Origin of the sequence: Streptomyces sp. NPDC050211 (assembly GCF_040656035.1) — a bacterium.
Classification (GTDB): Bacteria; Actinomycetota; Actinomycetes; order Streptomycetales; family Streptomycetaceae; genus Streptomyces.
The window spans coordinates 1-56386 of sequence record NZ_JBFALC010000059.1 but is presented as its reverse complement, the minus strand read 5'-3'; the positions used below and the strand labels follow the sequence as shown (position 1 = coordinate 56386).

The 56386-nt window shown below is 68.7% G+C and carries 52 protein-coding genes and 3 pseudogenes (1 of these 55 cut by a window edge); 31 read left to right on the top strand and 24 right to left on the bottom strand.

What is annotated here, in order from left to right; all coding sequences use genetic code 11:
• Both AB0I98_RS38910 and AB0I98_RS38905 read left to right on the top strand, forming a co-directional pair.
• Nucleotides 1-783 carry the 3' portion of a hemolysin family protein gene (locus tag AB0I98_RS38910; protein WP_362950137.1) on the top strand. 555 nt of this gene lie to the left of the window's left edge, so the window shows 783 of its 1338 coding nt (coding positions 556-1338); its start codon lies beyond the left edge, outside the window; its stop codon occupies nucleotides 781-783.
• Nucleotides 780-1802, top strand: coding sequence for a hemolysin family protein (locus AB0I98_RS38905; protein ID WP_362950136.1), 1023 nt, complete (start codon nucleotides 780-782; stop codon nucleotides 1800-1802). Before AB0I98_RS38910 ends, AB0I98_RS38905 begins: the two co-directional genes overlap by 4 nt.
• Before the next feature lie 34 nt (nucleotides 1803-1836).
• Here the strand turns inward: AB0I98_RS38905 and AB0I98_RS38900 are convergent, their stop codons facing one another.
• Both AB0I98_RS38900 and AB0I98_RS38895 read right to left on the bottom strand, forming a co-directional pair.
• Entirely contained in the window at nucleotides 1837-2808 is a 972-nt protein-coding gene (locus AB0I98_RS38900) for an NAD(P)-dependent alcohol dehydrogenase (protein WP_362950134.1), read from the bottom strand.
• A gap of 116 nt (nucleotides 2809-2924) precedes the next feature.
• Nucleotides 2925-3854 carry a LysR family transcriptional regulator gene (locus tag AB0I98_RS38895; RefSeq protein WP_362950132.1) on the bottom strand — a complete coding sequence of 310 codons (930 nt, stop codon included), beginning with the start codon at nucleotides 3852-3854 and terminating at the stop codon, nucleotides 2925-2927.
• A 119-nt stretch (nucleotides 3855-3973) separates the two neighbouring features.
• On the opposite strand from AB0I98_RS38895, the gene AB0I98_RS38890 reads away from it, so the two are divergent.
• The 5 genes from AB0I98_RS38890 (at nucleotide 3974) to AB0I98_RS38870 (ending at nucleotide 9915) form a co-directional block, all read left to right on the top strand.
• Nucleotides 3974-4465, top strand: coding sequence for a DoxX family protein (locus tag AB0I98_RS38890; protein ID WP_362950131.1), 492 nt, complete (start codon nucleotides 3974-3976; stop codon nucleotides 4463-4465).
• Nucleotides 4462-5694, top strand: a complete 1233-nt coding sequence (locus AB0I98_RS38885) for a trypsin-like peptidase domain-containing protein (RefSeq protein WP_362950130.1) — start codon at nucleotides 4462-4464, stop codon at nucleotides 5692-5694. Before AB0I98_RS38890 ends, AB0I98_RS38885 begins: the two co-directional genes overlap by 4 nt.
• 44 nt (nucleotides 5695-5738) lie before the next feature.
• Entirely contained in the window at nucleotides 5739-6773 is a 1035-nt protein-coding gene (locus AB0I98_RS38880; protein WP_362950128.1) for an SDR family oxidoreductase, read from the top strand.
• A gap of 582 nt (nucleotides 6774-7355) precedes the next feature.
• Nucleotides 7356-8348, top strand: coding sequence for an immunity 49 family protein (locus tag AB0I98_RS38875; protein ID WP_362950126.1), 993 nt, complete (start codon nucleotides 7356-7358; stop codon nucleotides 8346-8348).
• A 541-nt stretch (nucleotides 8349-8889) separates the two neighbouring features.
• On the top strand, nucleotides 8890-9915 hold the full coding sequence (locus tag AB0I98_RS38870; RefSeq protein ID WP_362950125.1) for a methyltransferase: 1026 nt from the start codon (nucleotides 8890-8892) through the stop codon (nucleotides 9913-9915).
• Nucleotides 9916-9938: 23 nt separating this feature from the next.
• On the opposite strand, the gene AB0I98_RS38865 is transcribed toward AB0I98_RS38870, so the two are convergent.
• The gene (locus AB0I98_RS38865) at nucleotides 9939-10154 is read right to left on the bottom strand and encodes a hypothetical protein (protein WP_362950124.1); all 216 of its coding nucleotides are present in this window, start codon (nucleotides 10152-10154) and stop codon (nucleotides 9939-9941) included.
• 302 nt (nucleotides 10155-10456) lie between these two features.
• A complete protein-coding gene (locus AB0I98_RS38860) occupies nucleotides 10457-10870 on the bottom strand; it encodes a MerR family transcriptional regulator (RefSeq protein WP_362950122.1) in 414 nt (137 codons plus the stop codon).
• Between the two features lie 437 nt (nucleotides 10871-11307).
• On the opposite strand from AB0I98_RS38860, the gene AB0I98_RS38855 reads away from it, so the two are divergent.
• The gene (locus AB0I98_RS38855) at nucleotides 11308-12798 is read left to right on the top strand and encodes a SulP family inorganic anion transporter (protein ID WP_362950120.1); all 1491 of its coding nucleotides are present in this window, start codon (nucleotides 11308-11310) and stop codon (nucleotides 12796-12798) included.
• A 58-nt stretch (nucleotides 12799-12856) separates the two neighbouring features.
• Here AB0I98_RS38855 and AB0I98_RS38850 read toward each other — a convergent pair whose 3' ends face one another.
• Nucleotides 12857-13423 (bottom strand): SRPBCC family protein, encoded by a 567-nt coding sequence (locus AB0I98_RS38850; protein WP_362950119.1) that lies wholly within the window; start codon nucleotides 13421-13423, stop codon nucleotides 12857-12859.
• 108 nt (nucleotides 13424-13531) lie between these two features.
• On the opposite strand from AB0I98_RS38850, the gene AB0I98_RS38845 reads away from it, so the two are divergent.
• The gene (locus AB0I98_RS38845; RefSeq protein ID WP_362950117.1) at nucleotides 13532-14296 is read left to right on the top strand and encodes a CDP-alcohol phosphatidyltransferase family protein; all 765 of its coding nucleotides are present in this window, start codon (nucleotides 13532-13534) and stop codon (nucleotides 14294-14296) included.
• Here the strand turns inward: AB0I98_RS38845 and AB0I98_RS38840 are convergent.
• Together AB0I98_RS38840 and AB0I98_RS38835 are read right to left on the bottom strand one after the other, a co-directional pair.
• Complete coding sequence (locus AB0I98_RS38840) at nucleotides 14190-14534, bottom strand: DUF427 domain-containing protein (RefSeq protein WP_362950116.1); 345 nt, start codon at nucleotides 14532-14534, stop codon at nucleotides 14190-14192. The genes AB0I98_RS38845 and AB0I98_RS38840 overlap by 107 nt on opposite strands.
• Nucleotides 14535-14607: 73 nt before the next feature.
• Nucleotides 14608-15036, bottom strand: a complete 429-nt coding sequence (locus AB0I98_RS38835; RefSeq protein ID WP_362950114.1) for a heavy metal-responsive transcriptional regulator — start codon at nucleotides 15034-15036, stop codon at nucleotides 14608-14610.
• Nucleotides 15037-15115: 79 nt separating this feature from the next.
• Here AB0I98_RS38835 and AB0I98_RS38830 point away from each other — a divergent pair, with 79 nt between their 5' ends.
• From AB0I98_RS38830 to AB0I98_RS38805, 6 genes and pseudogenes are all read left to right on the top strand, one after another.
• Nucleotides 15116-15463: a hypothetical protein gene (locus AB0I98_RS38830; RefSeq protein WP_362950113.1), complete on the top strand. Its 348-nt coding sequence runs from the start codon at nucleotides 15116-15118 to the stop codon at nucleotides 15461-15463.
• Between the two features lie 293 nt (nucleotides 15464-15756).
• Nucleotides 15757-17130 (top strand): potassium transporter TrkG, encoded by a 1374-nt coding sequence (locus tag AB0I98_RS38825; protein WP_362950112.1) that lies wholly within the window; start codon nucleotides 15757-15759, stop codon nucleotides 17128-17130.
• Nucleotides 17123-17848, top strand: coding sequence for a TrkA family potassium uptake protein (locus AB0I98_RS38820; RefSeq protein WP_362950110.1), 726 nt, complete (start codon nucleotides 17123-17125; stop codon nucleotides 17846-17848). Before AB0I98_RS38825 ends, AB0I98_RS38820 begins: the two co-directional genes overlap by 8 nt.
• 171 nt (nucleotides 17849-18019) lie before the next feature.
• Nucleotides 18020-18439 carry a hypothetical protein gene (locus AB0I98_RS38815; protein ID WP_362950109.1) on the top strand — a complete coding sequence of 140 codons (420 nt, stop codon included), beginning with the start codon at nucleotides 18020-18022 and terminating at the stop codon, nucleotides 18437-18439.
• 244 nt (nucleotides 18440-18683) lie between these two features.
• Nucleotides 18684-18905 (top strand): annotated as a pseudogene (locus AB0I98_RS38810) (DUF3040 domain-containing protein); the annotation flags it as partial.
• A 148-nt stretch (nucleotides 18906-19053) separates the two neighbouring features.
• Nucleotides 19054-20184, top strand: a complete 1131-nt coding sequence (locus AB0I98_RS38805) for a site-2 protease family protein (protein WP_362950107.1) — start codon at nucleotides 19054-19056, stop codon at nucleotides 20182-20184.
• A gap of 97 nt (nucleotides 20185-20281) precedes the next feature.
• Here AB0I98_RS38805 and AB0I98_RS38800 read toward each other — a convergent pair whose 3' ends face one another.
• Nucleotides 20282-20671, bottom strand: coding sequence for a hypothetical protein (locus AB0I98_RS38800; protein ID WP_362950106.1), 390 nt, complete (start codon nucleotides 20669-20671; stop codon nucleotides 20282-20284).
• 494 nt (nucleotides 20672-21165) lie between these two features.
• Here AB0I98_RS38800 and AB0I98_RS38795 point away from each other — a divergent pair, with 494 nt between their 5' ends.
• From AB0I98_RS38795 to AB0I98_RS38785, 3 genes are all read left to right on the top strand, one after another.
• Nucleotides 21166-21852, top strand: coding sequence for a hypothetical protein (locus AB0I98_RS38795; protein WP_362950105.1), 687 nt, complete (start codon nucleotides 21166-21168; stop codon nucleotides 21850-21852).
• 439 nt (nucleotides 21853-22291) lie between these two features.
• Nucleotides 22292-22729 (top strand): NfeD family protein, encoded by a 438-nt coding sequence (locus AB0I98_RS38790; RefSeq protein WP_362950104.1) that lies wholly within the window; start codon nucleotides 22292-22294, stop codon nucleotides 22727-22729.
• Between the two features lie 29 nt (nucleotides 22730-22758).
• Complete coding sequence (locus AB0I98_RS38785; protein WP_362950103.1) at nucleotides 22759-23868, top strand: SPFH domain-containing protein; 1110 nt, start codon at nucleotides 22759-22761, stop codon at nucleotides 23866-23868.
• 489 nt (nucleotides 23869-24357) lie between these two features.
• On the opposite strand, the gene AB0I98_RS38780 is transcribed toward AB0I98_RS38785, so the two are convergent.
• On the bottom strand, nucleotides 24358-25905 hold the full coding sequence (locus AB0I98_RS38780; RefSeq protein ID WP_362950101.1) for an alanine/glycine:cation symporter family protein: 1548 nt from the start codon (nucleotides 25903-25905) through the stop codon (nucleotides 24358-24360).
• 525 nt (nucleotides 25906-26430) lie between these two features.
• Here AB0I98_RS38780 and AB0I98_RS38775 point away from each other — a divergent pair.
• The 3 genes from AB0I98_RS38775 (at nucleotide 26431) to AB0I98_RS38765 (ending at nucleotide 29213) form a co-directional block, all read left to right on the top strand.
• Nucleotides 26431-26946, top strand: coding sequence for a hypothetical protein (locus AB0I98_RS38775; protein WP_362950099.1), 516 nt, complete (start codon nucleotides 26431-26433; stop codon nucleotides 26944-26946).
• A 104-nt stretch (nucleotides 26947-27050) separates the two neighbouring features.
• Entirely contained in the window at nucleotides 27051-28484 is a 1434-nt protein-coding gene (locus AB0I98_RS38770; RefSeq protein ID WP_362950097.1) for an SPFH domain-containing protein, read from the top strand.
• Between the two features lie 252 nt (nucleotides 28485-28736).
• Entirely contained in the window at nucleotides 28737-29213 is a 477-nt protein-coding gene (locus tag AB0I98_RS38765; protein WP_362950096.1) for a CBS domain-containing protein, read from the top strand.
• Between the two features lie 28 nt (nucleotides 29214-29241).
• On the opposite strand, the gene AB0I98_RS38760 is transcribed toward AB0I98_RS38765, so the two are convergent.
• The 4 genes from AB0I98_RS38760 to AB0I98_RS38745 form a co-directional block, all read right to left on the bottom strand.
• Nucleotides 29242-29799, bottom strand: coding sequence for a hypothetical protein (locus tag AB0I98_RS38760; protein WP_362950094.1), 558 nt, complete (start codon nucleotides 29797-29799; stop codon nucleotides 29242-29244).
• Nucleotides 29800-29868: 69 nt separating this feature from the next.
• Nucleotides 29869-30450: a hypothetical protein gene (locus AB0I98_RS38755; protein ID WP_362950093.1), complete on the bottom strand. Its 582-nt coding sequence runs from the start codon at nucleotides 30448-30450 to the stop codon at nucleotides 29869-29871.
• A 20-nt stretch (nucleotides 30451-30470) separates the two neighbouring features.
• Nucleotides 30471-30629, bottom strand: coding sequence for a hypothetical protein (locus AB0I98_RS38750; RefSeq protein ID WP_362950092.1), 159 nt, complete (start codon nucleotides 30627-30629; stop codon nucleotides 30471-30473).
• 117 nt (nucleotides 30630-30746) lie between these two features.
• Complete coding sequence (locus AB0I98_RS38745; protein ID WP_362950091.1) at nucleotides 30747-31178, bottom strand: hypothetical protein; 432 nt, start codon at nucleotides 31176-31178, stop codon at nucleotides 30747-30749.
• A 474-nt stretch (nucleotides 31179-31652) separates the two neighbouring features.
• Between AB0I98_RS38745 and AB0I98_RS38740 the strand changes: the two genes are divergently transcribed.
• Complete coding sequence (locus tag AB0I98_RS38740; RefSeq protein WP_362950148.1) at nucleotides 31653-33536, top strand: NAD-binding protein; 1884 nt, start codon at nucleotides 31653-31655, stop codon at nucleotides 33534-33536.
• Nucleotides 33537-33640: 104 nt separating this feature from the next.
• Here the strand turns inward: AB0I98_RS38740 and AB0I98_RS38735 are convergent, their stop codons facing one another.
• Nucleotides 33641-34579, bottom strand: coding sequence for an EamA family transporter (locus AB0I98_RS38735; protein WP_362950090.1), 939 nt, complete (start codon nucleotides 34577-34579; stop codon nucleotides 33641-33643).
• A gap of 415 nt (nucleotides 34580-34994) precedes the next feature.
• Between AB0I98_RS38735 and AB0I98_RS38730 the strand changes: the two genes are divergently transcribed.
• The 5 genes and pseudogenes from AB0I98_RS38730 to AB0I98_RS38710 all read left to right on the top strand — a co-directional run bounded on the left by AB0I98_RS38730 (nucleotide 34995) and on the right by AB0I98_RS38710 (nucleotide 39699).
• Complete coding sequence (locus AB0I98_RS38730) at nucleotides 34995-36509, top strand: potassium/proton antiporter (RefSeq protein WP_362950088.1); 1515 nt, start codon at nucleotides 34995-34997, stop codon at nucleotides 36507-36509.
• Nucleotides 36510-36894: 385 nt separating this feature from the next.
• Nucleotides 36895-37956, top strand: coding sequence for a helix-turn-helix domain-containing protein (locus AB0I98_RS38725; RefSeq protein WP_362950086.1), 1062 nt, complete (start codon nucleotides 36895-36897; stop codon nucleotides 37954-37956).
• Nucleotides 37957-38007: 51 nt separating this feature from the next.
• Nucleotides 38008-38484 (top strand): annotated as a pseudogene (locus tag AB0I98_RS38720) (PP2C family protein-serine/threonine phosphatase); the annotation flags it as partial.
• A 34-nt stretch (nucleotides 38485-38518) separates the two neighbouring features.
• Entirely contained in the window at nucleotides 38519-39055 is a 537-nt protein-coding gene (locus AB0I98_RS38715; protein ID WP_362950085.1) for a MarR family transcriptional regulator, read from the top strand.
• A gap of 236 nt (nucleotides 39056-39291) precedes the next feature.
• The gene (locus tag AB0I98_RS38710; RefSeq protein ID WP_362950084.1) at nucleotides 39292-39699 is read left to right on the top strand and encodes a hypothetical protein; all 408 of its coding nucleotides are present in this window, start codon (nucleotides 39292-39294) and stop codon (nucleotides 39697-39699) included.
• Nucleotides 39700-39721: 22 nt separating this feature from the next.
• On the opposite strand, the gene AB0I98_RS38705 is transcribed toward AB0I98_RS38710, so the two are convergent.
• From AB0I98_RS38705 to AB0I98_RS38695, 3 genes are all read right to left on the bottom strand, one after another.
• Nucleotides 39722-40468, bottom strand: a complete 747-nt coding sequence (locus AB0I98_RS38705) for a DUF4142 domain-containing protein (protein WP_362950082.1) — start codon at nucleotides 40466-40468, stop codon at nucleotides 39722-39724.
• 152 nt (nucleotides 40469-40620) lie between these two features.
• Complete coding sequence (locus AB0I98_RS38700) at nucleotides 40621-42561, bottom strand: kelch motif-containing protein (RefSeq protein ID WP_362950080.1); 1941 nt, start codon at nucleotides 42559-42561, stop codon at nucleotides 40621-40623.
• Between the two features lie 206 nt (nucleotides 42562-42767).
• Entirely contained in the window at nucleotides 42768-42893 is a 126-nt protein-coding gene (locus AB0I98_RS38695; protein WP_362950079.1) for a hypothetical protein, read from the bottom strand.
• 189 nt (nucleotides 42894-43082) lie between these two features.
• Between AB0I98_RS38695 and AB0I98_RS38690 the strand changes: the two genes are divergently transcribed.
• Nucleotides 43083-43889 (top strand): DUF2180 family protein, encoded by an 807-nt coding sequence (locus tag AB0I98_RS38690; RefSeq protein ID WP_362950078.1) that lies wholly within the window; start codon nucleotides 43083-43085, stop codon nucleotides 43887-43889.
• 355 nt (nucleotides 43890-44244) lie between these two features.
• On the opposite strand, the gene AB0I98_RS38685 is transcribed toward AB0I98_RS38690, so the two are convergent.
• From AB0I98_RS38685 to AB0I98_RS38665, 5 genes are read right to left on the bottom strand one after another with little or no spacing between them, the layout of a single operon-like run.
• Nucleotides 44245-44607 carry a GNAT family N-acetyltransferase gene (locus tag AB0I98_RS38685; RefSeq protein WP_362950076.1) on the bottom strand — a complete coding sequence of 121 codons (363 nt, stop codon included), beginning with the start codon at nucleotides 44605-44607 and terminating at the stop codon, nucleotides 44245-44247.
• Between the two features lie 47 nt (nucleotides 44608-44654).
• A complete protein-coding gene (locus AB0I98_RS38680; protein WP_362950074.1) occupies nucleotides 44655-44954 on the bottom strand; it encodes a hypothetical protein in 300 nt (99 codons plus the stop codon).
• 31 nt (nucleotides 44955-44985) lie between these two features.
• Entirely contained in the window at nucleotides 44986-46284 is a 1299-nt protein-coding gene (locus AB0I98_RS38675; RefSeq protein WP_362950072.1) for an ArsB/NhaD family transporter, read from the bottom strand.
• Nucleotides 46281-46739, bottom strand: a complete 459-nt coding sequence (locus AB0I98_RS38670) for a CBS domain-containing protein (protein ID WP_362950071.1) — start codon at nucleotides 46737-46739, stop codon at nucleotides 46281-46283. Before AB0I98_RS38670 ends, AB0I98_RS38675 begins: the two co-directional genes overlap by 4 nt.
• Nucleotides 46726-47967, bottom strand: a complete 1242-nt coding sequence (locus AB0I98_RS38665; protein ID WP_362950070.1) for a cation:proton antiporter — start codon at nucleotides 47965-47967, stop codon at nucleotides 46726-46728. Before AB0I98_RS38665 ends, AB0I98_RS38670 begins: the two co-directional genes overlap by 14 nt.
• 515 nt (nucleotides 47968-48482) lie before the next feature.
• Between AB0I98_RS38665 and AB0I98_RS38660 the strand changes: the two genes are divergently transcribed.
• Both AB0I98_RS38660 and AB0I98_RS38655 read left to right on the top strand, forming a co-directional pair.
• A complete protein-coding gene (locus AB0I98_RS38660) occupies nucleotides 48483-48923 on the top strand; it encodes a hypothetical protein (protein ID WP_362950068.1) in 441 nt (146 codons plus the stop codon).
• The gene (locus tag AB0I98_RS38655) at nucleotides 48920-49303 is read left to right on the top strand and encodes a hypothetical protein (RefSeq protein WP_362950067.1); all 384 of its coding nucleotides are present in this window, start codon (nucleotides 48920-48922) and stop codon (nucleotides 49301-49303) included. Before AB0I98_RS38660 ends, AB0I98_RS38655 begins: the two co-directional genes overlap by 4 nt.
• A 257-nt stretch (nucleotides 49304-49560) precedes the next feature.
• Here AB0I98_RS38655 and AB0I98_RS38650 read toward each other — a convergent pair.
• Nucleotides 49561-49752, bottom strand: a pseudogene (locus tag AB0I98_RS38650) (CorA family divalent cation transporter); the annotation flags it as partial.
• A 413-nt stretch (nucleotides 49753-50165) separates the two neighbouring features.
• Between AB0I98_RS38650 and AB0I98_RS38645 the strand changes: the two are divergent.
• On the top strand, nucleotides 50166-54146 hold the full coding sequence (locus tag AB0I98_RS38645; RefSeq protein WP_362950065.1) for a P-loop NTPase fold protein: 3981 nt from the start codon (nucleotides 50166-50168) through the stop codon (nucleotides 54144-54146).
• A 524-nt stretch (nucleotides 54147-54670) separates the two neighbouring features.
• Here the strand turns inward: AB0I98_RS38645 and AB0I98_RS38640 are convergent.
• Nucleotides 54671-56071: a hypothetical protein gene (locus AB0I98_RS38640; RefSeq protein ID WP_362950063.1), complete on the bottom strand. Its 1401-nt coding sequence runs from the start codon at nucleotides 56069-56071 to the stop codon at nucleotides 54671-54673.
• Nucleotides 56072-56386: the final 315 nt, after the last annotated feature.

The following is a 56386-nucleotide window of genomic DNA, read 5'->3' as shown; positions in this document are numbered from 1 at the left end:
GCGCTCGCCGAGCACTCCGCCGCCGAAGGCGCCCTGGAGGCAGACTCCGCCGAGCTGTTCGTGCGCACCCTGCATCTGAGCGAGCTGACTACCGAGAACGTGATGACCCCGCGGGTCGACGTCAAGGCGCTCGAAGCGCACGCGACGGCCGCGGACGCCGCGAACCTCACCTACGCCACCGGCCTGTCCCGCTTCCCGGTCTACCGCGACAGCCTGGACGAGGTCATCGGCAGCGTCCACATCCGCGACGTACTCGCGCTGGCGCCGGAGAAGCGCGCGGTCACCCCGGTCACCGAGCTGGCCACCACACCCCTGCTGGTCCCCGACAGCCTCACTGCCGACCGGCTGCTGCAGCGGCTGCGCTCCACCCGCACCATGGCCGTGATCATCGACGAGTACGGCGGCACGGCGGGCGTGGCGACGATGGAGGACATCGTCGAGGAGGTCGTCGGCGAGGTCCGCGACGAGCACGACCCCGTCGAGGTGCCGGACCTGCAGTCCGCGCCCGCCGCAGCTGACGGCCGCGCGGCCTGGGAGGCGGACGGCTCCGTCCGCATCGACCAGCTCACCGCGATAGGACTGACGGCACCGGACGGCCCGTACGAGACCGTGGCCGGCCTGGTCGCCACCCACCTCGCACGCATCCCCGCCAAGGGCGACGTCCTGGACCTGGACGACGGTTGGCGACTCGATGTCCTCGACGTCGACCACCACCGCGCCGACCGTGTCCGTATCACCGCACCGGCCCGCGTGCCGGCTCAGGCTGGGGAGGAGTCCCGATGACCGTCCTGCAACTCGCCATCGGCGCCCTGACCCTGCTGACCAACGCCTTCTTCGTCGGCGCCGAGTTCGCCCTGATCTCCGTACGCCGCAGTCAGATCGAGCCGCGCGCGAAGGAGGGCAACACCCGGGCCCGGATGACCATGTGGGCCCTGGAGCATCTCTCCGCGATGATGGCCACGGCCCAGCTCGGCATCACCGTCTCCTCGCTGGTGCTGGGCGCCGTCGCCGAACCGGCCATCGCCCACCTGCTGGAACCCGGCTTCGAGGTGGCCCACCTCCCGCACGGCCTGGTGCACCCGATCGCGTTCGTCATCGCGCTGACCGTGGCGACGTATCTGCACATGCTGATCGGCGAGATGGTCCCGAAGAACATCGCGCTGGCGGCACCGGTCCCGACCGCGCTGCTGCTCGGCCCGCCGCTGGTGGCCCTCACCCGCGCGCTGCGCCCGTTCGTGTTCGGCATCAACGCCTTCGCGAACATGCTGTTGAAGCTGCTGCGGGTGGAGCCGAAGGACGAGGTGGAGTCCGTCTTCACCGACGACCAGCTCGCCCGCATGGTCGTCGACTCCAGCGCGGCCGGGCTGCTCACGCCCGCCGACGGCGAACGGCTGCGTGACGCGTTGGAGTTGGGTACCCGCCCGGTCGGCGAGATCCTCGTCCCGGCGCAGCAGATGCGCACCGTGGATCACACCGTCACCCCGGCGCGGCTGGAACGGACTGCCGCCGAAGCGGGCTACTCCCGCTTCCCGGTCACCGGCGCGGACGGCACCCTGCTCGGGTATCTGCACATCAAGGACACCCTGGGCATCGCCGACCGCGACAAGCCGTTCCCGCGCGACACACTGCACCCGGTCACCCGCGTCCGCATCGACACCCCGCTCGACGACACCCTCACCGCCCTGCGCGCCGACGGCAGCCACCTCGCCGCGGTCACCGGCGAGAAGGGCGCCGTCCTCGGCTTCGTGACCATGGAGGACGTCCTGTCGGAGCTGGTCGGCCCGGCACCCGCTACCGCCTGAGCACCGGCCGTGGCGTACCACTCACCATGGTCACTCAGATGGCCACGACGAGCTTGCCCTTGGGGTGCCCCTGCTTCAGATGGCGGATGGCCGCGGGTGCCTCGGAGAGGGGGTACGCGCGGTCGACGGTCGGGGTGATCCGGCCTTTCTCGGCGAGGTCTTTCAGGGTCAGGAGGTCCTCTTGGCGGCTGAGGGAGACGAGGTTGCGGAGGTTCTGGGCGATGAACGGCGAGAGCAGGACGGCACGGAGACCACGGCTCATGCCGCCGAAGAAGCTGCTTCCTCCCTCGGCGCCGACGATGACGAGGGTGCCGCGCGGCGTGAGGGCTCGGCGGAGTACGGGCAACGGCCGTAGCCCCGCGTTGTCGATGATGACGTCGTAGCGGTGCGGGTTGTGGTCGGTGATGTCCTCGCGCGTGTAGTCGATGACGTGGGTGGCGCCGAGGGACCGGACGAGATCCGCGCCGGCGGGGCCGCAGACGCCGGTGACCTCGGCGCCGTACATCGTGGCGAGCTGGACCGCGTACGTTCCGACGCCGCCGGACGCGCCGATGACGAGGACCCGCTGACCGGGCTGGGGGCGGGACTTGCCACTGAGGGCCTGGAGGGCGGTCATGCCGGAGACGGGGAGGGCGGCGGCCTGCTCGAACGTGAGGGTGGCGGGCTTGAGCACGATCTTGTCGGCCTTGGCCCGCGCGTACTCCGCGAACGAGCCCTCGCAGTTGCCGAACACCTCGTCCCCCGGCTTGAATCCGGTCACCTTGGCCCCGACCGCCTCGACCCGCCCGGCCCCGTCCCAGCCGCATACGGGATTCTTCGGCTTACGAAGTCCGAGCGCGACCCGGGCCACGTACGGCCGCCCGGTCATCACATGCCACACCTCGGGCCCCACCCCCGCGGCACGCATTTCGACGAGCACCTCGTCGTCGCGGGGTACGGGCCGCTCGATGTCACGCAGTTCCAGCAGATCTTCCGACCCGTACGCATCCTGAACGATCGCCTTCATGTTCCGAGCATCCCGGCGGCTCGAACGCCTGACCAGATTCCTGAGTACGATCTTGGGGCGGGGCACGATGAGTTTCCCTACGGCGGACGCCCTACTGCCTGATCGCTGCCGCGCTGTCAGCCGGCGATGCTCTGGGGCTGGTGGAGGCGGGTCGCGGTGTGGACGAACTGGGCGACATGGTGCCTGCGTGAGCCCTCGAACCAGGCGATCGCGATCGTGTAGGGGGTGGCGTCGATGACGGGTCGGTAGGCGATGTCCGTGCGCGGGTTGGCCTCGGCCAGGGACTGTGGAATCAGTGCGACGGCCTGTCCGAGGGCCACGACTTCGATCAGCTGGCTGGGATCGCTGACCAGTGGTCCGGGCGGGGCCGAGTCGGCGTCGGGAACACCGGACTGGCTTCGTGTCGCCGTGCGATCACGCCCGGACCAGTACGCGTGCTCTGCCGGTGTCATCCGCGGCCAGTGCGGTATCGGCTCGTCCTCCAGGTCGCGGCAGCGCAGTTCGTCATGTCGAGCGAGCGGGTGGGCGGCTGGCAGGGCGGCGACCCTGCGTTCGGCGGTCAACGGCTCGACATCGAGCCCGCGTTGGTCGAAGTAGGAGCTGAGCAGCGCCAGGTCCGCCCGTCCGTCGCGGATCATGTCCGCCTGGTCACGGTAGCCGCTGACCACGATCTCGACGCGGGCGGCGCCGGGCAGTGCGGTGTAGGCGTCCACGATGCGTTGGAGCATGCCGGTGGCGATGCCCGGCTTGGCGGTCACCACCAGCGTGGGTGTTGTCAGTGCGGCGCGGTGGGCTCTGCGGTTGATCCCGGCGAGCACATCGAGTGCGAACCGTGCCTCGTCCAGCATGCTCTTGCCGAAGTCGGTCAGCGCGACCCGGTGGGTGTTGCGGTCGAACAGGTCCGCGCCCAGGCGCCGTTCCATCTGGCTGATGGCCCGCGACAGCGGAGGCTGCGCCATGCCGAGGCGTTTGGCGGCGCGGGAGAAGTTGAGTTCCTCGGCCACTGCGACGAAGTAGCGCAGTTCACGCACGTCCAGGCCCTCCATACCCACAGAGTATAAGCCCGTATCAAATCGGTCTTTCCGTCCGAACCGTCGCCGGTGCTGGAGTGGGTGCAGGGCGAGCGTCGAAGCCGCCGGGCCCACGCCAGACGAAGGGGAACGTCATGAATCTTCCGCACCGCCGGCTTTCCGGCGAGAACGCGCACCATCTCGCCTCCGACATCGGCCTTCTGTTGTTGCGCCTCGCGGTCGGCGCCGTCTTCATCGCGCACGGTTGGGGTGACGCGTCCCAGGCCGGTGGCGCGGGTGCGAACGTCGCGAACTACCGGGACGCCGGTATTCCGTTGCCGGAGTTGAGTGCCTGGTTCGGTGCCTACATGCAGTTGATCGGCGGGATCGTGGTCCTGTTCGGGGCGCTCACCAGGCTGATCGGTGGCGGTTTCGCGGTGGTGATGGCCGGCGCTTTGATCTTCGTGCATCGCGGTGAGCCCTTGGTCATGGGTCAGGACGGCAGCGGCTCCGGGTTCGCGTTCATCATGCTCGCGGCCTCCCTCGCGCTGCTGGGTACGGGCGGGGGCCGGTTCAGCGTCGACCGGGTGTTCGCCGGTGGGCAGACCCGCTCCGGCCGTTCCGCACGTATCGGAGCCACCCGGTGATACCTGAGTTCATCGCTCGGGCCACCCGCGCCGCAGCGCTGATCACCGGCGCCGTGCTGGCGGTGGCCGCGTGCACCGGCGGAGGTGACACCGGGACGGGCACCGGCAGCACGGCGCCCGCACCCTCGGCGCAGGGCGGTGACGATCTGCTGGCCAGGCTGCGGGAGGGCGGCTTCACGGTCGTCATCCGGCACGCCGCCACAGACCAGTCCCGTCCGGACGATCCTGCCGTCGACCTGGAGGACTGCTCCACCCAGCGCAACCTCTCCGACGAGGGGCGCGGCGACGCACGGGCGATCGGCCGCGCCGTCAGCCGGCTGGACATTCCCGTCGGAGAGACCTGGGCCAGCCCGTACTGCCGCAGCAGGGACACCGCCCAACTGGCCTTCGGCCGATTCGAGGTGGTGCACGGCCTCGAACGGCTCTACCCACAGCGGGATGAGCAGGCCGACCGGCGTTTGAACCAGCGCATCCAGGATCGGGCACCCCATGCGGACGAGCCGAACCTGATCATCGTCAGTCACGGGGTCTACCCGAGCGTGCTGGCCCCCGCGGTCACGCTCGACGAGGGAGAAGCGGCTCTCTATGCCCGCGCGGGCAACGGATTCGAACTGGTCGACCGGGTCGATCCGCGCGCGTGGGCCGAACTCGGTCCGGAGGCGGCCGAGTTGAGCGGCGGCCCGGCGCGGGCGAGGGACAGCGTGGTCGCGCTGGAGGGGCCGGGCGGCACCGGTTCGGCGTTCCGCGTCGCCCTGCCCGGCATCCTGGTGACCAGCGCCCAACTGGTCGCGAACGCGCGCGAGGTCACCGTCGTACTGCCGGACGGCAGTCGGCGGGCTGCACGCGTGCTCGGCAGGGAACGCGGTGTCGACATCGCCGCGTTGCGCGTCGCGGACGACTCCGGCCTGGCGCCGCTGCACTCCGGTTCCGGGCTGTCCGAGGCGCGCACCGGGGACCGGGCGCTTGCCATCGGCGCCTCCGGCGCGGTGACCGTCGGCCCGATCCGCACGCTGGGCGACCCGGTGGCGGTGGACGGCGGCGGCGAACTGGAGGCGATCCGCATCGACGCGGAAGTGCCCACAGCCAGCGCGGGCGGGCCCTTGGTCAACGAGGACGGCGACGTGCTCGGCGTGCTCACCACGGCGACCGGTGCGAGCGATGGCGGCGGCGTCGCGATCCCGGTCGACGTCGCGCGTAACGCCGCGCTGGGGATCGTGCGCGGCAACTGACTGCAAGAAACCAGGCGCACACCACTACGAGTTGGAGGGACGTCATGACACGAGCGCACATCGAGCGGAGAAGGGTCCTCGGAGCCGGAGGAGCCCTCGCGGCCGGAGCAGCCATCGGGGTCGGCGGCGGCCCGCCGACCGGAGGGACCGCGGCGGCGGAAACCGCCGTGCCCCCGACAGCGGCGCGCGGCGACCGGAAGGTCGTGCTGATCACCGGCACCAGCAGCGGCTTCGGCCACCTGACCGCGCTCACCCTGGCCCGCGCGCGACACCACGTCTTCGCCTCCATGCGCGACACGAACGGCGCGAACGCCGAAGTGGCCCGGCGACTGCGCAGCACCGCGGCCGAGGAGTCGCTCGCCCTTGACGTCGTCGACATCGACGTCCGGCACGACGCCTCGGTCGAGCACGGCGTGGGCAGAGTTCTGCGGCGCGTCGACCGGATCGACGTCCTGGTCAACAACGCCGGCTACTTCTACCCCGCGCTCCTGGAGACGATGACGATCGACGACGTGCGCGCGATGTTCGACACCAACGTCTTCGGCCACCTGCGGATGAACCGCGCGGTGCTGCCCGCCATGCGGACGCAGGGTGAGGGCCTGGTCGTGCAGACCACCACCGCACTCGGCAGGTTCGTCTTCCCCTTCATGGGCGCATACGTCGGGACGAAATGGGCCATGGAAGCCATGGCCGAGGCCAGCCGCTACGAGCTGAGGCGGCTCGGCGTGGACGTAGTCATCCTCGAGCCCGGCGCCTACAACACCGATCTGGTCGATCCCAACGGCGTTGGGTACTACCGGCGGTATCTCCACCGGCTCAGCCGCGAGGACGCCCGGCGCCGTGCCGCGTACGGCGACCTCGCTCAGCGCACCGAGGGGCATCTCGTCGAGGAGCCCGGCCTGCCCGACAACCAAGAGGTCGCCGACGCGATCGCCTCCCTGGTCGAGACCCCGAGCGCCGAGCGACCCGTACGCCTGCTCGTCGCGGGCGCGGCGGACTTCCTGGGCGAGATACACGGCGTACACGAGCGCTTCCAGCGCGAGGTCATGGAGGGCTCCGGATTCGCGGACCTCCTGTAACCCCGGGGGCCGGGCGAGCGGGCAGCGCTCACCAAGGTTCGTCGGCTGGTCCGGGCTGGGGAGCCGAGGGAACCCGGCGTCCCCCCGAGACGACACCCGGGCCCTCAACCTGCCCGACCCTGGCCATCGACAACGAAAAGCGCCGCCGACTCCGTCGACGGCCCAGGGTCGTTGCATGATCGCGATCTGTCCGGTTCTGTCAGGCGAGGCCGGGGCTGACAGCGGTCGGCGGTAGCGTCAACATCTGGGAATTCACGAAGCGATTCTGGGTTCGCGCCGCCAATGCAAGGCGTTCCGAACTCCGCGGTTGCCTTTTCCGCCAACGAGCAAGGCTTCTGAATGGTCGCAACAGGTCTAGGTGTTTCTGGCTGTTCCTCTGGTGGGACAGCCCGGGTGGAAGCCGAGGACCGCGTCATGCAGGACGCGCAAACATGTAGGTCGAATGGGGTCTGACTCTTCGGGGCCAGGCCCCTTGATCTTTACTGTGCTGGATAGGTGCTGGACCCTCTGACCTCTAGTGCTGTCAGTGCCCGTTGATAACGTGCTTCGTCCAGTCGTGGAGTTCATGAAGGGACGGGGTACGTGCGGAATGTGGCATGCCATCAGGTCGGCGAGCAGCGGTTGGCCGAGGCGCTCGACGACATCGACGGGCGGGCCTACACGCGGTGGCACTCGCTGCGGTACGGCAGCATCTCACCGACGCTGATCCGGGCCATGGCGGACGAACTGCTCGACCATGTCGCCGCGCGAACGGTGATGGAGCCGGGGCTCGACGCTGCGGCCGGCACGGTCGCCGTCACCGCCGCGGAGTGTGTGCACGGAGTGCTGAGCATCATGTGCTTCCCGAGCGGGGACCAGGAACTCCGGTTCCCCCTCGTCGGGGAGCGGATCAGCACGGACCCGGACGACGACGAGTTCGGGGACGGGCCCATCACCTTCCGGGACGTCGTCAAGGAGGCGCCCACCGCGCGGACCTGGCTCGACATGTTCGAGATGTGTGTCGTCAGCGGGCATGTGTGGGACAGGGAGCGGGGCACCGGGCTGCTGCTGCGCGGCGACTACGCGCCCGCCATCCGTGACGGCGTGCCCTACAACCGGTACACCTCCGTCTCCGACCCCGCCGACCTCGCCGCCATGGACGCCCTGTGCCCCTATCTCACCGAGGCGGCCGGGCATCTGCCCCGCGACTGGCCTACGGTTCCGCTGCGCAAGCCGGACGCCGGGGAGCGCGCGGAGGCCGCCCGGCGGCTCGACGAGGTCGGCGACGCGCTGAGCGCGGACCAGCGGCTGCTCCGCGTACTCCTCGACGACGACCAGCACGCCTTCGAGGACGCCCTCGTCGCCCGGCTGGTCGCGTACCGGGAGAGCGTCGAGGCCGATGCCGGTGATCCCGCGCCCCGGTCCCTCCTCCCCCTCGGCCCTCTCGCCCTGGCCTGCCTCGCCGTCCAGGTCCATGGGTGGGAACTCGGTGTCCGGTCCGGGTATCTGCCGCACGGTCTGCTGGGATCGCCGGACGCGCTGCGCCGGGCGGCGGAGGGGAACCGGAACAACTTTGGCTGCCGGGCCGCCAAGTAGGCCACCCGGGGTGCGGAAGTGGGCCTGGCCCGACATCCGGGACATCGTCGTGGAGACGGACTCGTCCCCGCCGAGGCAGTGCGTGCGTCCGTGGGGGCGCGGCGGAGTTTGGGCAGCAGGGCGGGTAGGTCGCGTCCGGTCAGCAGCCAGGCGCCGGCACCGGCGAGCAGCAGGCCGAAGGGCGGATGGTCTCCCGGGTGTCCGTCGACGTCGAGCCCTTGAAGGATCTTCGAAGTCCGCTGCGGTGTAGGTCCGGATCTTGTCCTTTGAGAGACGGTGGCCCGAGGCGGGCCCGCCGGATGCTGTTGCCGGCGCCGGCGTCTGCTGCCGCCAATTCCAGGACGCGTGTCAGATGGTCGGATTGGGTGAGGCGAACCGGCGTGAGCCGCCCCCGCCCGTCGTGGCGGTGACCCGAGAGAGCAACCCGGTGCTTCGCTGGCCAAGCACGGTCGCACCCCGCGACCGTGCTTGGCCAGGAAGGACCCGGAGGGACACCGTGGCGGCACAGCAAGAATTGGATGAGGCAAGGGTCGAAGCCTTCATGGAGAAGGCTCTCGGGGACATCAGCGGGACGATGATCATCGGTCTGTGCCATCTGGGCGACCGGCTGGGACTGTTCAAGGACCTAGCGGCCAACGGCCCCGCCGGCAGCCAGGAGCTGGCCGACCGTCTGGACCTGAACGAGCGTTACGTACGCGAGTGGCTGCGCGGCCTCACCGCCGCGGGCTATCTGGCGGAGCCGGAGCCCGGGCGCTTTGAACTTCCCGCCGAGCACGGCCCCGCCCTGGCCGACGAATCGGGACCCATGTTCCTCGGCGGCGTGTACCAGATGATGCCCGCCGCGATGGCACCGTACGAACGACTGATCGAAGCGTTCCGGAGTGGGGGAGGCGTACGACAGAGCGACTACCCGGACATTCTGTGGGACGGCATGAGCCGTTTCACCGGCAGCTGGTTCGAGAGCGTGATGGTCGACGACTGGCTGAGCACCTTCCCGCATGTCGTCGAGAAGCTGGAGCGCGGCATCGACGTCGCGGACGTGGGCTGCGGTGCGGGCCGTGCCCTGATCGTGCTCGCCCAGAAGTTTCCCCGCTCCCGTTTCACGGGGTTCGACAATTTCCCGGGTCAGGTGGCACGCGCCCGGGCGAACGCGGAGGAAGCCGGTGTCGCCGACCGCGTGACCTTCGAGACGGTCGATGTCGTCCAGGGACTCCCCGGGCGCTACGACCTCGTCACGACCTTCGACGTCATCCACGACGCGGCGGAACCGCAGCGGCTCCTTGCCGCCATCAGGGCCGCGGTCAAGGACGACGGCGACTACCTGATGCTCGAGATCAACTGCCAGGATCGCCCAGAGGACAACGTGGGCCCCGTGGCATCGATGTTCTACGGGTTCAGCATGTTCTACTGCATGACCACGTCTCTCGCGAGCGGCGGAGCCGCCCTGGGAACGTGCGGTATGCCCGAGGCAGTCGTACGCAATCTGTGCACCGAGGCGGGCTTCGGTGACGTGTCCCGGTCCACGGCGGATGACCCGTTCAACGTCCTCTACGACATCAAGCCGTAGCTCCGCACAGCAGGCGAGCGTGCCTACGCTGCCGAGGGCTTCTCCGCGACGAGCAGGGCGTAGCCGAGGGTGCCGTCCGAAACGGCGGTGCGGGCCGCGTCCAGGACGGCCGGGGCCGCGTCGAGGCCCAGACCGGAAGCGGCGAGCCGGTCCGCCGCGGTCAGCCGGTGCGAAAAGGAGGCGAGCTGGCTGATGGCCATCGCCGTGTACACCGCGCCCAGCACGATCCTCAGCAGCATGAGGCGAACGTAAGACCCGGCGCGGCTCGGGAACTGTAAGCGTGCTCACCGAACCACCGTCCCGCGCACGGGACGATCAGCAGCGCGACGCCGTGCATCATCGGCTTGGCCCGTCATCAACGCGAACGACGCCGAGCTGTCAGGCGCCCTCAGTTCCCCGGCGATCCTCGTCTGCGGTAGTGACCGGCTTGGCGAGCCCGGCGCTACACCGACGCTGTCCTGCCCGGCTGCCGCACCCAGACCCAGCAGGCCGTCGCCGCCGCGTTCCGCGCGGACAGTCCCCTCCCCCGGGGGTGGGGCCGTCAGGAGCGGGCAGCCGGGGTTTTCTGCTCCAGGCGGGAGCGCAGCGTGGCGGCGAAGTCCTCGGCGCGGGACAGCTGGACGCGGAGCTTGTCGATCTGCTCGGCGGCGGCCCGCTCGTAGACGCGGATGCGCTCCAGCAGGGCCTGCTGTTCTTCCGCGTCCAAGCCACTGTCGGCGTCGAGGCGATCGGTGGCGTCCAGCAGGTCCCGCATCTGCTCCAGAGTGAAGCCCAGTGGCTTCATGCGGCGGATGACCATGAGCCGGGCGACGTCGGTCTCGGTGTAGAGGCGGAAACCTCCTTGGGACCGTGCTGAGGGGACGACCAGGCCGGTCTCCTCGTAGTGCCGGATCGTGCGCAGGGACAGCTCCGTGCGCGCGGCGACCTCGCCGATCTGCATGTGCTTGCTGTCCACGCGCGTGCTCCCTGGTCCCTGCTCGATTCCGGTGGGCCGCGTCCGTCTGCGGTCCACCGATCACTACTCTAACGTTAGGGTAGAGTTACTGACGAGGTGGGCAACGGCGTGCCGCTGCCCACCGTTGCCGTGTCGGGGCCGACGCTGCCCCCGGCGCAGATCCGATTCCTGCAGGAGAGAACCCGTGTGCGAGCCCATCACGCCCGCCGCCGCCTGCCCACCGTGACGCTTCGCCCTCGGATGTGAGCCCGGCCGCGCCCATGCGCAGGCCGCCGTCGCTCGATCCGCTCTTCACCGACTTCCGGCCCCCGTGCGCACGGGGCCGTCCGCGGGGTGCCGGCCCGGCCTTCCGCGTCCTCCCGCACGCCCCGGCCTGCCGAAAGGGGTGTGCCCGAGCACGACAGGTTCCCGTTTCCTTGTCTCCTTCTGCTACCGCTGTGCCCCCGGCCGCGTACCTGCGTGGCCTGAAGCCCGACTGGCTCACCGATCCGAAGGTGTGGCGCACCGAGGTGCTGGCCGGCCTGGTGGTCGCGCTCGCGCTGATCCCCGAGGCGATCTCGTTCTCGATCATCGCCGGGGTCGACCCGGCCATCGGCCTGTTCGCCTCCTTCACCATGGCCGTAGTGATCTCCATCGTCGGCGGGCGGCGGGCGATGATCTCCGCCGCCACCGGCGCCGTCGCCCTCGTCATCGCCCCGCTCAACCGCGAGCACGGTCTCAGCTACCTCGTCGCGGCCGTCATCCTCGCCGGCGTCTTCCAGGTGATCCTCGGCGCGCTCGGGGTGGCGAAACTGATGCGGTTCATCCCCCGCTCGGTGATGGTCGGCTTCGTCAACTCCCTCGCCATCCTGATCTTCATGGCCCAGGTGCCCGAAATGACCGACGTCCCGTGGGCCGTGTACCCGCTGATCATCGGCGGCCTGGCGCTGATGGTGCTCTTCCCGAAGATCACCACCGTCATCCCCGCGCCGCTCGTGTCGATCGTCATCCTCGCCGTGATCACTGTCGCGGCCGGAATCGCCGTGCCGACTGTGGGCGACAAGGGTGAACTGCCGTCCTCCCTGCCGGTACCGGGCCTGCCCGACGTGCCGTTCGCGCTCGACACCCTGACGACGATCGCCCCGTACGCGTTCGCGATGGCGCTGGTCGGTCTGATGGAGTCGCTGATGACGGCCAAGCTCGTCGACGACATCACCGACAGCCACTCGAACAAGACCCGCGAGTCCATCGGCCAGGGCGTCGCCAACATCGTCACCGGCTTCTTCGGTGGCATGGGCGGCTGCGCGATGATCGGCCAGACGATGATCAACGTGAAGGTCTCCGGCGCCCGCACCCGCCTGTCCACCTTCCTCGCGGGCGCGTTCCTGATGGTGCTGTGCATCGTCTTCGGCCCGGTCGTCTCCGACATCCCCATGGCCGCCCTGGTCGCCGTCATGGTCATGGTGTCGTTCGCGACGTTCGACTGGCACTCCATCGCCCCGAAGACCCTCAAGCGGATGCCCGCCGGAGAGATCACGGTCATGGTGATCACCGTCGCGGCCGTGGTCGCCACCCACAACCTCGCCATCGGCGTCGTCGTCGGCTCGGTCACCGCCATGGTCATCTTCGCCAAGCGGGTCGCCCACCTTGCCGAGGTCACCGCCGTCACCGACCCGGACGGCACGAGCGTGGTCTACCGGGTCACGGGGGAACTGTTCTTCGCCTCCTCCAACGACCTCGTCGGTCAGTTCGACTACGCCGCCGACCCCGACAAGGTCATCATCGACCTCTCGTCCGCGCACATCTGGGACGCCTCCTCCGTCGCGGCGCTGGACGCCATCGAGACCAAGTACGCCCAGCGCGGCAAGACCGTCGAGATCACCGGCCTGAACAACCCGAGTGCCGAGTTGCACGGCCGGCTCAGCGGCGAACTCACAGCCAGCCACTGACCCGCTGCCCCCGCATACTCAGGACTCAGGGTCCCGGGCATCGAACTGGGCCCCCTCGTCACCTATGCGAGCGCCGCTCCGCTTCCTGCTTCACCGCCGCCAGAGAGGAGGCGACGCCCGCCTCCCAACGCGGGGCGATCACGCTGCCCCACCACTGACCGAGCGCCCACAGATCGGTGCCGAGTGCGCCGGTGTACTCCAGCCGCGTGCCCGGCCCGTGCTCGGTGAGCTCGAACCATTCGGTGACCGCGGGGACAGGGCCTCGCACCAGGCGGAAGTCGACCCGCTCGGGCCGGGTGAACCTCACCGTCTCCACGGTCGTCGCCGTCAGCCGCCCGCCCGCGACAGGGGTGCGGTGCGCGGCGAGCACCATGTCACTGCCCCGCTCCAGCACGGCCACCTTCTCCCGCATCGCACGCGTGGCCCTGCCGAGATAGGGCTGAGCGATCACCTCGAAGACCGTCTCGCGGGGCGCGGCGCTGTCGACGCTCCGCGGCCCGAGCGGGCGGGTCCGCCGACCCGCTCCGAGGTCCAGCGGCAGGGCGCCGGTGACCAGCCCCAGATACCCGGCCGCCGCGGCGCCCGCTACCCCGACGGCCACCAGTCCGCCGACAACCCATGTCATGTGCCTGTTCCCTTCCCGCTCAGCCTGTTCGTCCCTCTCACCGCGAGGCTATGGCGGAGGCACGCCTACCGTGAGCCGCAAGCCGATCATGCTGTGGAGGCAGAAGGCGTGGAGTCCGTAAACGAGATCACCGACAGCCGGGCCGCAACCAACGCCCTGCTGGCCGACCTGCGCGAAGCCCGCTTCGCCCCGCCGGCCGTCGCACGCTTCCTCACTCACGCCGCCCACCGGTCCCTGCGCCAGGCCGCCCTCCGCCCCGAGGCTCTGGCGCAGCTCACCGCCCTGCACGGCCTCATGCTCGCCGCGGCCACCGGCAGGCGCCCGGGCCGCCGCTGGGTGGCCACCAGCTGGGCCCTGGCCGCGCTGCACCTGGGCCTCTTGGAGCACCGGACACGGCTCACCGCCGCCGATGCCCTCACCCTGATCCGCGCCAGCCTGCCCGCCGTGCCCGGCGGCGGCAGTCGTTGGTCCGGGATGCCGGCCATCGCCCTCGACGTCGCCGACGGCCGCATCGCCCGCCGCACGGGCACGGCCTCCCCGTTCGGGGACTACGCCGACACCTTCGCCGACGCCGCCTTCTGGATGTGGCTCATCTGGCGTCACGAACCCAGCCGCACCATCCGTGCCGCCGCGCTCGCCGCCTGGGCACTGCCCGTCGTCACCCTCACAGCCCTCGCGATGCGACGCGGCACCATGCCCGAGCGGCCCCGCCCCGCCGTGCTGCGGCCGGCCGCAGCGATGCAGGCCGTCGTCGCGTTCCGCCACCTCACCCGCCGCCGACACCCTTCGGTCGCTCCTCGGAGGCTCCCGGCTCGTCGGGCTCCGGCGTGCCCTCCACGCGTACGCCCTGCCAGAACGCCACATGGTCCTTGATCTTCCGGGCGAGCGGGCTGGGCTTGGGGTAGTACCAGGCGGCATCCGGATTCGTCAGCCCGTCGACGTCGAGGCTGTAGTAGCGGGCCACGCCCTTCCACAAGCACAGGGACCGGGTCCTGCTCGGGGTGAGGTATTGGCGGTCAAGTGACTCGGGCGGGAAGTAGTGGTTGCCCTCGACGATGACTGTGCGCGGGGCCTCCGCGATCACCGCACCGTTCCATACCGCGCGCAGCATGGCCGAACTCCTCATCGTGCAGGGGGCCGTACACCCCGGGAGGGCTCACGCTAGGCACGGTCACCGGCCCGGTTCAGTGACGGCGCTCACCATCCGCGGCGGTGCCCGCCCCGGCGAGGATGCGGCACACCTCGGCATCGGTGCAGTCGGCCGGATCGGTCACAGCGGCCCGCGCCGCCAGGCTCTGCAGCGCCTCCTTGGTGACGCGCAGCTCGGCCAGACGTCGGCCGATGTCCTCAAGGCGCCGGTCGATCAGTGCCGTGACGTGCGCGCAGGGGGACGATCCGGCATCCCGCAGGACGAGCACGGAACGGATCTCGGCCAGGCTCAGACCCGCGCCCTGGGCATCACGGATGAACGCCAGCCGCTTCACGGTCCGCTCCGGATAGTCGCGGTAGCCACCGCTGGTGCGAGGAGGGGCCGGCAGCAGTCCGGCCTGCTCGTAGAAGCGGATGGTCTTGGCCGTCACCCCACTGACGGCGACGACATCGCCGATGCGCATACCACCACCGTAGACCCTTGACCTTCCAGCGCACTGGAAGGTCTACAGTCCGAGCACAGCAGTGACCAGGAGGTTTCCGATGAGCCAGCGCGAAACCAAGCCCCAGATCGCGGTCCTGACGGTGCCGGACTGCCCGAACGCCCCACTTGCGCGTCAGCGGATCGCCGACGCCCTCGACGGCCGCGACGTACCCGTGGAATGGGTTGAGGTGACCGACGAAGCCGACGCGGCTCAGCGGAAGATGACCGGATCACCCACCATCCTGCTGGACGGTGTCGACCCGTTCGCCACCGCCGCCTCCCAGCCCAGCGTGTCGTGCCGGCTCTACCGCCATCCGGACGGCACCACGGACGGCGCGCCAACCGTGGCGGACCTGCGCCGGGTACTTGCCACCGGCGACCCATCCTCATCGACCAGCACTGACTGATGACCCGTCGAGGGTGCCCGGATCTCCGTCCGCCGCGAGTCCGGGAATACCGGCGTCGTTAGGGTCCAGGCCCGTCGTGTCAGGGATGTCGGTTTCTGATCCGTCGCGTCATCGCTGCATGGCCGTGCGGATGGCGCTGACATCCGGCGCCGGACGGGGCTGCCCGAGGAGTCGCAGCTCACGCTCTCCTGCCCCGTTACACCGAGGCGGACCTTGGTCAGGGTGGCCCGCTGGATCTTGACCGGATGCTGGTGGATCCTTGACGGAACATTGGCAGGCAGGAAGGCCGGGGAGTGGCGGGACGCGCGGTGCGGGTGTGGCAGTCGCTGTTGGCGGCGCATCCCGCTCGTACGGTGGTCATGGGCTTCGCTGCCGTGATCCTGCTGGGGACAGTACTGCTGATGCTGCCCGTCGCCGCCGAGGACGGCCGGAGCGCCGACGCGGTGACGGCGCTGTTCACGTCCACGTCCGCGGTGTGCGTGACAGGACTGGTCGTGGTGGACACCGGCACGTACTGGAGCGGCTTCGGCGAGGGCGTGATCCTCGTGCTGTTCCAGATCGGCGGCTTCGGCATCATGACGATGGCCTCACTGCTGGGGCTGCTGATCTCGGGGAAACTGGGGCTGCGGATGCAGCTGACCGCGCAGGCGGAGACCAAGAGCCTGGACATCGGCGACGTGCGGCGGGTGCTGCTCGGGGTTGCCGGTTGCACGCTCGCGGTGGAACTCGCGGTGGGCGCGGTGCTCGCACTGAGGCTGCGCTTCGGCTACAGCGAATCCATCTGGGATGCCGCGTATCTGGGCTTCTTCCATGCCGTGTCGGCGTTCAACAACGCCGGGTTCGGCCTGCACGCCGACAGTCTCACGAAGTACGCGCAGGATCCGTGGGTGACGCTGCCCATCGCCGCGGCCGTGATTCTCGGCGGAATCGGTTTTCCTGTGCTGTTGGAGTTGCTGCGGCACCGCAACCGGGCCCGCGCCACGGGCCGGCGTCGCTGGTCGCTGCACTTCCGGCTGACGGTGATCACCACCGCCGTGCTGCTGTTCACCGGGACGCTGCTGACATGCGTGCTGGAGTGGACGAACGGCGGCACGCTGGGCCCGTTCGACTGGCACAAGAAGATCCTCGCGGGGTTCTTCCACTCGGCGATGTCCCGTACCGCGGGGTTCAACAGCGTCGACATCGGGGCGATGACGGATGCGACCCTGCTGCTGACCTGCATGCTGATGTTCATCGGCGGCGGCAGCGCGGGCACCGCGGGCGGCATCAAGGTCAGCACCTTCGCGGTGCTGGGTGCGGCGATGTTCGCCGAGGTGCGTGGTGAGCCCACGTCCTCGGTGATGGGCCGCAGGCTCGCCCCGCATGTGCTGCGGCAGGCGCTCACCGTGGCGCTGGCCGGCGTGGGCTTCGTGATGACGGCGACCCTCGCGCTGCTCGCCGTGGTCGACGAGCCCTTTGAGGAGGTGTTGTTCGAGTCGGTCTCGGCCTTCGGCACGGTGGGGCTGTCCACCGGCATCACCGCTGACCTGCCGACCGTCGGCCGGCTGATCGTCATCGTGCTCATGTTCGTCGGCCGGCTCGGCCCGGTCACCCTGGTTTCGGCGCTTGCCCTGCGCGAGCGGAAGCGCCGCTACGAGCTACCCGAGGAGCGACCCGTCATTGGCTAACTTTCTGCACTCGCTGCGCCGACGGCGCCGCAAGCACCTCGCGGGGCACGCTGCTGCCGCCGGTCGCGGTGACCAGCGCGTTGCCGTGATCGGTCTGGGCCGCTTCGGCAGCTCGCTGGCCCATGAGCTGATGCGGCGCGGGTGGGATGTCCTCGGCGTCGACACCGACCCCCACCTCGTCCAGAGGCTGAGCGACGATCTCACCCACACTGCGGTCGCCGACTGCACCGACCCCGAGGTGCTGCGCCAGCTCGGCGTCCACGAGTTCAGCAGCGCAGTGGTCGGTATCGGCACCGACATCGAGGCCAGCATTCTGATCGCCTCCAACCTGCTGGACGTGAACGTGCCCAACATCTGGGCCAAGGCCATCAGCCGCCAGCACGGCCAGATCCTCGAACGCCTCGGCGTGCACCACGTCGTGCTGCCCGAGCACGAGATGGGCGAGCGCGTCGCCCACCTGGTCACCGGCCGGATGCTCGACTTCATCGAGTTCGACGACGACTACGCCCTGGTGAAGACCGTCGCCCCTACCATCTCCACCGGCATGCCACTCGGAGAGAGCCAGGTGCGCAGCAAGTACGGGGTGACGGTCGTCGGCATCAAGCGGCCGGGCGAGGGCTTCACCTACGCCACCGCCGAGACGGTCATAGAGAAAGGGGACGTCATCGTCGTCACCGGCAAGATCCACGATGTGGAGTCCTTCGCCGAACTCAGCTGAGTGCACCGCGAGCCGCCCTGTCACTGCTCGTTGCTCCTTCGCCACCGGTCGCGTATCAGGGAAGCCTTGCGCGTACGGAGTTCGCAGAAGGGCGGTCACCAGGCGCGGAAACTGTCCAGGAGGCGCTGTTATGAGAGCAGCGCAGGGGACGCGGGGAAGGATGATGCGCTCATGGTGGAGTGGCGACCGTTGCGGGCTGCGGTCAGGCCGGTACCCGAGCCTGTCCCTACGCCCTTCGTCTGGGTGGCGGCCTTCATAGGGGCGCTGCTGACGGTGGGGGTGCTCAGCGCAGCGAACGGGCTCGCCGAACCGCTGCACGCCCTGCTGGTGCTGTGCGTCCTGGCGGCTCTGCTGGGAGTGTGCGCCCGCTTCGTCGCGGCGCCGGGCACCGCCGCGGTGTGCTGGCTGTTCCTCAACGGCTTCGCGGTGCCCCCACATGGCGAGCTTGCGTGGCAGGGGTATCCGGACGCGGGACGGCTCGCCTTCCTGATGGTCGCCGCGTTGTTGGGTACGGTGATCGCCCGCCTCGTCAACGCCCGCGGCGCGTACCGGCGGATCACGCCGGGCGGGGACCGCGACGCCGGCTCCTGAGCGGCCGCTGCAGAAGCCCAGAGGGTTCTGCGCCACTCGGTGTGTTTCGTGCAGTACCGACGGCTCCGCCGCAGTTTGATCACCTCGGGCAGGCGTCCGGCTGGTGCGCGTGGGTACTCCGCGAGTAGAACGCCCGCTGGAGCTGCCGCTGCCGATGGAGGTACTGCGGCTCGTCGACATGCTCCGGCCCACCGACGGTGCGCAGAGCGGCGCCCGCGCCGCCTAGGCAAGTCAGGTGATCGTTATGAACCCCTCGATGGACGACCGGCGCATCCTCGCGGAGATGGAGCGACGCCTCGCCCGGGACGACCCCGAGCTGGTCTCGCTGATCGACGCACTGAACCACCAGTTCCCCCACGACCAGGACCAAGCCGACGATCGTCATGACGACGGCGCACGGCACAGCCGGCGCCGGAAGGCGGCCGTGGCGTTCCTCATCATCGCGCTGGCGGGCCTGATCCTCACGGCGATCCTCACCTCGCCCCCTGCCGACGACGACGCCCCTCGACCGCTCAAGAGCCTCGCTGTGGCCGCAGCCGTCCATGCCCGGCGTCGGGACCCGGCACGAGGGACACTGTCAGTAGGGGGACCCACACCGTCCGCAGGAGATGGTGATGAACGGCTCGGTACGGATGGGACGCCTGCTCGGGGTGCCGCTGCGCCTCCACTGGACCGTGCCCCTGCTCGTGGTGCTGTTCGGGTACAGCCTGGGCAGCCACACGCTCCCCGCCGGGGTTCCGGACCAGTCGAACGCCGCCTACACGGTCGCCGGCCTGGCCGGGGCTCTGCTGCTGCTCGGGAGTCTGCTGGCTCATGAGGCCGCGCACGCGATCGCGGCCCGGAGAAAAGGTATCCCGGTCCAGAGCATCACGCTGTGGGCGTTGGGCGGGATGACCGAGATGGGCAAGCCACGCGCGGCCGGGGCGGCCTTCCTGGTGGCTGTGAGCGGGCCGCTCGCCAGCCTGGCCGTCGGTGGGGCTGCGCTCGGTGCCGGCATAGGGCTGGAGGCCGCGTCAGGCTGGGAGGTTCCCGCGGCGGTCCTGGTCTGGCTCGGCTGGGTGAACTGCGTCCTGGCCGTGTTCAATCTGCTGCCGGCCGCACCGCTCGACGGAGGACGCGTCGTGCAGGCACTGATGTGGTGGCGTACCGGAGACCGGGACCGGGCCGAACGGGCGGCCGCACGCAGCGGGCAGGTCCTTGGCATGCTGCTGATCGCCCTCGGTTGGATCTCCGTCCTGTACGGCGTATGGAGCGGCCTGTGGCTGGCGGTCATCGGCTTCTTCGTCCTGATCGTCGCCGGCGCGGAACGTCAGCGCGCCCGGATGGCCCCGGCCCTGCGCGGAGTGCGCGCGTCGGACGCCATGTCGAGTCCCGTGGAGGCGTGCCAGGACTGGCTGACGGTGGAGCGGTGCATCACGGATGTGGCCGTGCGGACCCGCCACTCGGTGCTGCCCCTGATCGACTTCGACGGACGCCCCAGTGGCCTGCTCAACCTGGCGCGGCTCGCGCGGATCCCCGCGCAGCAGCGGGAGACAGTGCGGGTGCGCGATGTGGCGACCCCGCTGCCGAAAGGCGCCACGTGCGCGCCGGACGACCTCCTGGAAGACGTACTCGAAAAGCTCTCCCCGGGCAGCGGCATGCGCATCCTCGTCATCGACGGACAGCGCCTGGTGGGCATCATCACCGCGCATGACATCTCCCGAATCGTCCAGCGCCACGCACTTCGCGGCACGGAGAGCCAGTGAGCGCTCAGGGCTGGGGGAGAATGTCGCAGGCGCGTGCAACGCGGAGCGTCGGCAACCCACGACAACGTCGCTGGGGTGTCGGCAGAGAAGGGCGTGCCTAACGGCGGCTCAGACGGATGTTCCGCGAGCGTCGGCGTATGACTCGGCGCAGCCACCGCAGAGGATGTACCTGAGCGTCGGCGGTCAGGGACGCCGCCTGTCGGGCGGCGAGCGGCGCGTAGGGCACGGAGACGCGGCTGCCGTGGGTTTCCATGACGCAGACGGGGACATCCCCTGTCTCTTCCGACCGGCCGAGTCGGATGGTGAACGGCTGTGGCGGGTCGCCGGGCAGGTCGGCGGCCAGCACCGTGACATCTTTGCGGTGCCTCCGACGAACGGCGACCACTTTGCCGTCGACGAGCAACTCAACGCCGCCCGGTACAGCACCTGTCTGAACCGTGACTGAATGCCCACCCTGGTCGAGGTGAAAGCGGTGGCTGCGGGCCATGAGGACCTCCCGAGCACAGTCACTGCGGTGCACTTCAAGGATATTTACCGGAAGAACAAGAAACCCCCAGGCCGCTGAGACCTGGGGGTTCACTCTGCTCGCTCTGGAGCGCCTGACGAGAATCGAACCCGCGCTCTCAGCTTGGGAAGCGACGGGCGCGTGGGCGATGAGGGGCTCTTGAGCTGCGTGGATGCTGTTTCAGTGGCGTGGCTGCGCGGCGTGGTGCCGACTTCAGGGCTGTCCCACAGAACGACGTAACCACAGGGGGTCTTAAGAAGGGGATGGCAGGTCACTTCCCGGACACTGGTCATGTGGGGAGTCGTGCCTGCGAACCACCGGGCATGCACGCGTATACGGAACCGAGACCGTCCCGCATGCCTCTCCTTGCAACGCCGGAGCTGCCCGGTGTGTCTAGGAACGAGCCTGCGGCCGGCCGCACGGCGCAGGTCGTGGACGTGGCTTCGTCAGCTCGTCGGTCGAGGAGAGGATCCGCCATGCCCGTTCTCAGAGGCACGTCGGTGATGACGGTGATGGTCGGAGTCCTGGTGTTGACCGGATGCCAGGACGCGTCGGGTTCCCACGTCGGCTCGGGTGCCCTCTCCTCCTCTTCGCCTTCCGCGCATGCCTCTGCGATGGCAGGCACCCGTTCGAACGGCCCGGCCACCACCACCCCGACAGCTGCCACCTCCACGCCCTCGCCGTCGCGCACCTCCGCTGCCCCGGCCAAGGCGGTCTCTCCCGCTCCCACCGGAACTCTCACCACCCCCGCAAACGACCACGGCTGCCGGAATCTGACCGTCAGCAACGAAGTGAAGGCCCCCGTGACGAGGGCATACCAGCGCAGCTTTCCCCGCTTCGTCCATGTCCAGCCGGTGCCGCACCAGTTCTTCTACGGCCAGTGCGGCGGCGTCCGCTACGCCGCCACCCGTTTCGAGGCCACCCCCGGTGCCACGCACGAGGAACTCGTGGGCATGCAGGACGAGGGCAGCGCCACCAAGTACTTCCGGGGTACTTCCCGCAGATTCCCGAAGCCCTGGCCGCGGCATGGGGGAACTGCCCGGTCGTGCACTGAACTTCGAACGTCGGCGACTCGGACCGGCGGCGGCGCGGGCCTCGTGGATACGGGAACGATCAGGCGAGCCGGCGCGGTGGCGGGATGCGGTGTCCGGGGGGCCGGCTGATCCAGTTACCGGTGTGGCGGAGCCGGATCCGGTGGCCGAACCGGCTCCGGGCACCGGCCTCGATGTCGCGCCGGCCGAACCGCGCGTCGCCACCGTGCAGGCAAAAGGCATCCAGGACTGCCGGAATCCGGCATGGTTGCCGCCGCTGCGTGGCCCTATCGTCGACCGTGCTGCACGGGGACCCGGCGTCGTACGACCGAAGCAAAGAGAGGGGCGGGCTCGTGCCCGGTAATCCGCTGTACCACTGGAGCTGAGAATGCGAGCCGAAGTCGCGCTCTCATCTGCGGCGACGTAGTCGTTGACCTGCGCTTATGTGATGGGATGAGCCGGCCGAGGCCGGGCAGGTGCCCGACGGCCAAGAACCGCAGCTGCCGTGTCTGTGCTGCCGGCGGTCCGGGAGGTAGCTTGGTGGACAAGGCCCCTGAAGGAGGGCGATTCGATGCCGTGGTTCGTATGGCTGCTCGCCGCCGCGGCACTGGGTGTCGCTGAGTTCTTCACCTTGACACTGTTCTTCGGGTTGCTGGCGGGCGCCGCGTTGGTTGCCGCCGTAGTCGCCGGCGTAGGCATCGGCCTCCTCGGCCAGCTCCTGGCGCTGGGGGCAGCAGCGGCAGCGGGCCTCGCCATCGTCCGTCCTATCGCGCTGCGGCACATGGCACAGCAGCCCCTCATATACGAGGGCAGTGATGCGCTGATCGGCAAGCGGGCCGAGGTCATGCAGGAGGTCACCGCGACTCGCGGCCTGATCAAACTGTCCGGCGAGGAGTGGTCCGCCCGCGCCCTCGACGAAAGCCTCGTGATCCCGGTGGGAGCGCTGGTGGACGTGATGGAGATCGAAGGCGCCACGGCCATCGTCTACCCCCGCGAACTCCTTCCATGAACGGCTGAACACACAGCAACGGAGGCACTGTGGATCCAGTTGTCGTCCTCACTCTCGTGGCGGCCCTTGTTGTCGTCTTCCTCGTGGCCTCCACTGTGCGGATCGTCCCGCAGGCGCGCCGCTACAACATCGAGCGGTTCGGCCGGTATCGCCGGACGCTGCAACCCGGCCTGAACCTGGTCCTGCCGGTGGCGGACCGCATCAACACGAAACTCGACGTGCGAGAGCAGGTCTATTCGTCCGACCCGAGGCCGGTGATCACCGAGGACAACCTCGTGGTGAACATCGACACCGTGCTCTACTACCAGATCACCGACCCTCGGTCGGCGGCCTACGAGGTCGCTGATTACCTGCAGGCGATCGATCAGCTCACTGTGACCACGCTGCGGAACGTCATCGGCAGCATGGACCTGGAGGAGACACTCACCTCCCGTGAGGAGATCAACTCCCGCCTCCGCGCCGTCCTCGACGACGCCACCGGCAAGTGGGGCATCCGGGTCAACCGCGTCGAGATCAAGGCCATCGATCCACCGCACACCATCAAGGAGGCGATGGAGAAGCAGATGCGGGCCGAGCGTGACAAGCGCGCGGCCATCCTGCACGCCGAAGGGGAGCGGCAAGCCAAGATCCTCACAGCGGAAGGTACGAGGCAGAAGGACATCCTGGAGGCGCAGGGCACGCAACAAGCCATGATCTTGCGGGCGGACGGCGAGGCAAAGGCGGTGGAGCTCGTCTTCCAGGCCGTCCATCGCAACAACGCCGACCCGAAGATCTTGGCCTACAAGTACCTGGAGACACTCCCGCACTTGGCGGGCAGCGACAACAACACGTTCTGGGTGATCCCGGGGGAGCTGACCGAGGCAGTTCGGACCGTCACTCGTGCGTTCGGTGATCAGTCGACGGCGGGTGCTCCCCAAACTGCGCAATCTGAGGAAGCATCCAGCGCCGACGCCGACGACACGTCGCAAGAAAGCCGGACTCCGGAGCTCGATGCAGGCTCGACGGTTTCGCTCGACGCTGCGACGGCTGCTGATGAGGCCGAGAAGCAGGCCGCCGCCGCGGTGAGCGACGCAAAGGCGGAGGCCGAGGCTGCGATGTCGCCCCAAGTGCCGCGTCGGGGGCAGACGTCCGGCGATTGAGCCCTCCCGAGACCGGCAAGCCATGGCCGATCTCGTACGCACCGTCCTGGGCTCGCTCCCGGCGGCCCGCGGCGGCGCCCTTCGTAGCCATATTGAGCGTGTGCTTCGGCTCCCAGTACGTCACGGCCGAGTCGGCGCGCGCCGGCTCAGCCTGAGTGTCCGCGCCCTCACGTACAACCCGGCCGGGCTGCAAGGCGGTCAGCTGCCTGGCATGCGGCCGGATGGGGGCGTCTGCGCCCGCTGCCCGAAGCCCAGCGGGACGTCGACTTGCTGCACGCGCGCATTCTGGTCGACTACAGCCGCACCCATCGGCGGCGGGGCTTGATTGCGCTCTGGCTGCTTTTCGCGGCTCTTTGGGCGCTGGGTCTGTCCCTCGTCAGGCGGCCGGCACACGAAGCACAGCCGGATCCTGCGGGCTGGAATCGAGTGGCTCGGAACCACCCCGTACCGAGGAATGGTACGGGGCGGCCCACATGCTGAGCTGTGAGGTCAGACGACCTTGGCGGACTCCCGCTCGTCCTCAGGATCCCCGCCGCCCACGACGGTCTGGGTATTGCGGCTCCGGACGAAGTCCAGGAAGGAGTTGAGCTCGCGCTTGACGACGGGGGCCAGCAGGTAGAGGCCGATGATGTTGAACACGGACAGCAGGAAGAGCGCCGAGTCGGCCAGGCTGATCAGTGTGTCGAGGGAGAGCAGGGAGCCCGCGACGACGAACAGGCTCCAGACGGCCTTGAAGATGATCTCGCTGGTCCGGCTCTTGCCGAAGAGGTACGTCCACGCCTTGAGGCCGTAGTAGCCCCAGGTCAGGATCGTGGAGAAGGCGAACAGCAGCACCGCGACGGTCAGCAGGTTCGGGAACCAGGGCAGTACGGTCTCGAAGGCGTCGGAGGTGATGGTGACGCCGCCGATTTCGTCCGCGTTGCCCTCGCGGGCCTCGGCCCAGCTGGCCGGGTTGGCGATGGCGATGGTCAGCGCGGTCATGGTGCAGATGATGACCGTGTCGATGAACGGCTCCAGCAGGGCGACCAGGCCCTCGCTCGCGGGGTGCTTGGTCTTGACCGCGGAGTGGGCGATCGGGGCGGAGCCGAGGCCGGCCTCGTTGGAGAAGGCGGCGCGCTGGAAGCCGACGATCAGGGCGCCGATCACGCCGCCCGCGACACCGTCGGCCTCGAACGCGCCCTTGATGATGCCCTGGACCGCGTCGGGTACCGCGGTGACGTTCGCCAGGATGACGACCAGGCAGGCCACGATGTACATGCCGGCCATCGCCGGGACCAGCTTGCTGGTGACCGAGGCGATGGAGCGGATACCGCCGAGCAGCACCAGGCCGACCAGCGCGGCGACCACCAGGCCGAAGAGGACGGCACCGGCGGAGGAGGCCATGAAGCCGTCCTCGCCGCCGAAGGTCGAAGCGACCTGCGCGTAGCTCTGGTTTGTCTGGAACAGGTTGCCGCCGAAGAGGCCGAAGAAGAGGATCATGATGGAGGCGAGGACGGCGAGCACCTTGCCGAACTTGGCGCCACCGCTGCCGAAGCGCTCGGCGAGCCCCTTGGGCAGGTAGTGCATGGGACCACCGGAGACGGTGCCGTCCTCGTGTTCCTCGCGGTACTTCACACCGAGGGTGACCTCGACGAACTTGCTCGCCATACCGAGCAGGCCGCACAGGATCATCCAGAAGGTGGCGCCGGGGCCGCCGATGGACACGGCGACGGCGACACCCGCGATATTGCCGAGGCCGACGGTGCCGGAGACGGCGGCGGTCAGCGCCTGGAAGTGGTTGACCTCACCGGGCGAGCCCTCCTCGTCGTACTTGCCGCGCACGACGTCGATGGCGAGCTTGAACTTGCGTACCTGGATCAGCCCGAACCAGGTGGTGAAGATCAGGCCCGCGATCACGAGCCAGGCGACGATGAGCGGAAGCTCGGTGTCGCCGACGGGCACGGCGTAGAAGACGACATCGCCGACATGCTCGGCGACGGGTTCGAAGAAATCGCTGACGGCGTCGTCGATGGATGTCGTGACGGACTCGAGTGACATGTGGTCTACCTCGGTAGAGCGGGGACGTGCTGGCGTGGCGCAGCAGTGGGGGGACAGGTAAAGGGACGGTGCGCACATGGCAAAGGTCGTCCCATGAAGGAATTGGGAAGTCCTATCACGCTCTCTACGCGGCCTCGAGTGACCCAAGTCGCATAAACGGGCCCCTGTGGCACAAATCTCAGGGGCGGCAATGCGATCGTTATCCGGATTTGAGCGTCTGCTGAGGAGCGCAGCCTGAAAACGGTTTGACAGGTCAGCAGAAAAACGTGCGAACGGTCGTGACCATGCGGGGTCCTGGGGTGGGAGACCTCGCCGTACGCTCCAGCGCTCCAATCCCGCGAGCCGCCCTGTGCAAACCGATCCCCTTCAGGAAGAACCTGAGTGTGTTCTGTTGGACGGGATGTGAGGAGCACGGCATCAAAGCCGTGTAAAGGCTGCCGGAACACGGCAATGTGCTGGCACTTGGCCACATGCGAGCATGCGGTCAACCAGCACGAAGGCGTTGAGGAGAGGCGGTGAACGCGGATGGCCTGGTTTCTCGGTCTGGGCATCGCGGGGGTCGTGCTTCTCGTGCTGTCGCTCGTCTTCGACGGCGTCCTTGAGGGACTCTTCGACGGGGTCGACGTGCTGGACGGGGTGTTCGAGGGGTGGCTGTCGCTTCCGGTCGTCGCCGGATTCGTATCCATGCTCGGCTTCTCCGGTGCGATCGCCATGGGCGCCACCGGGCTGGGCGCCGTCGGTGCCACCGTGATCGGCGTGCCGGCCGGAGTCGGCACGGGCTGGCTCGCGTATCGCCTCAGCCGTGCCCTGATGAGCGACCGGTCCGGCGCCGCCCCGCGCGACGCCGACCTGGTCGGTGTTTCGGGCTCCGTAGTCACCGCCATCCCGGCAGGCGGCTACGGCGAGGTACTGGTCCACCTGGCCGGACAACCCGTGAAGCTCGCGGCGAAGAGTTCCGCCCCGGTGGCGCGAGGCGCCGAGATCTGGGTGGAGGAGACCTTGTCGCATACGTCGGTCTCCGTACGCCTGGTGGAACGCTGACCGACCGCGCCGCCGTACACATCCGGCACCGAGCCCGCGGTGCCCTTTCGTCCACATGAACCCATCGATCTGCCGTCCCCTGGGAGGGCTGAGGGGAATTTGTCATGAGCCCAGTTGTCTTCGCTGTGATCGGAGTCGTCGTACTCCTGGTCCTGCTCGGACTTGTCGTGATCACCCGTTACAAGGTGGCCGGGCCCAGCGAGGCGTTCATCGTCACCGGGCGGCGCGGCAAGACATCCACCGACCCGGAGACCGGCCGGATCTTCACGGACAACAGTGGCCAGAAGGTCGTGGTCGGCGGCGGTGTCTTCGTCGTGCCGTTCGTGCAGCAGAAGTTCACCCTCGACCTGTCCTCCCGGCACATTCCGGTCGCGGTGCGGGGCGCCGTCACGCTGCGTGGGGTCAAGGCCCACCTCGAAGGTGTCGCCATCGTCAAGGTCGGCGGCAGCGAGGACTCCATCCGCGCCGCGGCCCAGCGGTTCCTGATGCAGCAGGACGGCATCGTCGGGTTCACCCAGGAAGTGCTCTCCGGCGCGCTGCGCGCCATCGTCGGCCGGATGTCGGTGGAGGACATCATCCGCGACCGGGCCGCGTTCGCCGGGCAGGTCGCCGAGGAGGCCGAGGCCAGCCTGTCCGGGCAGGGCCTCGTGCTCGACGCCTTCCAGATCCAGGACATCTCCACCGAAGGCTCCTACCTGGAGGACCTCGGCCGTCCCGAGGCCGCGCGCGCCAAGCAGGAGGCCGACATCGCCGAGGCGGTGGCCCGGCGTGCCGCCGAGCAGGCGCGGCTGAAGGCCGAGGAGGAGATCGCGATCGCGCAGCGGACGTTCGCGCTCAAGCAGGCCGAGATCAAGGCCGAGACCGACGAGGCTGCCGCGCGCGCCGCTGCTGCGGGTCCGCTGGCGGAAGCCGCCCGGTCGCAGGAGGTCCTGAGCGAGCAGGAGAAGGTCGCCGAACGGCAGGCCGCGCTGACCGACCGCGAGCTGGACAGCAAGGTCCGCAAGCCTGCCGACGCCGCGCGCTACCAGGCTGAGCAGGAGGCCGAGGCCCGCCGGATCGCCCTGGTCAAGCAGGCCGAGGCGGACGCCCAGCGGTCCCGGCTGACCGGTGAGGGCGAGAAGGCGCACCGCGCCGCGCTCGCCGACGCGGTACGCATCGAGGGCGAGGCCGAGGCCGCCGCCATCGGTGCCAAGGGTGCCGCCGAGGCGGAGGCCATGCGGAAGAAGGCCGACGCCTTCGCCCAGTACGGCGACGCGGCCGTGCTGCAGATGCTGGTCGAGGTGCTGCCACAGGTGGTCGCCAAGGCGTCCGAGCCGCTCAGCGCGATCGACAAGATGACGGTGATTTCTACGGACGGCGCCAGCCAGCTGTCGCGCACTGTCGCCGACAATGTCGCCCAGGGCGTCGAACTCCTCAGCTCCACCACCGGAGTCGACCTCGCCGAACTGCTGAAGGGCATCACCCAGCGGGGCAGCGGTTCGCAGCCCGCGACCACGGCACCCGCCGAGGCCAACGGGAAGGTCGAAATCACCGGCTGACCTCAGTACTGATCAGCGGAGCGAGCCCGGGCGGCCCTTGAGCTGCCCGGGCTCATGGTCGCTGGGCGGCTTCCCAGAAGTGGACTGCGAGCGGCGTTTCTGTGGCTCTGGCTGACCGCCCGGCGTAATCGGAGCGGCGCGATCCGTGTCTATCGAGGTCGCTGCGTATGTTTCGCGTCAATGACCTGGCCGACACCCGGAAGACGTACGACGCTGAGCACAGGAACGTTTCCAGTAGATGAGGAGCCCGCCGTGCGCGCTCGTGACCTGGCGGTCGAATACGAAACAGTGAGCGTCGACAGCGACGCCATGGACGCGGCCCGGCTGATGGCCGAGCACAAGCTGCCCGGCCTTCTGGTACTCGACGAGCGGGGTGAGCCGAAGGCGATCCTGCCGGCCTCCCAGATGATCAAGGTGCTGGTGCCCGCCTACGTGATCGAGGACCCCACCCTTGCCGCGGTCGTCGACGAGAAGCACGCCGACCGGCTCTGCCAGGCGTTGGCCGGCCGCCGTGTGGGGGAGTGTCTGTCCAGCAAGGCGGCCCCGCCGCCGGTCGCCGACCCCGACGACACCGCGCTGGAGGTGGCCGCTCTGATGGCGCAGGTGCGCAGCCCGTTGGTCGCGGTGGCGGAGAAGGCGAAAGACGGTACCCATCTGCTGGGTGTGATCACGGCCTCTCACCTGCTGCACGAACTCCTCGGCGCCGCAGGAGCGGTGAGCCCCAAGTAATCGCATCCGAGCGCCGCGGCGAGCAGGGCTATTCCATGCTGGAGGCCCGGAGGATTCCGCGGCACAGCTCGCCGTCGATCCGCCGCCCCAACCGCTCCAGCACCGGTATGCCGGACCGCAGGGTCCCCTGTTCCAGGGATCGGCGTGCACCTTGATCCAGGTGGTGCCACAGCAACGGGTTGGCGATCAGGACGCGTGGATCCAGCACCAGCCGCCCGCCGGACGTGTCCGTGAGAATCACGCGCGGGCTGACACCTTCGGAGATGCGCACCGTCACGAGGCGGTCGGTGCGCACCCGGCGGTGGGTCACGAGCCCGCGTGCGTCGAGTCGGCCGGCAGCCGCACTCACCCGCGGCGGCGTCAGGATGATCAGGAGCAGGACGGCGAGCGCGGCCCACCAACCGGCGCGCACGGCGGTGAGCCGCACGAGCCCCCAGTCGAGTAGCACCAACGCCCCGAAGAGCAGCACGCCGTAGAGCACCGCGCTGCGCAACTCCCGTGTCCAGTAACGGTCATGGACCGTCCGAACGGCATCCGCGCGTGGTGTATCGCCCACCAAGGCGCGCTTCTTGATGTGCCGTCCCATACGAGTCACATTAGGGATGGCACCGGTTTGTGTCTGCGGCTGTGACAGACCCGGTTTCGGGCTGACCGGTCAGCCGACGCCGACCTCGAGTACGGCCACGACGTAGGCGCAGATGGTCCCCACCTGAGCGAGGAACACGAGTGTGATGTGCGGGGCGAGATGCCCGGGCCGCCCGGTCCCGAGGCAGCAACTGGCCGCCCGGCTCACTCGCGGCCGCCGCCGCGTCTGGTCACGTGTTTGGCGTTCGAGAGCCTTGTTCAAGGCGCGCCGCCCGGCGGCGGACGTGACGCCGAGCCGCACCCCGTGGGCGTCGCGGACGACGAGGGTGCGATAGGTGCCGCCGTAGGAGAACGTCGTCAGCAGTCGGACGCTGGTGATGTGGTTCAGGTCGACGGAGCGCATACCGGTGAGGGTCCGTGCGGCCATCGCGGTCGCCGAGTGGCGCGTCGGCGGGCGTTCCTCGCACAGTTCGCCGAACAGCAGCAAGGCGAGAGGGCCAGCCACCAGCCCCAGCGCCATCGCCGCTGGGCGCGCCCCGGTCAGGCCACCGATGGCGAAGGGCAGCGCGAGCAGCACCAGCAGCATGCCCGTACCCGCGCGTGCGCGTCGGAGGGCGGCGACCGCGCCGGGCACCTTGCGAGGCAGCGGCACTGGCCCGGGGGCGCGGCACTTCACTGCTCCCCGTTGCCCGGCGCCGGGCGGGCGGCGTGCCGGGCCGCCGGGTTCGCGATGAGGTGGCGGGGGTCGGTGGAGCGGTTGACCGACGACTCCACGGCCGCGAGCAGGCCGAGGGTGACGGTCAAACCGATGCCCACAGCGGTGGCATCCATGGGAAATCCTTGAAGTCTGCGAAGAGGTGACGCCTCGACAGGGAGGCGAAGCAGCCCGCTCGCTCGCGAGCAGGGCGCGTCAGGAAGAGGCCGGCGGTTGCAGCGCGGGCGGTCGACTCAGCTGCGGGCGTGGCGACTGCCAGGTTCGAACGGAGTGCCGTTCGCCAAGTCCCGTCGCCGCGGCCTGTGTTCGCAGCAGAACAGCCTGCTGAGCGGACCCGCGAGAGCATGTGCCACCGACCAGGCCACGAGCGCGGACAGCACCAGCAGCATGACGCGGGCCAGGGCGGCGCCGAACCCTGCGACGCCGATTCGGTCCAACACGACCGTTCCGGAGAAGCTGACGAGCCAGCCGCTCACCGTGACGACGGAGGCGGCCACGGCGACCGGTGCTCCTCCGAACACCCTGGCCAGCGCCGGGGCGTCGGCATCGAAGTCGCGTACACCGACCCGCCCCAGCAGGACCAGGAACCAGAAGCCGAGCGCGACGACAAGAGCAGAGGTGAAGATGACGGTGGGGTACTGCGCGGCGGCGTCGATGACCTCCAAGATCCCTCACCCTCAAGTCTCGCCGTAGTGTCCGGGCATCCGCGGCCGTTGCCGGGGCCGGGCATCAGGACACACCCGTGTGTGCGCCAAGGTCATTGTGAACTGGCGCTGTTCCTCACCGCATTGCCGCGTTCCGGCACTCTTGACGTCTCGTTGATGCCGGACTGCGATACCCAGGGGCCGACCGAGCCGGCTGTGACCACTCGGCTCATGCGTCATGATCAGTCCCGGTCACGGCGGCGTGCGCTTTGCTGTCGTTGTCCCGTTGGTATCGGCATCGGGGGAGGGAGAAGGGGTGGGCCGACTCGTATACGGCGCCGCAGGAGATGGCCGTCGGACGTTACCCGCTCGGGCAGACGGGGGTCCATCTCGCGGCCAGGGCGGACAGGCGGGCATCGGGGGACGGAGGTGCGCACCATGAGGCGCGTGCCCTCGCTTCCCGACCAGGCCCGGCATCCGGCTCTGCCGGGCCACATGGTGGTGTGCGGCGACGACGCGCTCGCCGAGCGCCTGGCCGCTGAACTGCGGGACTTGTACCGCACGCGGGTCACCGTCGTCGTACCGTCGCTGCCCGGTACCGCCGACACCGGGAACGGTACGGAGGGACGGGCGCGGGCCGCCGCCCTGCTCGCCCGGATGCAGGCGATCGTCAACCGGGCCGCCGACTTGGAGACCCAACAAGGCGTCCGCGTCCTTCAGGCGCCACTCCTCGACGAGGAGACCCTCGCCGAGGCCGGTGTCGCGCGCGCCGATGCCCTCGCCCTCGTCCATGACGACGACGAGACCAACATCCGCGCCGCGCTCGCGGCCCGCCGCCTCAATCCCCGCCTGCGTCTGGTCATCCGGCTCTACGACCGCAAACTCGGCCAGCATCTGGCCGACTTGCTGGATCAGGCCGCCGCGGTCGCCTCACCCGGCCTCGATCCGGCCGCCCTGGACACCTCCACCACCGTGCTCTCGGACGCGGACACCGCGGCCCCCGCCCTGGCGGCGACGGCCGTCGCCGGCACCAGCAAGGTCGTGCAGGCGGACGGTCTGCTGCTGCGGGCCGTCGAGCGCACCCCGCCAGGACGCGGCGAGGTCGCCGACCCCGGTCTGTGCACGCTCGCGCTGCTCTCCGCCACGGCCAACGACCCTGCGGGAGCGGAGGGTTCGGACGCCAGCGGCCAGGAAGGACCGCTGCTGCTGCCGGACGACCGTACCGTCGCCGCTGCAGCCGGCCGTGGCACCGTCGTGCTGGAAACCGTCACGCACGACGGCCCCGAGCGCGTCCCGAGCCGCGGCCTGCCGCTCGGCTCGCTCTTCTCGCGCCGACTGCGCTGGTCCCTGGCCGGGCTCGTGCTGAGCGTCGTCGGCCTGGCGGTGGCGTCGTGGCTGACCACCGGTGATCACCCCCTGCACGCCGCCTACCTCACCCTCCTCGACCTCTTCGCCATCGGCGACCCGGCCCTCGGCGGTCCCACGGCCCGCCAGGTCCTCCAACTCCTGTCCGGCCTGACGGGACTGCTCCTGCTGCCCGTGCTGCTCGCCGCCGTACTGGAAGGACTCGGCACCTTCCGCACCGCCTCCGCCCTGCGCCGCCCGCCGCGCGGCCTGTCCGGCCACGTCGTCCTGCTCGGGCTCGGCAAGGTCGGCACCCGCGTCCTGGCCCGGCTGTGCGAACTCGGCATCCCGGTGGTGTGCGTGGAGGAGGACCCCGAGGCGCGTGGCATCCCGCTGGCGCGCAGACTGCACGTGCCCACGGTGATCGGCGACGTGACCCAGGAGGGCGTGCTGGAGGCCGCGAAGGTCCACCGCGCGCATGCACTGCTGGCCGTGACCAGCAGCGATACCACCAACCTCGAAGCCGCCCTGTACGCCCGATCCGTAGAGCCGGGCCTGCGTGTCTCACTGCGTCTGTACGACGACGCCTTCGCCCTCGCTGTCTACCGCACCCTGCGCGCCGCCCACCCCCGGGCCCTCACCCGCAGCCGCAGCGTGTCCACCCTCGCCGCACCCGCGTTCGCCGGAGCGATGATGGGCCGCCGGATCCTCGGCGCGATCCCCGTCGAGCGCCGAGTCCTCCTCTTCGCCGCGCTCGACGTGGCGGGGCATCCGCAGCTGGAGGGCCGCACGGTCGCCGAGTCGTTCCGCCCCGGTGCATGGCGCGTCCTGGCCATCGACTCCGCCGCCCCCGACGAACGCATGCCCGACCTCGCGGCCTCACCGTCGTACGACGGCACCGAGCACCCCAGCGGTCTCCTCTGGGACCTGCACCCCGGTTACGTCCTGCGACCGCAGGACCGCGTGGTGCTGGCCGCCACCCGCCAGGGCCTGGCCGAACTCCTGGGTGCCGGCTCGGGGACCCGCCGACGTTGACTCCTGTTGCGCCAACGGACGCCTGGACGGCGCCGCGTCACTGTGGAACGTACTGATCGCCGGCAAAAAGCGCTGCCGGCCTGGACCGTGTTCTGTGCGTCGGCTCAGTCCTTGCCGGGTCCCTCGTCGGCTGCGAGGAACAGCACGCCGAACAGTAGAAGCACCGTGCCGGTGAGAACGATCGCGTTCAGCCGTTCACCGAAGACCGCGATGCCGATGACCGCAGCGGTGAGCGGCTCCACCAGGGCAACTACGGAGGCCGTTGTCGCCCGTACGACGCCAAGGCCGGTGAAGAAGAGCGTGTATGCCAGCGCCGTCGGTGCCGCCCCCAAGTAGATGATCAGCCCCAGGGTCCATGCCGCACGTTCCATGTCGGGCAGCAGACCTTCCAGCAGAGCCATCGGCAGAAGGCAGACAGCGCCCACCGCGAAGCCGGTCACCGTCGACTCGAACGCCCCACCAGTGTTCTTGCGGCCGGAAGCGCGCCCCAGCAGGGTCACGCCCGCGTAGCCGACGGCGGAGAGCAGCGCGTATCCGATGCCCAGGACGGGGTCCGGGCCGGTGTTCCCATTGGCGCCCCCCATCAGCAGCACGAGGCCGACGACGCCGCTCGCCACGGCGGCCGTTCCGGCGGCGCCGGTGTGCTCGCCCAACACGAACCGGGCTCCGACCGAGACCAGCACAGGCCCCGAGCCGAGGGTCACGACCGTGGCCACGGTCAGCCCTGCCTGCTGCACGGAGGCGAAGTAGGTGGTCTGGTACACGGCCAGCCCGAAACCTGTGATCAGGGCCCGTCGCCTGTTTGCCGCGAACGTTTCGCGCAGCGAGACCGCCGTCTCCGGCCGCCTGGACCGCCGGGCCAGGCGAGCTGCCAGGAGCAGCCCAAGTCCGGTCAGGAACCGCCAGAAGGAGACGGAGATCGGGCCGATTCCGCCGGCGTCGTAGAGTCCGGCGGCCACGGCACCACCAGTGCCCCACGCTGTGGCCGCGATCGCGACGTAGAGAACACCCTGCCGGACGGACAGGGCAGAAGAGGACTGCAACTGAGATCTCCTCGATTGATTGCCATCACGTTGTCTTCGTGGGCAACCCGCACAGCCACCCCGGCAACCCCGGGATGGCTCTGCATGACCGCCCGCCTTAAGCGGCGGGCGGCGGAGGCGTCAGAAACAGCTGCATGTGATCACGCTACCCGGCAAGGGGCACGCGTCCCCATGCGCGAGAGCTGTCGGCAGGTGACGTTGCAGAACCCGTGCTCGGGAGGCGCAGCCGAATCGCGTTACCGTGACATGCCTGTTTTGTCCTGATCATCAGCACTGCCGTTGCAGTCGTGCCCCGTGCAGCACTTGTCGGTGTGGTGCGCATCGAGCGGCTGCCAGAGGAGGGGCCCGTGGCTTGCGAAAGTATCTCCCGCGGGAGGCCGGGTACGGGTGCCGTGCACGGCAGGGGGGCGGTCCTGTGACGTTGCAGGACCTCTATCTGACCCTGCTCGTCGGCGGCACCGTTCTGCTCGCCAGCATCGCCGCCGCCCGCACAGCCCATCGCGTCGGCCTGCCCAGCCTGCTGCTGTTCCTGGCCGTCGGTGTCATCGTCGGCGAGGACGTGATCGGCCTCCACTTCGATGACGCCCAGCTGGCGCAGGCCCTGGGCACGGCGGCCCTGGCCGTCATCCTGGTCGAGGGTGGTCTGACCTCGGACTGGGCCGACGTACGGCGCCTGCTGCTGCCGGCTGGTGTGCTGGCCACCGTGGGGGTGGCCGTCTCCGTACTGGTCACCGCGTCCGGCGCGCACTGGTTGCTGGGCATGAACTGGCACCTGTCGCTGCTGCTGGGCGCGATCGTGTCGTCGACCGATGCCGCCGCGGTGTTCGCCGTGCTGAGGTCGCTGCCGTTGCCGCAGAAGGTCGCCGGATTGCTGGAGGCCGAGTCCGGCCTGAACGACGCGCCGGCCGTCATCCTGGTGCTGGTCCTGAGTACGGCCGACGTGCCCGGTCCGGCACACATCGCCGGGCAAGTCGTCTACGAGCTGGTTGTCGGCGGTGTGCTCGGGCTGGCGATCGGGCGCCTGGGTGCCGCCGCCCTGCGACATATCGCGCTGCCCGCCACCGGCCTGTACCCGCTGGCCATCGTCGGTTTCGGCATCGTGGCTTTCGCTGCCGCCGGAGCCGCGCACGCCAGCGGCTACCTCGCCGCCTATCTGGCCGGACTCGTACTGGGCAACGCCCAGTTGCCGCACCGTGCCGCCACCCGTTCCTTTGCCGAAGGCGTTGGCTGGCTCGCCCAGATCGGCCTGTTCGTCATGCTCGGCCTGCTGGTGGACCCCAGCGAACTGCCCGCCGCGATCGGCCCGGCCGTAGCCGTCGGCCTGGTCCTGCTGCTGGCCGCCCGGCCCCTGTCCGTTCTGGCCTGTTTGCTGCCCTTCCGCGTCCCCTGGCGCGCGCAGGGCTTCATCTCCTGGGCGGGACTACGCGGCGCCGTACCGATCGTGCTGGCCACCTTCCCCATTGTCGAAGGTCTCAGCGGCGCCCGGGACCTGCTGAACATCGTGTTCGTCCTGGTCGTCATCTTCACCGTCGTCCAAGGCCCCAGCTTGCCCGCCGCCGCCCGGTTGCTGCGCCTGACCAGGCCGGGCGCTCTGCGTGAGATCCAGGTGGAGACCGCCCCACTGGACGTGCTGGACGCCGACCTGCTCACCGTGAGCATTCCCGCCGGATCACGCCTGCACGGCGTCGCCATCTTCGAACTGCGCCTGCCGCCGCCGACTGCGGTCACTCTCATCGTCCGCGATGGCGCCACCACTGTCCCCGGCCACGACACCGTGCTGCGCGCGGGCGACGAACTCCTCCTGATCACCACTCCCAAGGTGCGGCAGGCCGCCGAACGCCGGCTGCGCGCAGTCGGCCGGCGGGGCAAGCTCGCCCGCTGGCTCGGCGAGCACGGCGACCCGGAGTCCAGCCAACAGACGGGTTCCTGACGACCGGGTACACCAAGGAGAACGCCCGGAAACCGGCAACCAAACCGAGCCCGTCACTCCCCCGCTGGACCAACAGGCAGAATCTGACGACCACGACGAGCGCGGGAAGTCGACGGCGGCGTCGGCGATCTCCGGGACCTGCCTCACACGATCCGTCGGCGGCCGGGGGAGGACTGGCGCCGGATTTCCGTGGTCCGGCACCGGACTCGCCACTGCTCCTGTCAAGAGCTGCTTGGCAACGAAACCGCCCATTCTGGGTTGCCCGACACCGGCAATCTTGACGCGCTATTTATGCCGGGCTCTCTCACTGGCCCGGGGGTCTGCCACTCTTGTCCGGCGTGCGTGAGGAAGACGCCAGCAGTACGTCAAGAACAGAGGAGGCCGGGTGACCGGGCGTGAGGTACCCGACGAGTATCTGGAGGGGTATACCCAGATACTGACCGAGGCGTGCGTGACAGGCCGCCGCCTCACGCGGGACGAGCTGGAGTCCCTGCGCACCCGGGGAGAGCGCGCCGCCGAAGCCGGCCTCGGGCTGCGGGCCCTCGTCCGCCGGCATCTGTCCGTGACCCGGGAGAGCCGGCCCACTCTCTCCGCCACGGAAGCCGATCGCGTGTTGGCCGTCGTCGAGCAGGCGATCGACGCCTTCGCCGAAGGCCATGAACGGGCACAGAGGCTCGCCGTACGGCAGGAGGAAGGCGTGCGGCGGGAGTTCATCGACGATCTGCTCTACGGACGCAGCGACCTCGGGCGCCTGGCCGAGCGAGCCGAACGCTTCGGGCTGCTTCTCTCCCGAGCCCATGCGGTCGCCGTCGCACAGGGCAGCAAGCCGGTGGAGGACATGCATCCGGCGACCCGGCAGGTGGAGAGCGCTGTGATCAGCAGATTCGGTGAGCGGCGCATCCTGCTCACCACCAAGGACGGGCGGCTGGTCTGTATCGCCCCAGGAGAACAGGACGAGGTCCTGGCGTTCTTCGCCAAACAGGCGCACGCCGCCACCGATGGAGGCAAGGTCGCCATCGGACGCCCACACCCGGGCGCCGGTGGAGTTGTCCACTCCTACGAAGAGGCCCTCAACGCCCTCGATCTGGCTGACCGGCTGCACATTGACGAGCCGGTGCTGCGCGCCGCCGACCTCCTCGTCTACCCGGTGCTGACCCGCGACCGGCAGGCCATGGCCGATCTTGTGCGCAACACGCTGGGCCCACTGCAGTCCGCGCGCGGCGGCGCCCGGCCGCTCGTCGACACACTCACCGCATATTTCGACTCGGGGTGTGTCGCGGCCGAGGCAGCTCGTCGCCTGAGCCTGAGCGTGCGCGCCTTCACCTACCGCCTGGAGCGCATCCACAAGCTCACCGGTGCCAACCCGGCCGACTCCGTCCACCGTTACACCCTGCAGACCGCGGTGATCGGCGCCCGGCTCCTGGGCTGGCCGGACAACGACGTGTGACTGGCGGCCTGCCTTGCGTCGCTTGCCATCCTGTGGTGACTCCGCCGGCACGAGCGCCTGGAGCGGAGCGTGGCGCGGGAGTTGGAGGGCGAGAAGTTCGTCACGGCGATCCTCGCCGAGATCGGCACCCGCCACGAGGCCGTGTTCCTCAACTACGGCCATCCGGCCCCGATGGTCGTACGCAAGGAAGGCGCCGTCGATTTCCCGCAGCCGCCCGCCTACGCGCTTCCGCTGGGGCTGGGTGCACACGGGAGCGAGGGTCCGAAGCCGTATCGGGTGGACTTCGCCCCCGGCGAGCAGCTCCTGCTGTACACCGACGGGGTCACCGAGGCCCGGGACCAGGACGGCCGCTTCTATCCGGTCGGCGAGCGGGCGCACCTGCTGAAGGATCCCGACGCGCACCGGGCCCTGGATGCCCTGCGCGCGGATCTCGCCCAGCATGCCGGTGGGCCGCCCCATGACGACGCCGCGATGCTCCTGCTGCGCTATCACGGTCATGAGGAAGGAAAATCTGTTCCCATCGCCTGAGTGAGCAGGGACTTCGGCACGGTACAAAGGACGTATGCCGGAGCGTGAGACCCCAGCGGGGGCGATGGACGATGTTGACGTGGTGACCCGTGCGGTGCTGACCGCGTCGCGACTGCTGGTGGCGGTCTCCGCCCGTTCGCTCGCCGAGGTCGAGGAACGCGTGACGCTCCCGCAGTTCAGAATGCTGGTGGTGCTGTCCACGCGCGGGGCCACCAAGCTGGTCACGCTCGCCGACCTGCTCCAGGTGGCGCCGTCCACGGCGATGCGGATGGTCGACCGGCTGATCGCGGCCGGCCTCGCCGACCGGCAGGCCAATCCGGATAACCGCCGCGAGACCCTGCTGCAGCTCACCGAGGAAGGCCGGCGCACGGTCGAGGACGTCACCGCCCGGCGCCGCGCCGAGATCGCCGCGATTGTCGAACGGCTCACGCCGACACAGCGGCTGGCGCTCATGGAGGCCCTTGCCGCCTTCAACGAGGCGGGGGGAGAGCCCCTGGCGCCGGCGCTCGATGACGCGGAGCCGCACCCGCTGGGCTGGGCGATGGACGTTCCGGCGGCCCGCGACGCCTGATCCGCCTGGCGTCACCGTCGGATTTGGGCTGCTGTTCTCCGCCCTGCGTTTTGCATAATGCAAGCGAATCGTGCGGACCGGCAGTCTGCTGCCCATGCAGGAACGGCACCTGATGGCGCATCTGCGGAGCGCGGTGTAGGGGCCCGTCGAGTGGGAGCGGGAGCGATCAGCGGGGTCGCGGTCGCCGGTGCCTGGTACGGGATTCCCGGGCTGGCGGACGGCGAGGGCGGCCTGGCGTGTGCCGCCGTGCTCGCCCTCTGCCTCTGCGTGGTGCGGGCCGGCGGGCGCTGATCGCGATCGTCGCCCTGCTCGGAGCCTGCCTTGCGCTGCAGGCGCTGCAGGCGCCGCAGGCGGCTGTCGGCCTGGTGCTGGCGGAGCGGGGGCGCGTGGAATCCGCCGTGGTGACCTCGGTCGAAGGCGGACCGAGCGCGGTTTCCAGTCGCGGCCGCTACCTCTGCTCGAAGGGGCGCGTGCCGCCGCGCGGCGTGGAGGCCGGAGCGGCCCGTTCGGCCCCTCTGCGCGGCCTGGGCGGCTGGGTCGCCGCGCTCGTCATCGTGTGCGTGATCGCGGTCGTACGCTCCTACCGGATCTTCCACACTGCCTCCGACCCTCCTGTCGTCCCGTCCTCCGCGGCTGGACCGTGAGAGGGTGCCGCCGCCTCGCCATTCACTCGACGGTCGGGCTGGGCGTGGGTGTCGGGGAGCTGGTGTTGACGTCCAGGTCCGGGCGCGGGGTGAGGGCGACCAAGGGGGCACCGGGCTGAGGCGCGGGCGGGGTCAGCTGGTCCTTGGGGAGCTTGGGCGGGCTCGTTTGCTGGAAGTTGACCTGCTCGTAGTTGACCATGCCGGTGTTCTCCAGGACCGTGATGTGGTCCAGAACCGTGTCGTTGGCGAGGTCGGCCAGCTGGCGGACCAGGACGTTCTCGGTGCTGGCGCGGATCTTGGCGATGGCGGGGAAGATCTGGCCGTGGGTGACGCGCATGATGCTGACGGCGGTGGAGTCGAACTCCTGGCCGCTCTTGGAGTCCACGGTCGCCACGAACTGCTGTTGCTGAGGGCTGGCCTGGTTGGGCAGGGTGATGTTCAGCTCCGGTGCGATCTTCCGGCACATCTCATCGAGCCCGGCGTGGCCGACGATCAGGTGCTCGCCGGCCTCCTTCATCTCCTTCGTGGTGCCCCGCTCCATCGCCATCTCTCCCAAGGGGTACTCCCACAGGCCGGCAGAGCGGACCTTGACGACGAAGTCACGGTCGGCTTCGGTCAGCGGGCCGTACTGGGTGTTGGCGATGATGCGGGACGTGTTGGTCGCCGCGTTCTCGATGCCGAGCATGGCGGGGTAGGCGAGGGCTGCGAGGGTCAGACCCATCGCGCCGAACACGAAGACCGTCCCGGCCTTATTGCGGGAGATCGGCATGGAGCCTCCTGACGTGAGCGAGCTGTGTGTCAGGGAGTACGTGTGCGCAGGGCCGAACCATCATTGCACTAGGTAAATTTTGCACTGGGGAGCGTGATGCGCATCACAAGCCGGTGCCCTTCGGGTTCAGTGGCCGCGGTGAGCACGCCGTCTCACGCGAACACGTGGATCCAGACGGCGCGGGACGGAACACCTCGCTCGTCGACGGCGACGGCCATGTACCAGCCGGGTGGAACGAGGGAGGCGTCGTCAGGCACGCGGACGGTGAGCGTGCCGCCTGCGCGCCGGGTGATGTCCAGGGCGACCGACCGCTGGTCGAAGTCCGTGACATGGGTGGCGGATCCGGGGCGGATGAGTCGCACGCGGCTGATGCCGGCCGGGTCGGTGGTGTGCAGGACGACCTCGCCGCCGTGGTCGACGTCGGTCCGGCCGCCGAGGGTCAGGTCCGGGCGGCGGCCGCCCTGGTGCAGGTAGGGCGGGGCGAAGACTTCGACACGCTGCTCGAAGTGGCCGGGGCGGGAGTCGGCCTTGTCGGCGAAGAGGGGGTCGGAGCCGAAGACGGCGACACGGCCGTCGGGCAGCAGCAGGGCCTCGGCGTGGTAATTGCGGCCGACGGTGGGATCGGCGGCGGGCGTGAAGGTGTTCTTGGCCGGGTCGTAGATCTGGGCCTTGCGGATGTCGCTGGCGCCCTTGCCGCGGTAGTCGTGGCTGCCGCCGGTGGTGAACACCGTGTCGTCCGGCAGGATCACGCTGTTCAGGTAGCGGGTGTTCTCCGGCAGGCGAGGACCGGTCGTGAAGGCGGAGTGCTCGGCGTCGAGGTCGACGATCGCGGTGCGGGAGGTGGCCGCACGGGACTCGCCGACTCCTCCGCCGCCGAGCACCATGACCTTCTTGTTCTGCGCGGGCGGCAGCAGGACCGAGGAGGAGGTCTCCAGGACGTCCGGATCCTTCAGGCCGGGGACGGGGGTGAAGGTGTTGGTCCTGAGGTCCCACAGGCCGGGGGTTCGGCCCTTGTCGGCGGGCCCGTATCCGGCGTTGGAGCCGGAGTAGAAGATCTTCTGCTTGCCGGTCAGGAAGAAGGACGGGTAGGTGGGGAAGTAGCGGGTCGGTGCCGGGGACCAGGTCTGTGTCCTCGGGTCGTAGATCTCGTTCTTGCCCGGCACGATCTGCCCGATGTCGTCCAGGCCGGAGACGGCGAGGACGCGTCCGTCGGACAGGGTGGTGAGGGTCGGGTACCAGCGGGCCTCGCTCATGGAACCGACCCTGGTGTACTTCTCGGTGACCGGGTCGAACTCGTAGGCGTCCTTGATGCCTTGGAAGTCCTTCTTGTCGAGGCCGAGCTTGTTGGCGATGCCGTAGAGGTTGTCGGCGTCCTTGCCCTTCAAGCCGACGATGGCGTACTGCTCGGTGGTGTTGGTGATACCCAGCGGGCCCTCCTCCACCGCCTCGACGAACACGCGGGCCTCGCTCGCGGTGACCTTCACGGGGCCGATCCGCCCGGTGGTCGTCTTCTTCGCGGCGGGCACGCGCACACTGAACTGGGAGCGGTACTCCACGCCGGAGGGCGAGCGAAAGAGGGTGCCCTTGGGGAAGGTGCGGTCGCGGTCCGGGTCCTCGTTCTTGACCAGCATGGCGCCGCCGGCTCGTTTCACGTCGCCCTTCAGGACCTCGTAGCGGGCGGTGCCCCCGGCTACGAGGATCTTGCCGTCGGGGAGCTGGGCGTGGCCGCCGCAGAACAGGTCGGCCGGGGTGTCGATCTTCTTGAAGGTGTCCGTGGCCGGGTCCCACAAGGTGCTCTTGAAGGCTCCGCCCTCGAACAGCTTCACGCTGTTGCCGGATCCGGCGATCAGCAGCACCTTGCCGGTGTGCAGCAGGATCGCGTGGATCGAGTTGAGCTGGTACTTCTGCGGTAGGGAGGCGAGTGCCCAGTGGCCGTACTTCGCTTGGTACTCGGGCTGGTTGATCTCGTAGCGGTGGTAGGCGTGCTGGGCGAAGCCCGCCACGGCTGGGGCGTTGAGGGCCGCGAGGGCGACCACGGCTGCGACACCGAACAGGGTCTTGCGGGTGGTCGGACGCGAGGGACGCTGGGCCATCGGGTGCCTCCGCGGTGGGCGGGTCGGTCCTGGATGCACCGAGGACTACCCTCTGCGGCCGGGGACGCATGGCGGGACACTCGCTTGCACTATGCAAAATGCCCCGATCCGCGCAATGTGCGAGATGGCCGCCCGCGTGAGGGGACGTGTCCGGGGTCGGCTTGTGCCTTGAGTGATCCGGCGCGGACCAGCGAGGCGGTCAGGGGTCAGGCGGTGAAGAAGCCAGCGATGTTGGTGAGTTGTGTCAGCAGCCAGTAGGAAGCCGTCTTCTTCGGTGAGTCCGGGAGGTAGACGGCCTCCTGGCCACGAGCACGGTCGCTCGCACCAGCCACTTGCCCGTGATGGCGATGGCTGAGTGTCGTAGAACTACCCATGTCCGCTGTTGTGCCCTGGAAGCGATCGTGGGTGGGATGACCACGTGGGGAGAGCATCGGCACATGACGGACGCGTCCATGACGAGGCGTACACGAGCCGCAGGGCCGGGGCTACGCCATTGATCGAATGGCGGGGCGGAGGAGCCGATGCCTGGCCGTAGCCGTGCCTCGGCGCTTGCGCTGCACGCGTGCCGCGGCGATACCCGCCGGAATGGTGCCCTGCCCTGTCCGCCGCCCCGATGTGAGGCGTCCCCTTCCCATGCACGGCGACGTCGGCAGAGCCTCGGATTCTCCGCCTGTCTCGACGGCGCACAGCGCACGCTCCCAGTCAGCTGCCCCCCGTACTCCCTCGGTGTGACTCGTCGAACGATCTGGCCTGACCCTTCTTGTCGGCCAGATGGCGGGGACGCCCCGGTGCTGACAGGGCAGGGGCCCTTGTGCCCGTCCACTGTGGGATGGCGTGAGGCCCTCGGTGTGTCCGGCGTGCAGTTCGTCATCGCCCGCATGTGCGGCTTCACGAGTCGGACCCGGTTGGGGCGCTCGGCACCGTCGAGCGGTGCTCCTGCTCGCGGCACGTGTCGACAGCGGCGATCGATGATCTGGCTGCGTTTAGGAGGCTTCTTCGGGGGAACTCCGCGCGGCACCGGGCGACATCTGCCGCGACAGCGAAGAGGTTGGCGACGGAGGATGGCCAATGCCGGTGCTCCAGCCTCTCGTCGGCAGCGTCCTTGGGCGAAAGGTCCGTCCATGAACTGCTATGAATGCGTCCAACAGGGCCGTAGTGAGGTCGCCGTTGCCGTCTGTTACGTGTGCGGTGCGGCCGTCTGCGTTGAACACGTCCGTGTGGAGAGCAAGTTGCTTCGCGGGCCTGCCAGTCCGGGCAAGGTGATCCACGACTGGCCCGCCCGACAGCTGACCTGCCCGGCGTGCCGAGCGGCGGAGGAGTCGCCGTGACGAGGCCGATCTGTTCGGGCCGCTCCGGACAGAGCAGGATGTGTGTCGCGATCTCCCGTGAACAGGTTCGTCCCGTGGAACACCGGGCGCAGAGAGAACCAGCTGGTGCGTCCGAAGCGCCCTGACAGCAGGGCATGGGGAGCGTACGCCAGGACCGAACCCCGGCGGTGTGGGGATTACGCATCGTCCGCAGCTGTCACGGTAGTGTCCGGCCGATTTCGGGGTGCGCCGTCCCGCTGGCACGGAGGTGCAGGACATCGCCTATGAAAGAGCCTGCCAGGGTGCCCGGCATCGCCAGCTCCTGCCAGTCGGCCGCCCGACCTCCCAAGCAAGCCCCGCAGCCGTGACCGACTCGTCACTGGACCCGGGTCCAGCGGGGTAACCAGCGATTCAGCACCCGTTGCCACCATCGCTGGAGCGATCCCATCAGGTGGCAGCACAACGGGCTGTCGTGGGGCAGAGCGACAGTGGTCTCGTGGGTCATCGCCAGGAAGAAGGCCCGCCCGTCCCGGGTCTGCAATGTTGTGCTCCACCGATAGCCGGGGCGAAGGGCGAGCAGGGAATCAACGAGCTCGCGTCCCAGGCCCTGTCGTTGCCAGGCGTTGCACACCCAGATGTCCAGGATCCGGCCTGTACGGCACGTCGGGCACGCGCGGAAGCGCAGCCGCCCAATGACGCGACCATCGTCGTGGAGCAGGACAATCTCAGACGGACCCACCCGGATCACCTCTCCCAGAGGAGGCACGCTCAGGCGCTGCCGCTAGTTCAATGACGTCCACCGTTCCGGTTCTCCGCCTCGTCCGCTTCCGGCCTGGTGGACAGGTGGACGAGGTGGGCGACGAGTGCCCCGGCCAGCACGGCCCACGCCACGGAAGCGATCCCGGCTGCCCGCCACCCGCCGACGCAGAGAAGCACCGCCACGGTGGCTCCCGCAGTCATCGGCCGACGGTGGGCAACGAAGCACCACTGTCGGCGTGCGCTTCCCGGGTGGCGCATCTCCACCAGCGCGGTTCGGATCACCAGCATGGCGACGACGGTCACGGGTGCCACCAGCGATGTGTCCATGCGTAGACCTCTTTCCGGACCAGACGACCATTCAGGCGAGTGCGAAGTAGCGCAGCCACACATAGCCGAGGGCGATGGTCACGGTGACGAAGGTGACGATCAGGCCGTACTTGGTGAACTGCCAGAAGGAGATGGGCTGGCGGTTGCGTTCGGCGATGCCGAGCACGACGACGTTGGCGCTGGCGCCGATGGCAGTTGCGTTGCCGCCCAGGTCGGCACCGAGGGCGAGGGCCCACCACATGACGTGGTCGCTGCCGCCACCCATGTTCTGGACGAGATCGCTGGTGATGGGGGCCATGGTGGCGACGTACGGAATGTTGTCGACGATGCCGGAGAGGACGGCGGAGGCGCTCAGCAGGGTCATGGAGCCGCCGAGTTCGTTGTCGCCGATCGCGTCGGCCAGGTTCTTGGAGATCTCGCCGATCACGCCGGTCTCGATCAGGCCACCGATCATGATGAACAGCCCGGCGAAGAAGGCCAGGGTGGGCCACTCCACCTCTTTCAGCACGTCACCGGTCTCCGCCGACGAGATGGCGATGAGCAGTCCGGCGCCGAGCAGGGCGACGACACTCGGCTCGTAGTGCAGCACCGGATGCAGGACGAAGCCCGCCACCACCAGCGCGAGCACGATCAGGCCCTGCACGAGGAGCCGGGGGTCACGGATGGCCTCCCGTTCCTCCAGCTCCATGATCTCGGCGGCGCGGTCCTCGTCGTAGATGAAGGACTTGCGGAACATCACGCGGCACATCAGGACGAAGACGACGACCAGGAGCGCCGAGATCGGGGCGAGGTGGACCAGGAAGTCGTTGAACGTGAGGCCGGCCCGGCTGGCGATGATGATGTTGGGCGGGTCACCGACCAGGGTCGCGGTGCCGCCGATGTTCGAGGCCATCACCTCGGCGATGAGGAAGGGGGTGGCCGGCAGCCCCAGACGCTCGCACACCAGCAGCGTGACGGGTGCGATGAGCAGCACCGTCGTCACGTTGTCCAGCAGCGCCGACGCGACCGCCGTGATGACGACGAGCATGGCCATGACCCGGAAGGGTTTGGCCCGTGCCCGCTTCACGGACCAGATCGCCAGGTACTCGAACATGCCGGTCTTCTTCAGCACGCCGACGATCATCATCATGCCCAGCAGCAGGAAGATGACGTTCCAGTCGACGCCACTGTGCTCGGAGTAGAAGGCCGACTTGTCGTCGGTCGCCCCGATCGCGAGCATGAGGGCCGCGCCGCCCAGCGCCACGGCGACGCGGTGGATCTTCTCACTGATGATCAGGGCGTACGCGCCGACGAAGACGACGACGGCCGCCCAGCTGTGCCAGTCGTTCACGATCCTCCGATGATGTGCTTCAACAGCGCGGTCGCGGTGATCGCGCCGATCAACGTGGCCTTGTCGCCGTTGCGTTCGACGACCGCGACGATCGGGGTTTCCTTGCGGGCCATCAGCGCGGCGATCTGCGAAGGCGGAGCATCCGGGCCGACGACCGCGGGCGTGATACGGCCGCGCGGCAGCCACTCGGTCACCGACCGTCCGGTCATCGCCTCCCTGGCCTCCTCGTCGAAGTGATCGTCGACCACGGTGGTAGGAACCGGCCCTTCCCGCATGTACCAGGGCAGCAGAGCGCCGATCACGCGAGCGGACGGCACGACGGCATACGGATAGTCGTCCCGGTCGAGGACCAGCAATGCGGGCAACTGTTCCCGTACGAGCAGGCGGGCCGCGCCGAGCGCATCGGCGTCGGCGGACACGGCGGGGTAAGAACCGGCCAGATCACGTGCGCGCATCGGCGGGGGCCTCCTTCGGCTGTGCGTCGGTGTCCTCGCGCCCGGACGGGATTCCGGCCAGCTCGTCGACGTCGAACGCGCGGGCGATCGGCACGTCCGTCGAGCTGTGCGCGATGATCGAGAAGGCGATGCACACCGCTATCAGCGTGAACGCCTCTTCCGCCTGCGGGATACCGGACTGCAGCACCAGCAGACCGTAGACCACCGACGCGAAGCCCTTCGGACCGAACCAGGCCGCCACCAGCCTCTCCTTGCGGGACAGGCTCGTACCGATCAGTGACAGCAGCAGGGAAGCCGGCCTGATCAGCACGATCGCCAGGACCACTGCCACGTAGCCGCCGAACGACAGGTCGCCGAAGAGTTGCGGAGTCAGCAGCGCACCGAACACCAGCAGCGCCGCGAACTTCGCCAGCTCCGCCAGCGCCTCGCCCAGCGGCTCGAACGACTCCTTCGCCTCCGCGGACACGTGCACCAGCGCCGCACCTGCCGAGAACGCCGCCAGGTACGGGTTGGCGTGGGTGAGGTGGCAGACCGCGTACAGGATGATCCCGGTCGCCAGTGGCAGCAGCGGTTGCAGCTTCGGCTCGGCGCCCAGGAGGCGGAAGCGCACCAGCGCGTTGACGAGCAGCGGCAGCGCGACGCCGAAGACGAGGCCCAGCAGCAGTTCCAGGACGATCTTCCCGGGGGATGCCTCAGCGCTGTCGGCCGTCGGACCGGCGGCCGCGATCAGGATGAGGACGACCGGTAGGGCGAGCCCGTCGTTGATGCCGCTCTCCACGTTCAGCAACTGCCGCAGCTTCGCCGGGACTTCCCTGCGTCCGACGATCGCCGAGGCGAACACCGGGTCGGTGGGCGCCAGGACGGCTCCGACGAGGAAGGATGTCGTCCAGTCCAGGCCCACCAGGAAGTGCGTGATCAGGGCCATGAAGACGAACGCCAGCGGCATGCCCAGGCCGAGGGCACGGGCGGGGTTCTTCCAGTTGGCCCGCAGCTTGGGCAGCGACACGTGCATGCCGTCGGTGAACAGCACCGCGAACAGTGCCAGATCGGCCGTCACGTGCACGATCTCGCTGTCCGGCGTGATGTGGATCAGCCCGAGGAACCCGTCACTGACCAGGGCTCCGCCGACCAGGAAGAGGAAGGAGGTGGAGAGCACCGTCCGTGCCGCCAGGCCGGACAACAGCACCGCCACCAGCAGTGCGGCACCGAACACCGCTACGAGCACCATGACGGACACCCCGATCGGAAGAGAGATTTATCCCCTGCTCGCCGACCAGGCTTCCCGGCACACCGGAGCGAACCTTACTTGTCCTTGACGCGTTTTTGACAGATCGCTAACAGGCACATTGGGCTGTGTGCCATTGCCGGACCCCGGCAATGGCGATGGCGGGACTGGCTTAGAAGCCCAACAGATGCGGCGACCTGCGTCGATGCTGACCCTCAGGTGTGCCGGGAAGCCTGGTCGGCAGTCGGCCGCCCTCTGCCCTGGAGCCCCGGATGCCAGACCCTTCTACGGCGCGGCAACACTATGGCGTGAGCCGCAGGGCAGCGCGTCGGCCTCATCCTGCCCCTGCTTGCTCTCTGCGTACGCGGAGATCCTGCCGGTCGCATGCTGGACCCTTGCCGAGTCGTCGCTGGCGCATGCGGTTGCCTGGCTACCGCCGAAGTGGCGTAGAGGCACGCGCGGCTGCAGTGGCACCATGGGGACGCGGTCGTTCAGCATGGGCGGGGGAGGGCGACAAGATGACGGTGATCGAGTACATGCTGATCGGCGGGGCGGGCGGGGCGCTGATCGAAGCAGTCGCCTTCTTCAACCGGCTGGGCGAATGGCGCGCGGCTCGGCTGACGCCAACAGGCAACAAGCGCAAGAATCCTCCGAGCTTCCTCAACTTCATCGACCTGCCGCCCGTGGTCGCCATCGCTGTTACGCGACTGGTGCTCGGCGGGGCCGCCGCTACGGCGTTCGGGACCAGCGGCCAGGCAACTGGGGCACTCGGTGCCTTGACGGTTGGGGCCGCGGCACCCGCCCTACTCCAACAGCTGGGTCAGATCCGTCAGATCCGCGAGGCAGTTACTCAGCCGGCGACACAGCAGCCGGGCATGCAGCAGGCGCCCGCGGACACGGCGGCCAATACGATGGAACCGCCGGCCCAGGAGGCCGTTCAAGAGGGTGGGGTCGCATGAGCAGGAGCAGCGGTGGCGATCTGAACTTCGGCCAGAAGGTCGTCGGCGGCCTGATCGGAGCCATCAGCAACACCAATAGTTCCTACGCCGTCCACAACGAGAGTGGTCGTGCTGAGCCCGCAGACCCGGGGGTCGCTGAACTGTTGGCCGGGGTCAGGCAATTGCGTGACGATCTGCAGCGGCTGGTGCAAAGCCCTGAGATCGCTGCCCTTGACGAGGTACTTGCGAGCGTCGAGGAAGAGATCACGGGGACCGGCGACGTCTCGCCGGAGCGGTTGGCCCGGCTGCGGCAGGCACTGCAGGACGCAGGGACGGTGGCAGGACTTCTGGCCTCCGCGGCGTTCGTCGGCCAGGCGCTTGCGGCGCTCCTCGGCAGCTGAGAGGGCTTCCGCTCACCGTTCAGGGCAGCACGCTGCTGACTGCTTCGGCCGCCAGTAGCCTTCGCCTGCCCGAACACACCTCCTCCCGGGTGCCGCATCGGCCGGTATGGCTTCGGACCACCGGATGCGGCAGGCGGTCCAGTTCAAGGCGGAGGCCGTGTGTGATGTGCTGCAGGGTCGGCGACGTCGCGCGGATAGAGCTGAGTGGGAAGCAAGGCGGGTCTCCCGGCCCCTGTGGGAACGCGTGAAGCGGCTGCTCAGAGCCAATCACGCCGCTTGAAGATGATGTACAGACTGGTGCAAACGGCGGCCATCAGGGCGATGGAAAGGGGGTATCCGAACACCCAGTGCAACTCCGGCATGTGCTCGAAGTTCATCCCGTAGACCGTCCCGACCAGCGTCGGAGCGAACAGAATCGCCGCCCAAGAAGAGATCTTCTTGAAGTCGTCTACCAGGTGGCGCTGACCTGGAACGATGTGCCATTCGCTGTCGCTGACCTGCGGCGATGAAGCTTTCAGCGTCTTTCAGGATCGGGCCGCGATATGTAGCCCATTCTCCCCACGCGCTCCCCAGTGCCGCCCGTACTCCCCAAATTCTCCCCAGGGAGCGGCTCGTTGTTGAGTCACGGGGCGGCGCTGCGGTGCCCCTGACGTCGAGAGTCCTGTTCACAGTCCGTTACCAACACCGGACTGCCTTGCTGCAGGCGGATTGCGTGCATGCTTGGGTCGCGTAGTCCACAGACGCATGCCTATGTGAGTTGCTCCGGTGGTTCGGCTGAGCCTGGCGCGGGCTCCGATTGTCAGTGGTGACCCATATCATCCGCTCACCCGTATAGAGCCGGTTCGGAGCGGAGCGGTACGACATGGCACGACGACGTCCGTGGATCATCGAGGACAGCGCGATTGACTCACCGGATCAAGATCGTTTTGATCACCGGTCAGTGAGTCGTGAACTTCTCGATATCGTTCGCGGCTCCACTCAGCCGCTCGCTGTCGGACTGCTCGGGCCGTTCGGCAGTGGCAAGTCCTCCGTCGTGCGTCTCCTCGCAGATGAACTGAGAGGGGACAAGGAGTGGGCGATCCTGCACTTGAGCGCCGAGCGGCACAGTGGCTCAGCCCGGGCAAGGGGATTGCTGTACGGGTTGCTTGACGAAGCTCAGCGGCAGAGGCTCATCACTGTCGGGAAATGGGAATCCGAACGGGCTTGTCTGGACGGCGGGCGGCAGCGCACTGCGTCGCGTCCCACTGCTAATGCCGCCAAGCCAGGGGGCACGCGGTGGTTCACCTACCCCGCAGCCGCTGGTGTGGCGCTGGCGTGGCTTCTCGCCTCCCTGGTCACGATCTGGCTGCTCGGCACAGTTGTGGTGACGGTCGGCCACTTCAGTGGCCTCGGAGCCGGTGTATCGGCCTGGACCTGGTTCGCGGCTCAGGGGGCTGGACCGCTCACAACTGCCTTGTCGGGCGCTGCCGTGGTGGCGTGCGTTCTCGGGACCGCCAAAGACGGCGCGCTGTCAATGTTGAAGAAGCACGAGATCACCCTCACCACACCGCGCCCGGAATCCACAGATGACCTGGAGCAGGTGTTCTCCGGGCTGATTGAAGCCATCGATCGCCGACTGGTCATAGCCATCGATGACATTGACCGCCTGGCAGCAAGTGAAGTGCTCGAAGCCATCACCACCGTGCGCAGCCTGCTGCTCACCGGTACGTACCACAAGTACCCGCCCGTGTTCCTGCTTTCCTGCGACGAGGACATTGTCCGAGAGGCGATTGTCGGCGTGCGTCCGGGACTGGCCCATCGCCCCGTCGAGCGGGACCGTGGCAGTGGACAGCATGTTCCGGCCCGGGCCGCCGAACGCAAGGCGACGGAAGAGGCCGCGCAGGAGTACTTGAACAAGCTGTTCACCGTTCGGCTCGTGCTTCCTGCCCACCATGACGCAGATCTCCGGCAGTACCTTGAGCAGCTCCTCACCCAGCCCGAACCACACCAACTGGTTGCCCGGCTTGGCGGCATCTCGGCTCTGCGTGACGTACTCGAAACGCTGATCCACCCGGATGTCCGTGATCCCCGGCATGCCATCCGCCTGCTTAATGCCTTCTTGGCCGACTACGGCCTCGCGATCCGACGTGAGCAGGACAACGGTGCGTCCGCCTGGATCGCCCGCGGCGAAGTCACCGGCTACCCCATCACCCTGGCCCGGCTGACTGTGTTGCGCCACGATTACCGAGCCCTGTACGACGCCATCCGCGCCGAGCACGACCTGCTCGCGCTCCTGGACGACGCCCTGCTCAATGCGCCCAGCGCGCTCCGCGATCCGCTCCTTGAGGACTACACCATCAAGGCTGAGCAGGAGGACGGATCAGGCGACGACGTCGGTGCCTTGCCCCGTCTCGATACCGAGGCGAACCCCGGATTGAGCTATCTGCGGGCCACGGCCTTCAGGGCGCGGATGGGACGTCCGGCGCACCTGATGCCGCTCCTCACTTTGGGCTCCACTCCGGCCAGTCGTGCGCTGGGCAGTGACCAAGCTGCAGCCGTCCAACGTGAACTGCTTCAGCGTGATGCCGATGCCTTCCGCGACCGCCTCACAGCTATCGACATGCGCGCACGTGTGCTACTTGCCGCGACTCATGCCCTGGGGGCAGCGCGCACCGGCCAGGACCTCGACAACACGATGGCAGCCATCGTGCAGGCTCTCGCATCCACGCCCAGCCTCATAGACCACCTCGACTCCAGCGGCGACCCCGTCGGACGCGCTCTGCTCAACCTGACCGACCGCATCGCCAGCCGACGCACACAGACCCGAGAAGCGGTTGCGGCCCACCACCTCATCGGGATCCTCCGTCTCATGCCCCCGGCTCACCTACCCTCCCTCTACGCCAGTCTCAGCGTTCCTCCCGCACCGGTCCCCGGAGTCACCGCCGAGACAGATCAGCCGGCTTTCACTTGGGCCAGGGCGCTGATCCTCCTCCCTCCCAACGAGCACGCGCAGCAGCTGCGACCCGCCGTGGAGAAGTACTTCCGTATCCTCGCCCGCACCGGTGGGCCCGAGCACCTGAAGGCATGGCTCGTAGAACATGCCGAAGCGCCCGCAGCACAGCGCGCCCTGTGGCCACCAGACGCGTACCAAGCACTCCTCACGATGGCCGGGCGTGTGGCGGACCGCACCACCACAGCCGAGGTCCGCCGTGCCATTGACGAGGCAGCCGACTACCACCATTGGCAGCCGCCAGTTATGCGCGGCGTCCTAGAATGGCTATGTGCAGACTCTGACCCACTGCGCAGGCACGCGGTGGACCTTCTGCGTCAGCGCACGGTTCCCAAAGACGAATGGGGCCGAGCCACCGCCTCTGATGCGGCAACTGACGCCACGCTTGCCACAGAGCTCCTTGGGCACGCGGCCACGTTCCTCATCGATGACGACGATGCCGAGAGCTCCGAGAGGACCCTGGAATTTCTCCACCGCTGGCTACGGATCCTCGGTGACCACACCGCCCCCGACGGACGCCAGGTCAGCACGGTCGTTGCCGAGGCACTCGGCCAAACCGCGCACACATGCCTAGAACTCGCCTCGGCAGCAGCTGGCATTCTGGCCGACCTACAACAGCAGGACGCGGCAACCTGCGCCGTGGCCATCGCAAGCCATCTTGCAGAGACGGCATCCAGCGACGTGTCCGTTGCCGACGCCCTCGCGGAAGCCGTGCTGACGTTCATGCGGGTAAGGACCGACGACCCCACAGCTCAGGATGCCGCTCGCGCATGCCGTACGGCCCTGACGGCTGGCTTCACCAGCGACGACGCCCAAAGCGCTTTCGCACGTCGGCACCTTGCCGCGGTCATGACGACTGACGCGGGCCGCGAAGCGGGCGAAGTACTCGTCGACGAATTCACGCCCCGCCTCGCACAGCAGCATGTTCCCCTCAGTGCAGATCACTTCTCCAGCCTCCGGGTTCTGCTTGGCGACGCGCCTACGAGAGCCGCCCGCCTGGGTCAGGTACTACAACACCTCCACAATCGGATGGGCACGCAGCCAGCTGAGAATGCAGGTTTTGCGGCCCACTACGTAGCGGACCAGACAGTCGGCGTGCAGTGGCTCACATGGATCACCCAGCACTGGGCCGCCATTCCTGACCATGAGCGCTCACTCGCCGTGGCAGCAGCTCACCGTCCAGATCTGGCCCAGAGCAACGGACTTCCCGACCTGCTTGCCCAACACCTCCTGGATACAGGCGAGGCAGGATCGTGGCAGCATGCCGCAGCCCTCTGGAACGCAGTCGACTCGGAACGCCAAGTGGCCCTGCTCGTGGCCGCGAACGGCCGCTGCCCTGCCCTCGCCGATCGAGCGGCTCAGGCATCGACAGACATCCTCATCACAGCACTGAACACATCGACAACCCACGAGCTACCTGCTCTTCTCATCCTCATCTCGACGAGTCCGCAGGCTTCTCAGGCGATCTCGGACTACCTCGACGACGCCATCGCGGCTCGCGAATGGGGCGAAGCAGACGCTGTACGCATCGCTGCCGCTTGCTCTGACCCCGCGCCCCTATGGAAGGTCCTCCTGGCGGCCCTTTCAAAGGGCCAAGGCACGATCGAACGTGTCGGCCCGCTCATCGCCGTGCTACTTACACAAGCCCCCGACGACCCTCCCAACAACCTCGTGGACGAGATTACTCCTGTGCTCCGCGACGCGACGGCCGCCAGTGCCGCAGCACTCGGCTACGCCGTTAGGCCCGCACCTCACATTGCCACGGCACTGCGCCGCACCCTGCACGGACACAGCAAGACTGCCACGGAGAAGGAACGGACAGCTGCCTTTAAGCAGGCCGCAGGACTTCGATGATGGTCGAGCCGACCCCCGCGCAGGCTTCTGCTGCTGGTGGCCTCGCCCTACGGAGCGGACACGAGGCTACCTGGGGGCATCAGGTGGCGACTTGCGTCACTGACTGTCGGTCCGGAACCGCGTGGTGATCGACAGCAGGTTGGCGCTGCGGTCGCAGAGTCCGCGGGACAGTTCCGGGTTGCGTACCTGTTCGGTGGAGGGCGTTGGCTCAGTAGTACTCGCCGGGCTGCCACGTGGTGCCGGGGGTGCCCTGAGCTATCCAGACCAGTTGGCCGGCGGCCTTGTCCGAGCCGATGGTGAAGAGGTTCATGATGATCGGCCCGTGTTAGGCGTATCGCATGAAGCGAGGGGTGTCACTGGCGAACTTGCCTGGATGGGCCGCGCTCGGTGGCTCTGCTGGGGAGGGCCGAGCGGGAACGTCGGCCGGGCTCGCTGGGTGTCGGAGTCCTGATGACACGTGGTCCCCGGTTGGCCAAACCGGGGACCATGTGTCCTCTGGGGGCAGCAGGATTGCCGGAAGTAGGTCACAGCGGACGCCTTCTGCGGATCGGGAGGATGCTCAGGGCCATGACGGTCCCGTCTTCGTGGAAGGAGATCGGGCCGTTCCAGCGCCTGCCTGCGTCCGTGCCGTACCAGTTGGAGCGGAGCTTGTATGCCGTGTGTCGGTACTCTTCGACGCGCCCCTCGCTGATCAAGTCGTACAGTTCCTCGACCATGCCGGAGAACGCCTCGATTCGTACGGTCTCCATGCGGAAGACGTGGTCCGTGCCGACGAACTTGGTGTTGCCGATCATGATGTGTGCGTCGTGGACGCTGGCCGTGGCTGCGAAGGTTGGGACTTCGTAGTGCTGTCGGCCCTGGCCTTTGGTCAGGTACTGGGCTGTTTTGGGTCCTCCGCCGGCGAACGCGGTCAGGCCGGCGCTTCCGGTACGGGCCAGGAGTTGACCGAACCAGCCGAGATCTTTCTCGGACACCTGAAAACCGTCGACGGTCCGTTCCCGTTTCCCTTCGTGCGCCGGTATTCGGATCGCGTTCGGGTAGGGGATGCCGCTCCTTTCCTCCGCCTCAAGATCGGCACTGCGCGGCGCTCCGGGTAGGCGCTCGGGGAGGAGGGCTTCACCGGGTGATTGAAGGGCGTTGACCACGACTCCGCCCTGTCCCATCAGCTCGGTGGAGAGCAGAAGGCACTGGGCTGCGTTCCATGGGCCGATCTGCATGCCCTCAGCGAGCTCTGATCCCCTGGCCAACTGCCGGACTGTGGTGCTGCGGGATCGGCTGGTGCGCTTGCTCGGCTTCTGGTGGTTTCCTCTGCACACCACGAAGGTGACGATCGACGCTTCGCCGGGCTTCCAAGCCTCGATGAGGTAGTCCGGTCGTGGCCGTGAACCCTTCGACCGCTCTGAGCCGCCCAAGGCCCAGCCGGCTCGCAGCACCGTGCTTGTGTCCACGACCGAGACCACGTGGTCCGGGTACTGCCGTTTCACGATGTGCTCTGCCACGGCGAGTCCGAAGCCGACGCCCAACTCCTGGGACTGCATGGCCTTGTACCTGCGCTCGGCAGTCCGGCCCTTGTCCGTGAGCTCCAGGGCTCCGGCCCGGTCGCCGTGAACTGCTTCGCAGTACTTCAGGCTCTGCCAGTGTTCCGCGAGACCTCGTGCCATGCCCTGTCCTGCCAGCACGTATCCCCGCGCCATGGCATGCAGCACCTGCCACGGTGTCAACTCGATGGTCCGACCGCACTCGGCCCGCGCAACGGGCTGCAAGTCGGGCTTTCTGCGCCCTGCTTCCTGGCCCTTCTCACGTCGTTGTTTGTCGATGGCCGCCGATGCATTGTCCGTGTGCTCCACCAGATCCGCCGTCGAACGGACGTGGACGCTCGTGGTGAAGTTGAGTTCCTTGAGGATCTGTCGCGCGGTTCTTGCCATGCGTCCCCCTGCGGTGTCCGCGTGCTCCGGTCGGCCGAGAACGGTAGGTCGGAGCATTGGGGCGCATACAAGTGCGCAAGCTGCACTGAGGGCAGAGAATTGGCCATACGTGAGGTACGCCGTAAGAGCCCAAGATGTGGGCGGTGTACCGGCGCGCAGGTATGGCGAATCGCGATCGACGTCTCGGAGTGTCGGCAACGGCTCAATGTGAGACCACTTTCACCGGATGAATTGTGGCCCTCCTTGGCGGCCTGACTCGTTGAGTCAGGCCGGGAGGATGGGTGATCAGCGTGGAGGACTGGGCGGAGATCCGCC

What these genes read in the sequence shown, in the direction of transcription:
- AB0I98_RS38645 (WP_362950065.1), top strand. Translation starts at nt 50,166, where the DNA reads ATGGCACGACGACGTCCGTGGATCATCGAGGACAGCGCGATTGACTCA.
- AB0I98_RS38660 (WP_362950068.1), top strand. Translation starts at nt 48,483, where the DNA reads ATGACGGTGATCGAGTACATGCTGATCGGCGGGGCGGGCGGGGCGCTG.
- AB0I98_RS38670 (WP_362950071.1), bottom strand. Translation starts at nt 46,739, where the DNA reads ATGCGCGCACGTGATCTGGCCGGTTCTTACCCCGCCGTGTCCGCCGAC.
- AB0I98_RS38665 (WP_362950070.1), bottom strand. Translation starts at nt 47,967, where the DNA reads ATGGTGCTCGTAGCGGTGTTCGGTGCCGCACTGCTGGTGGCGGTGCTG.
- AB0I98_RS38640 (WP_362950063.1), bottom strand. Translation starts at nt 56,071, where the DNA reads ATGGCAAGAACCGCGCGACAGATCCTCAAGGAACTCAACTTCACCACG.
- AB0I98_RS38900 (WP_362950134.1), bottom strand. Translation starts at nt 2,808, where the DNA reads ATGAAGGCGATCGTTCAGGATGCGTACGGGTCGGAAGATCTGCTGGAA.
- AB0I98_RS38705 (WP_362950082.1), bottom strand. Translation starts at nt 40,468, where the DNA reads ATGCCGATCTCCCGCAATAAGGCCGGGACGGTCTTCGTGTTCGGCGCG.
- AB0I98_RS38690 (WP_362950078.1), top strand. Translation starts at nt 43,083, where the DNA reads ATGCCTGGCCGTAGCCGTGCCTCGGCGCTTGCGCTGCACGCGTGCCGC.
- AB0I98_RS38800 (WP_362950106.1), bottom strand. Translation starts at nt 20,671, where the DNA reads ATGGCCCGCAGCCACCGCTTTCACCTCGACCAGGGTGGGCATTCAGTC.
- AB0I98_RS38790 (WP_362950104.1), top strand. Translation starts at nt 22,292, where the DNA reads ATGCCGTGGTTCGTATGGCTGCTCGCCGCCGCGGCACTGGGTGTCGCT.
- AB0I98_RS38830 (WP_362950113.1), top strand. Translation starts at nt 15,116, where the DNA reads ATGAGCCAGCGCGAAACCAAGCCCCAGATCGCGGTCCTGACGGTGCCG.
- AB0I98_RS38780 (WP_362950101.1), bottom strand. Translation starts at nt 25,905, where the DNA reads ATGTCACTCGAGTCCGTCACGACATCCATCGACGACGCCGTCAGCGAT.
- AB0I98_RS38815 (WP_362950109.1), top strand. Translation starts at nt 18,020, where the DNA reads ATGGTGGAGTGGCGACCGTTGCGGGCTGCGGTCAGGCCGGTACCCGAG.
- AB0I98_RS38740 (WP_362950148.1), top strand. Translation starts at nt 31,653, where the DNA reads ATGGTGGTGTGCGGCGACGACGCGCTCGCCGAGCGCCTGGCCGCTGAA.
- AB0I98_RS38865 (WP_362950124.1), bottom strand. Translation starts at nt 10,154, where the DNA reads ATGCTGCTGAGGATCGTGCTGGGCGCGGTGTACACGGCGATGGCCATC.
- AB0I98_RS38760 (WP_362950094.1), bottom strand. Translation starts at nt 29,799, where the DNA reads ATGGGACGGCACATCAAGAAGCGCGCCTTGGTGGGCGATACACCACGC.
- AB0I98_RS38700 (WP_362950080.1), bottom strand. Translation starts at nt 42,561, where the DNA reads ATGGCCCAGCGTCCCTCGCGTCCGACCACCCGCAAGACCCTGTTCGGT.
- AB0I98_RS38680 (WP_362950074.1), bottom strand. Translation starts at nt 44,954, where the DNA reads ATGGACACATCGCTGGTGGCACCCGTGACCGTCGTCGCCATGCTGGTG.
- AB0I98_RS38890 (WP_362950131.1), top strand. Translation starts at nt 3,974, where the DNA reads ATGAATCTTCCGCACCGCCGGCTTTCCGGCGAGAACGCGCACCATCTC.
- AB0I98_RS38770 (WP_362950097.1), top strand. Translation starts at nt 27,051, where the DNA reads ATGAGCCCAGTTGTCTTCGCTGTGATCGGAGTCGTCGTACTCCTGGTC.
- AB0I98_RS38840 (WP_362950116.1), bottom strand. Translation starts at nt 14,534, where the DNA reads ATGCTGCGCGCGGTATGGAACGGTGCGGTGATCGCGGAGGCCCCGCGC.
- AB0I98_RS38895 (WP_362950132.1), bottom strand. Translation starts at nt 3,854, where the DNA reads ATGGAGGGCCTGGACGTGCGTGAACTGCGCTACTTCGTCGCAGTGGCC.
- AB0I98_RS38880 (WP_362950128.1), top strand. Translation starts at nt 5,739, where the DNA reads ATGACACGAGCGCACATCGAGCGGAGAAGGGTCCTCGGAGCCGGAGGA.
- AB0I98_RS38805 (WP_362950107.1), top strand. Translation starts at nt 19,054, where the DNA reads ATGAACGGCTCGGTACGGATGGGACGCCTGCTCGGGGTGCCGCTGCGC.
- AB0I98_RS38655 (WP_362950067.1), top strand. Translation starts at nt 48,920, where the DNA reads ATGAGCAGGAGCAGCGGTGGCGATCTGAACTTCGGCCAGAAGGTCGTC.
- AB0I98_RS38850 (WP_362950119.1), bottom strand. Translation starts at nt 13,423, where the DNA reads ATGACATGGGTTGTCGGCGGACTGGTGGCCGTCGGGGTAGCGGGCGCC.
- AB0I98_RS38905 (WP_362950136.1), top strand. Translation starts at nt 780, where the DNA reads ATGACCGTCCTGCAACTCGCCATCGGCGCCCTGACCCTGCTGACCAAC.
- AB0I98_RS38835 (WP_362950114.1), bottom strand. Translation starts at nt 15,036, where the DNA reads ATGCGCATCGGCGATGTCGTCGCCGTCAGTGGGGTGACGGCCAAGACC.
- AB0I98_RS38795 (WP_362950105.1), top strand. Translation starts at nt 21,166, where the DNA reads ATGCCCGTTCTCAGAGGCACGTCGGTGATGACGGTGATGGTCGGAGTC.
- AB0I98_RS38715 (WP_362950085.1), top strand. Translation starts at nt 38,519, where the DNA reads ATGCCGGAGCGTGAGACCCCAGCGGGGGCGATGGACGATGTTGACGTG.
- AB0I98_RS38870 (WP_362950125.1), top strand. Translation starts at nt 8,890, where the DNA reads ATGGAGAAGGCTCTCGGGGACATCAGCGGGACGATGATCATCGGTCTG.
- AB0I98_RS38775 (WP_362950099.1), top strand. Translation starts at nt 26,431, where the DNA reads ATGGCCTGGTTTCTCGGTCTGGGCATCGCGGGGGTCGTGCTTCTCGTG.
- AB0I98_RS38750 (WP_362950092.1), bottom strand. Translation starts at nt 30,629, where the DNA reads ATGGATGCCACCGCTGTGGGCATCGGTTTGACCGTCACCCTCGGCCTG.